The sequence below is a fragment of the Pseudomonas sp. AC070 genome (assembly GCF_979258635.1).
Window position 1 is genome coordinate 2,184,749 of record NZ_OZ409871.1, and the last position, 57,671, is coordinate 2,242,419.

The 57,671-nt window shown below is 59.0% G+C and carries 43 protein-coding genes, 4 tRNA genes and 1 pseudogene (2 of these 48 running past the window's edge); 32 read left to right on the forward strand and 16 right to left on the reverse strand.

Annotation, left to right across the window (positions count from 1 at the left end; genetic code table 11):
- The 4 genes from ACZZ0Q_RS09880 to ACZZ0Q_RS09895 form a co-directional block, all read left to right on the forward strand.
- On the forward strand, nucleotides 1–563 hold the 3' portion of the coding sequence (locus ACZZ0Q_RS09880) for a carbohydrate ABC transporter permease (protein ID WP_122495514.1). The gene continues 301 nt to the left of window position 1, outside the view; the window shows 563 of its 864 coding nt (coding positions 302–864); the start codon falls outside the window, past its left edge; it ends in the stop codon at nucleotides 561–563.
- 9 nt (nucleotides 564–572) lie between these two features.
- The gene (locus tag ACZZ0Q_RS09885) at nucleotides 573–1,373 is read left to right on the forward strand and encodes a carbohydrate ABC transporter permease (protein ID WP_463560517.1); all 801 of its coding nucleotides are present in this window, start codon (nucleotides 573–575) and stop codon (nucleotides 1,371–1,373) included.
- A gap of 10 nt (nucleotides 1,374–1,383) precedes the next feature.
- Nucleotides 1,384–1,656 (forward strand): DUF2160 domain-containing protein, encoded by a 273-nt coding sequence (locus ACZZ0Q_RS09890; RefSeq protein ID WP_463539137.1) that lies wholly within the window; start codon nucleotides 1,384–1,386, stop codon nucleotides 1,654–1,656.
- A 79-nt stretch (nucleotides 1,657–1,735) separates the two neighbouring features.
- Nucleotides 1,736–3,478: an ABC transporter substrate-binding protein gene (locus tag ACZZ0Q_RS09895; RefSeq protein ID WP_122495519.1), complete on the forward strand. Its 1,743-nt coding sequence runs from the start codon at nucleotides 1,736–1,738 to the stop codon at nucleotides 3,476–3,478.
- A gap of 148 nt (nucleotides 3,479–3,626) precedes the next feature.
- Here the strand turns inward: ACZZ0Q_RS09895 and folD are convergent, their stop codons facing one another.
- A complete protein-coding gene (gene folD, locus ACZZ0Q_RS09900) occupies nucleotides 3,627–4,481 on the reverse strand; it encodes a bifunctional methylenetetrahydrofolate dehydrogenase/methenyltetrahydrofolate cyclohydrolase FolD (protein WP_463539136.1) in 855 nt (284 codons plus the stop codon).
- Nucleotides 4,482–4,668: 187 nt separating this feature from the next.
- Between folD and ACZZ0Q_RS09905 the strand changes: the two genes are divergently transcribed.
- From ACZZ0Q_RS09905 to ACZZ0Q_RS09955, 11 genes are all read left to right on the forward strand, one after another.
- Nucleotides 4,669–4,745: transfer RNA gene (locus ACZZ0Q_RS09905), tRNA-Arg, on the forward strand.
- Between the two features lie 50 nt (nucleotides 4,746–4,795).
- Nucleotides 4,796–4,871, forward strand: a tRNA-His gene (locus tag ACZZ0Q_RS09910).
- A 54-nt stretch (nucleotides 4,872–4,925) separates the two neighbouring features.
- A tRNA-Leu gene (locus ACZZ0Q_RS09915) sits at nucleotides 4,926–5,010 on the forward strand.
- Nucleotides 5,011–5,294: 284 nt separating this feature from the next.
- Entirely contained in the window at nucleotides 5,295–6,605 is a 1,311-nt protein-coding gene (gene tig / locus ACZZ0Q_RS09920) for a trigger factor (RefSeq protein WP_463539135.1), read from the forward strand.
- 89 nt (nucleotides 6,606–6,694) lie between these two features.
- Entirely contained in the window at nucleotides 6,695–7,339 is a 645-nt protein-coding gene (clpP, locus tag ACZZ0Q_RS09925; RefSeq protein WP_463382937.1) for an ATP-dependent Clp endopeptidase proteolytic subunit ClpP, read from the forward strand.
- Nucleotides 7,340–7,442: 103 nt separating this feature from the next.
- The gene (gene clpX / locus ACZZ0Q_RS09930; protein ID WP_463539134.1) at nucleotides 7,443–8,723 is read left to right on the forward strand and encodes an ATP-dependent Clp protease ATP-binding subunit ClpX; all 1,281 of its coding nucleotides are present in this window, start codon (nucleotides 7,443–7,445) and stop codon (nucleotides 8,721–8,723) included.
- A 153-nt stretch (nucleotides 8,724–8,876) separates the two neighbouring features.
- Entirely contained in the window at nucleotides 8,877–11,273 is a 2,397-nt protein-coding gene (lon, locus tag ACZZ0Q_RS09935) for an endopeptidase La (protein WP_463539133.1), read from the forward strand.
- A 137-nt stretch (nucleotides 11,274–11,410) separates the two neighbouring features.
- Entirely contained in the window at nucleotides 11,411–11,683 is a 273-nt protein-coding gene (gene hupB, locus ACZZ0Q_RS09940) for a nucleoid-associated protein HU-beta (RefSeq protein WP_003239952.1), read from the forward strand.
- A 226-nt stretch (nucleotides 11,684–11,909) separates the two neighbouring features.
- Nucleotides 11,910–13,784, forward strand: a complete 1,875-nt coding sequence (locus ACZZ0Q_RS09945; protein WP_463560519.1) for a SurA N-terminal domain-containing protein — start codon at nucleotides 11,910–11,912, stop codon at nucleotides 13,782–13,784.
- A gap of 117 nt (nucleotides 13,785–13,901) precedes the next feature.
- Entirely contained in the window at nucleotides 13,902–14,792 is an 891-nt protein-coding gene (locus ACZZ0Q_RS09950) for an NAD(P)-dependent oxidoreductase (protein WP_463539132.1), read from the forward strand.
- Nucleotides 14,792–15,589: a hydroxypyruvate isomerase family protein gene (locus ACZZ0Q_RS09955; RefSeq protein ID WP_463539131.1), complete on the forward strand. Its 798-nt coding sequence runs from the start codon at nucleotides 14,792–14,794 to the stop codon at nucleotides 15,587–15,589. Before ACZZ0Q_RS09950 ends, ACZZ0Q_RS09955 begins: the two co-directional genes overlap by 1 nt.
- Here the strand turns inward: ACZZ0Q_RS09955 and ACZZ0Q_RS09960 are convergent.
- Nucleotides 15,576–16,355, reverse strand: coding sequence for a siderophore-interacting protein (locus ACZZ0Q_RS09960; RefSeq protein ID WP_463539130.1), 780 nt, complete (start codon nucleotides 16,353–16,355; stop codon nucleotides 15,576–15,578). The genes ACZZ0Q_RS09955 and ACZZ0Q_RS09960 overlap by 14 nt on opposite strands.
- Nucleotides 16,352–16,924: a PadR family transcriptional regulator gene (locus ACZZ0Q_RS09965; protein ID WP_463539129.1), complete on the reverse strand. Its 573-nt coding sequence runs from the start codon at nucleotides 16,922–16,924 to the stop codon at nucleotides 16,352–16,354. The genes ACZZ0Q_RS09960 and ACZZ0Q_RS09965 overlap by 4 nt, the downstream gene beginning before the upstream one ends.
- A gap of 264 nt (nucleotides 16,925–17,188) precedes the next feature.
- On the opposite strand from ACZZ0Q_RS09965, the gene ACZZ0Q_RS09970 reads away from it, so the two are divergent.
- The 4 genes and pseudogenes from ACZZ0Q_RS09970 to ACZZ0Q_RS09985 all read left to right on the forward strand — a co-directional run bounded on the left by ACZZ0Q_RS09970 (nucleotide 17,189) and on the right by ACZZ0Q_RS09985 (nucleotide 28,763).
- Nucleotides 17,189–18,514, forward strand: a complete 1,326-nt coding sequence (locus ACZZ0Q_RS09970; protein ID WP_463539128.1) for a spinster family MFS transporter — start codon at nucleotides 17,189–17,191, stop codon at nucleotides 18,512–18,514.
- 278 nt (nucleotides 18,515–18,792) lie between these two features.
- Nucleotides 18,793–19,113 carry a hypothetical protein gene (locus ACZZ0Q_RS09975; protein ID WP_463539127.1) on the forward strand — a complete coding sequence of 107 codons (321 nt, stop codon included), beginning with the start codon at nucleotides 18,793–18,795 and terminating at the stop codon, nucleotides 19,111–19,113.
- Between the two features lie 71 nt (nucleotides 19,114–19,184).
- Nucleotides 19,185–19,313: pseudogene (locus ACZZ0Q_RS09980) on the forward strand (ESPR-type extended signal peptide-containing protein); the annotation flags it as partial.
- A 39-nt stretch (nucleotides 19,314–19,352) separates the two neighbouring features.
- On the forward strand, nucleotides 19,353–28,763 hold the full coding sequence (locus ACZZ0Q_RS09985; protein WP_463561009.1) for a two-partner secretion domain-containing protein: 9,411 nt from the start codon (nucleotides 19,353–19,355) through the stop codon (nucleotides 28,761–28,763).
- A 92-nt stretch (nucleotides 28,764–28,855) separates the two neighbouring features.
- Here the strand turns inward: ACZZ0Q_RS09985 and ACZZ0Q_RS09990 are convergent, their stop codons facing one another.
- Nucleotides 28,856–29,860: an NADP-dependent oxidoreductase gene (locus ACZZ0Q_RS09990; RefSeq protein WP_463539124.1), complete on the reverse strand. Its 1,005-nt coding sequence runs from the start codon at nucleotides 29,858–29,860 to the stop codon at nucleotides 28,856–28,858.
- 234 nt (nucleotides 29,861–30,094) lie between these two features.
- On the opposite strand from ACZZ0Q_RS09990, the gene ACZZ0Q_RS09995 reads away from it, so the two are divergent.
- Entirely contained in the window at nucleotides 30,095–30,856 is a 762-nt protein-coding gene (locus ACZZ0Q_RS09995; RefSeq protein ID WP_463539123.1) for an SDR family oxidoreductase, read from the forward strand.
- 135 nt (nucleotides 30,857–30,991) lie between these two features.
- On the opposite strand, the gene ACZZ0Q_RS10000 is transcribed toward ACZZ0Q_RS09995, so the two are convergent.
- Nucleotides 30,992–31,858 (reverse strand): aldose 1-epimerase, encoded by an 867-nt coding sequence (locus tag ACZZ0Q_RS10000; RefSeq protein ID WP_463539122.1) that lies wholly within the window; start codon nucleotides 31,856–31,858, stop codon nucleotides 30,992–30,994.
- Nucleotides 31,859–32,004: 146 nt separating this feature from the next.
- Between ACZZ0Q_RS10000 and ACZZ0Q_RS10005 the strand changes: the two genes are divergently transcribed.
- Nucleotides 32,005–32,754, forward strand: a complete 750-nt coding sequence (locus ACZZ0Q_RS10005; RefSeq protein ID WP_122450813.1) for a FadR/GntR family transcriptional regulator — start codon at nucleotides 32,005–32,007, stop codon at nucleotides 32,752–32,754.
- A gap of 6 nt (nucleotides 32,755–32,760) precedes the next feature.
- Here ACZZ0Q_RS10005 and ACZZ0Q_RS10010 read toward each other — a convergent pair whose 3' ends face one another.
- From ACZZ0Q_RS10010 to ACZZ0Q_RS10035, 6 genes are all read right to left on the reverse strand, one after another.
- Entirely contained in the window at nucleotides 32,761–33,681 is a 921-nt protein-coding gene (locus tag ACZZ0Q_RS10010; RefSeq protein ID WP_463539121.1) for an EamA family transporter, read from the reverse strand.
- 171 nt (nucleotides 33,682–33,852) lie between these two features.
- A complete protein-coding gene (locus tag ACZZ0Q_RS10015; RefSeq protein WP_463382919.1) occupies nucleotides 33,853–35,133 on the reverse strand; it encodes a TRAP transporter large permease in 1,281 nt (426 codons plus the stop codon).
- Entirely contained in the window at nucleotides 35,133–35,657 is a 525-nt protein-coding gene (locus ACZZ0Q_RS10020) for a TRAP transporter small permease (RefSeq protein WP_463539120.1), read from the reverse strand. Before ACZZ0Q_RS10020 ends, ACZZ0Q_RS10015 begins: the two co-directional genes overlap by 1 nt.
- Nucleotides 35,658–35,830: 173 nt before the next feature.
- Nucleotides 35,831–36,811 (reverse strand): TRAP transporter substrate-binding protein, encoded by a 981-nt coding sequence (locus ACZZ0Q_RS10025; protein ID WP_463382917.1) that lies wholly within the window; start codon nucleotides 36,809–36,811, stop codon nucleotides 35,831–35,833.
- Nucleotides 36,812–36,883: 72 nt separating this feature from the next.
- Nucleotides 36,884–37,771 carry a glucurono-1,5-lactonase gene (locus tag ACZZ0Q_RS10030; RefSeq protein ID WP_463539119.1) on the reverse strand — a complete coding sequence of 296 codons (888 nt, stop codon included), beginning with the start codon at nucleotides 37,769–37,771 and terminating at the stop codon, nucleotides 36,884–36,886.
- A 60-nt stretch (nucleotides 37,772–37,831) separates the two neighbouring features.
- Nucleotides 37,832–38,647, reverse strand: a complete 816-nt coding sequence (locus ACZZ0Q_RS10035; protein ID WP_463560521.1) for an NAD-dependent epimerase/dehydratase family protein — start codon at nucleotides 38,645–38,647, stop codon at nucleotides 37,832–37,834.
- Between the two features lie 476 nt (nucleotides 38,648–39,123).
- On the opposite strand from ACZZ0Q_RS10035, the gene kdgD reads away from it, so the two are divergent.
- From kdgD to ACZZ0Q_RS10065, 6 genes are all read left to right on the forward strand, one after another.
- The gene (kdgD, locus tag ACZZ0Q_RS10040) at nucleotides 39,124–40,035 is read left to right on the forward strand and encodes a 5-dehydro-4-deoxyglucarate dehydratase (protein WP_122495564.1); all 912 of its coding nucleotides are present in this window, start codon (nucleotides 39,124–39,126) and stop codon (nucleotides 40,033–40,035) included.
- Nucleotides 40,036–40,099: 64 nt separating this feature from the next.
- Complete coding sequence (locus tag ACZZ0Q_RS10045) at nucleotides 40,100–41,545, forward strand: aldehyde dehydrogenase family protein (protein ID WP_463539118.1); 1,446 nt, start codon at nucleotides 40,100–40,102, stop codon at nucleotides 41,543–41,545.
- Between the two features lie 94 nt (nucleotides 41,546–41,639).
- Nucleotides 41,640–42,995: a glucarate dehydratase gene (gudD, locus tag ACZZ0Q_RS10050; protein WP_463539117.1), complete on the forward strand. Its 1,356-nt coding sequence runs from the start codon at nucleotides 41,640–41,642 to the stop codon at nucleotides 42,993–42,995.
- Nucleotides 42,996–44,399 (forward strand): MFS transporter, encoded by a 1,404-nt coding sequence (locus tag ACZZ0Q_RS10055; RefSeq protein WP_463560523.1) that lies wholly within the window; start codon nucleotides 42,996–42,998, stop codon nucleotides 44,397–44,399.
- A gap of 12 nt (nucleotides 44,400–44,411) precedes the next feature.
- Nucleotides 44,412–45,965 (forward strand): galactarate dehydratase, encoded by a 1,554-nt coding sequence (garD, locus tag ACZZ0Q_RS10060; RefSeq protein WP_463560525.1) that lies wholly within the window; start codon nucleotides 44,412–44,414, stop codon nucleotides 45,963–45,965.
- Between the two features lie 99 nt (nucleotides 45,966–46,064).
- Nucleotides 46,065–47,003 carry a 2-hydroxyacid dehydrogenase gene (locus tag ACZZ0Q_RS10065; protein ID WP_463539116.1) on the forward strand — a complete coding sequence of 313 codons (939 nt, stop codon included), beginning with the start codon at nucleotides 46,065–46,067 and terminating at the stop codon, nucleotides 47,001–47,003.
- Nucleotides 47,004–47,120: 117 nt separating this feature from the next.
- Here ACZZ0Q_RS10065 and ACZZ0Q_RS10070 read toward each other — a convergent pair whose 3' ends face one another.
- Complete coding sequence (locus ACZZ0Q_RS10070) at nucleotides 47,121–47,891, reverse strand: DODA-type extradiol aromatic ring-opening family dioxygenase (protein ID WP_463539115.1); 771 nt, start codon at nucleotides 47,889–47,891, stop codon at nucleotides 47,121–47,123.
- A gap of 99 nt (nucleotides 47,892–47,990) precedes the next feature.
- Between ACZZ0Q_RS10070 and ACZZ0Q_RS10075 the strand changes: the two genes are divergently transcribed.
- Nucleotides 47,991–48,650, forward strand: a complete 660-nt coding sequence (locus tag ACZZ0Q_RS10075) for a thiopurine S-methyltransferase (protein ID WP_463539114.1) — start codon at nucleotides 47,991–47,993, stop codon at nucleotides 48,648–48,650.
- 65 nt (nucleotides 48,651–48,715) lie between these two features.
- Entirely contained in the window at nucleotides 48,716–48,916 is a 201-nt protein-coding gene (locus ACZZ0Q_RS10080; protein WP_463539113.1) for a hypothetical protein, read from the forward strand.
- A 3-nt stretch (nucleotides 48,917–48,919) separates the two neighbouring features.
- On the opposite strand, the gene ACZZ0Q_RS10085 is transcribed toward ACZZ0Q_RS10080, so the two are convergent.
- Together ACZZ0Q_RS10085 and ACZZ0Q_RS10090 are read right to left on the reverse strand one after the other, a co-directional pair.
- A tRNA-Asn gene (locus ACZZ0Q_RS10085) sits at nucleotides 48,920–48,995 on the reverse strand.
- An 82-nt stretch (nucleotides 48,996–49,077) separates the two neighbouring features.
- On the reverse strand, nucleotides 49,078–50,274 hold the full coding sequence (locus tag ACZZ0Q_RS10090; RefSeq protein ID WP_463539112.1) for an amino acid aminotransferase: 1,197 nt from the start codon (nucleotides 50,272–50,274) through the stop codon (nucleotides 49,078–49,080).
- 175 nt (nucleotides 50,275–50,449) lie between these two features.
- Here ACZZ0Q_RS10090 and uvrB point away from each other — a divergent pair, with 175 nt between their 5' ends.
- Nucleotides 50,450–52,465: an excinuclease ABC subunit UvrB gene (gene uvrB / locus ACZZ0Q_RS10095; RefSeq protein WP_463539111.1), complete on the forward strand. Its 2,016-nt coding sequence runs from the start codon at nucleotides 50,450–50,452 to the stop codon at nucleotides 52,463–52,465.
- Nucleotides 52,466–53,045: 580 nt separating this feature from the next.
- Here uvrB and ACZZ0Q_RS10100 read toward each other — a convergent pair.
- A complete protein-coding gene (locus ACZZ0Q_RS10100; protein WP_463539110.1) occupies nucleotides 53,046–54,470 on the reverse strand; it encodes a sigma-54 interaction domain-containing protein in 1,425 nt (474 codons plus the stop codon).
- A gap of 225 nt (nucleotides 54,471–54,695) precedes the next feature.
- Here ACZZ0Q_RS10100 and ACZZ0Q_RS10105 point away from each other — a divergent pair, with 225 nt between their 5' ends.
- Nucleotides 54,696–56,126, forward strand: a complete 1,431-nt coding sequence (locus ACZZ0Q_RS10105) for a short-chain fatty acid transporter (protein ID WP_463539109.1) — start codon at nucleotides 54,696–54,698, stop codon at nucleotides 56,124–56,126.
- Here the strand turns inward: ACZZ0Q_RS10105 and ACZZ0Q_RS10110 are convergent, their stop codons facing one another.
- Entirely contained in the window at nucleotides 56,127–57,026 is a 900-nt protein-coding gene (locus ACZZ0Q_RS10110; RefSeq protein ID WP_463539108.1) for an AraC family transcriptional regulator, read from the reverse strand.
- Nucleotides 57,027–57,429: 403 nt separating this feature from the next.
- Between ACZZ0Q_RS10110 and ACZZ0Q_RS10115 the strand changes: the two genes are divergently transcribed.
- Nucleotides 57,430–57,671, forward strand: the 5' portion of a protein-coding gene (locus ACZZ0Q_RS10115; protein WP_122495584.1) for an antibiotic biosynthesis monooxygenase family protein. It continues 109 nt past the right edge of the window; 242 of the gene's 351 nt are visible here — the first part of the coding sequence; it begins with the start codon at nucleotides 57,430–57,432; the stop codon falls past the right edge of the window.

The following is a 57,671-nucleotide window of genomic DNA, read 5'->3' on the forward strand; positions in this document are numbered from 1 at the left end:
TGATCGTGCTGGCCATTCCGCTGCTGATTCCCTGGAACGTGGTCGGCACTATTTGGCAGATTTTCGGACGCGCCGACATCGGCTTGATGGGCTACACGCTTAACAAGCTGGGCATCTCGTACAACTACGCGGCCAATACGGGCGATGCCTGGGCCACGGTGTTAATCATGGATGTGTGGCACTGGACGTCGTTGGTGGCGCTGCTCTGTTACTCCGGTTTGCGCGCCATTCCCGATGTGTATTACCAGGCCGCGCGCATTGATCGGGCGTCGGGCTGGGCGGTTTTCCGTCACATTCAACTGCCCAAGCTCAAAAGCGTGCTGCTGATCGCCGTGATGCTGCGCTTTATGGACAGTTTCATGATTTACACCGAGCCCTTTGTGCTCACCGGCGGCGGGCCGGGCAACGCCACCACGTTCCTCAGCCAAACCCTGACGCAAATGGCGATCGGCCAATTCGACCTGGGCCCGGCGGCGGCGTTTTCGCTGGTGTACTTCCTGATCATTCTGTTGGTGTCGTGGGTGTTCTACACCGCCATGACCCACAACGATAAATCCCGCTGAGGCCCGACCATGACAACACGAAAAAAAGTGGTGCTGGTGCTCTATGTGCTGTTTCTGCTGGTGCCGATTTACTGGTTGCTGAACATGTCGTTCAAAACCAATAACGAGATTCTCGGCGGCCTCAGCCTGTGGCCCAGCCATTTCACCCTGGCCAACTACAAGGTGATTTTCACCGACCCGAGTTGGTACACCGGCTACCTCAATTCGCTGTATTACGTGAGCCTGAACACGGTGATTTCGCTGACCGTGGCGTTACCGGCGGCCTACGCGTTTTCTCGCTACCGGTTCCTGGGCGACAAGCACCTGTTCTTCTGGCTGCTGACCAACCGCATGGCACCCCCGGCCGTATTCCTGCTGCCGTTCTTTCAGCTGTATTCCTCGATTGGCCTGTTCGATACCCACATTGCCGTGGCGTTGGCGCATTGCTTGTTCAACGTGCCGTTGGCGGTGTGGATTCTTGAAGGTTTTATGTCGGGCGTGCCAAAAGAAATCGACGAAACCGCGTATATCGACGGCTACAGCTTCCCGAAATTCTTCGCCAAGATTTTCATCCCGCTGATTGGCTCGGGCATCGGCGTAACCGCGTTTTTCTGCTTCATGTTCTCGTGGGTCGAGCTGCTGCTGGCGCGCACGTTGACCTCGGTAAATGCCAAACCGATTGCTGCGGTAATGACCCGCACGGTATCGGCATCGGGCATCGACTGGGGCGTGCTCGCGGCAGCCGGGGTACTGACTATTTTGCCGGGCATGCTGGTGATCTGGTTCGTGCGAAACCATGTAGCCAAGGGCTTTGCCCTGGGCCGGGTGTGAGGAACTGACGATGGAATGGATGGCTTGGACGATCCCCACCGCAGCGTTCTTCGCGGCAATCGCGTTGTTGCTGGTGGGCATGACGGTGTGGGAACTGCGCTCGCCTTGCGTTGAGCGGCGCGGGTTTTTACCGATTGCTACCACTCGTGGTGATCGGCTGTTTATTGGTCTTCTCGGAAGCGCCTACCTGCATTTGCTGGTGATCGGCGCGACTGAATGGAGCATCTGGGTGGCGTCCGCGCTGTCCCTGGTGTGGCTGTTGGTTGTGATGCGTTGGGGTTAACCGGCAGGCGGGCCGCAGCTGTCGTTGTTGTCTGCCCCGCGAGGTTGGAGCTCTACCTAATAATTACCAGGAGGTGTCTATGTTGAACAAAAACAACAAACTGCGACATAGCGTGACGTTGGCGGCGATTTTCGCCCTGAGTGGCTTGAGTGCAACAGCCTGGGCGGACGCTTACGAGGACGCGGCAAAGAAATGGATTGGCAGCGAGTTCAAACCGTCCACGCTCACACCCGAGCAGCAGCTCGAAGAGCTCAAATGGTTTATCAAGGCGGCCGAGCCGTTCCGCGGCATGAAGATCAACGTGGTGTCGGAAACCCTGACCACCCACGAATATGAATCCAAGGTGCTGGCCAAGGCCTTTAGCGAAATCACCGGCATCACCCTGACCCACGACCTGCTGCAAGAAGGCGACGTGGTGGAAAAACTGCAAACGCAAATGCAGTCGGACAAGAACATCTACGACGGCTGGGTAAACGACTCCGACCTGATCGGCACCCATTTTCGCTACGGCAAAACCGAATCCATCACCGACCTGATGGCCAACGAAGGCAAAGACTTCACCTCGCCGACCTTGGACCTGAAAGACTTCATCGGCATCTCGTTCACTACGGCTCCGGACGGCAAGATTTATCAACTGCCCGACCAACAGTTCGCCAACCTGTACTGGTTCCGTGCCGACTGGTTTGAACGCGCCGATTTGAAGGCCAAGTTCAAAGAGAAGTACGGCTATGAGTTGGGCGTGCCGGTGAACTGGTCCGCCTATGAAGACATCGCCAAATTCTTCAGCGAAGACGTGAAGGAAATCGACGGCAAACGCGTTTACGGCCACATGGACTACGGCAAAAAAGACCCGTCCCTGGGCTGGCGCTTTACCGATGCCTGGTTCTCCATGGCCGGCGGCGGCGACAAAGGCTTGCCTAACGGCTTGCCAGTAGACGAGTGGGGCATTCGCGTAGAGGACTGCCACCCGGTGGGCTCCAGCGTCACCCGCGGAGGCGACACCAACGGCCCGGCCGCTGTGTTCGCCACGCAGAAATACGTGGACTGGATGCGCGCCTACGCGCCGCCAGAAGCCCAGGGCATGACGTTCTCCGAGTCTGGCCCGGTGCCTGCGCAGGGCAACATTGCTCAGCAAATTTTCTGGTATACCGCCTTCACCGCCGACATGACCAAACCGGGCCTGCCAGTGGTAAACGCCGATGGCACGCCGAAATGGCGTATGGCACCGTCGCCACGTGGCCCGTATTGGGAAGAGGGCATGAAGCTCGGCTACCAGGACGTGGGCTCGTGGACGTTCCTGAAATCGACCCCGGAAAAGCAACGTTTGGCCGCTTGGCTGTACGCGCAGTTCGTGACCTCGAAAACCGTTTCGCTGAAGAAGACCATTCTCGGTCTGACGCCGATTCGTGAGTCGGACATCAACTCGCAAGCCATGACTGACATGGCGCCGAAACTGGGCGGGTTGGTTGAGTTCTACCGCAGCCCGGCCCGCGTGCAATGGACGCCGACCGGCACCAACGTGCCGGACTATCCGCGCCTTGCGCAGTTGTGGTGGAGCCATATTTCGGAAGCGGCCAGCGGCGAGAAAACTCCGCAGGAAGCGCTCGACGGCTTGGCTAAAGATCAGGACGCGATCATGACGCGCCTTGAACGCTCGAAAGTGCAGCCAATCTGCGGTCCGAAAATGAACCCGGAAAAGGATGCGCAATACTGGTTCGACCAGCCGGGCGCACCGAAGCCGAAACTGGCTAACGAGAAGCCCAAAGGCGAGACCGTTAACTACAACGATCTGCTGAAGCAGTGGGAAGCGGCGCGTAAGTAAGCGGCGTTTTTCATAAGGCAAAAAAAACGGCACCTTGAGGGTGCCGTTTTTTTTATTGCGATCCCAAACCTGTGGGAGCGGCTTTAGCCGCGATGCTTCTTTGCAGGAATCGCGGCTGAAGCCGCTCCCACAGTGGTTCGATTGGATATCAGTCGTGCAAATGCTCTGCCGCGTACAACGTATTTTCCAGCAAGCACGCGCGGGTCATGGGGCCCACGCCGCCAGGCACTGGCGTAATCCAGCCAGCGCGGGGCAGAGCGGTGTCGTACACCACGTCGCCCACCAGCTTGCCGTCTTCCTGACGGTTGATGCCGACATCGATCACCACGGCGCCAGGCTTGATCCACTCACCTTTTACCAACCCCGGCTTGCCCGCCGCTACGACCACCAGATCAGCACGGCCGACGTGGCCGGCGAGGTCCTTGGTGAAGCGGTGCGTGACGGTCACGGTGCAACCAGCCAGCAACAGCTCCATCGCCATCGGACGGCCGACAATATTGGAAGCGCCGACGATCACCGCATCCATGCCATACAGGTCGACGCCAGTGCTGGCCAGCAACGTCATGATGCCTTTAGGCGTGCACGGACGAAGCAGCGGAATACGCTGGGCCAGGCGGCCGATATTGAACGGGTGGAAACCGTCGACATCTTTGTCGGGGCGGATGCGCTCAAGCAGTTGCGAGGCATCGAGGTGCTTGGGGAGCGGCAGTTGCAGGAGAATGCCATCAATGGTGGCGTCATCGTTGAGCCGGTCGATCAGCTCGCGCAATTCGTCCTGGGTGGTGCTGGCCGGAAGGTCATAGGCATGGGAGAGAAAGCCGACTTCTTCGCAGTCTTTACGCTTATGGGAAACGTACACCTGAGAAGCGGGGTCGCTGCCGACCAGGATTACAGCCAGGCCCGGAGTACGAAGCCCTTGCTCGCTGCGTTCGGCGACACGTTGGGCGATCTGCTTGCGCAGGCTAGCGGCGATCGCCTTGCCGTCGATAAGTTGTGCGGTCATGACGCTTGGTTAACCATCGGAAATGATTGAAAAAGGACGCGCATTCTCGCATGACCGGCCGAGCGGGCAAAGGCGGGCGGTCAGCATTTTCCCGTAACTCCTTTATCTCACTGAATTTTTTACGTTTTAGTGTTGACGGCTGATTAGCTCGTCTATAACATTCGCCCCGCTTGTCGAGCACAGCCAAGTGCCCGTAGCTCAGCTGGATAGAGCATCCGCCTTCTAAGCGGATGGTCGCAGGTTCGAGTCCTGCCGGGCACGCCACAAGGCTGTTTGGCAATACAAGCAAAGCAACACAGCAACAACGCAATATGGTGGGCGTAGCTCAGTTGGTAGAGCACAGGATTGTGACTCCTGTTGTCGTGGGTTCGATCCCCATCGTCCACCCCATATTCGAAAAGACGCCAGACCTTAAACAGTCTGGCGTCTTTGCTTCAAAGCTTCGCGGACGTGGTGGAATTGGTAGACACACTGGATTTAGGTTCCAGCGCCGCAAGGCGTGAGAGTTCGAGTCTCTCCGTCCGCACCAACTAGCGCTGATCTCGGCGAACAAAAAAGGCAGCTCCGTTAAGGGCTGCCTTTTTTGTTTTCCGGTTTTCCGGTTTTCCGGTTTTCCGTTTTTCCAGTGGGTAATTTTCCCTCCTTTATATAAGCGCGCGCGACATGCATGGCTTGGCTTATGTAGGAATTCCCTTATGAATGCACGACTGACGCAGTGTGTGGTGACTTCTTGAGTTTTCGCCACTAGAATGCATGCCCTTGATTTCTGGGGCCGGAAACGGCCGGCTAACGTCTGTGCAACGAGGAATATTCATGCAAGTTTCTGTTGAAAATACTTCCGCTCTTGAGCGTCGTATGACCATTGGTGTTCCTGCTGAGCGCATCGAGACCGAAGTAAACAAGCGCCTGCAGCAGACTGCACGCCGTGCCAAAGTGCCGGGTTTCCGCCCAGGCAAAGTGCCGATGAGCGTTATCCGTCAGCGTTACGAAGATGCTGCTCGTCAGGAAGCCCTGAGCGACCTGATCCAAGCCACCTTTTACGAAGCTGTGGTTGAGCAGAAATTGAACCCGGCTGGCGCGCCAGCAGTTCAGCCAAAAACCTTCGAAAAGGGCAAAGACCTCGAATACGTCGCCACCTTCGAAGTGTTCCCTGAGTTCCAGGTCGCGGGCTTCGACGGTATCGCCATCGAACGCCTGCAAGCCGAAGTCGCTGATGCCGACCTCGACAACATGCTGGAAATCCTGCGCAAGCAAAACACCCGTTTCGAAACCGCTGACCGCGCCGCTCAGAAAGACGACCAGGTCAACATCGATTTCGTTGGCAAAGTAGATGGTGAAGCGTTCGCTGGCGGCTCGGCCAAAGGCACTCAACTGGTTATCGGCTCTGGCCGCATGATCCCTGGCTTCGAAGACGGTCTGGTCGGCGCTAAAGCTGGCGAAGAGCGCGTGCTGAAGCTGACTTTCCCTGCTGACTACCAAAACCTGGAACTGGCCGGTAAAGAAGCCGAGTTCACCGTCACCGTGAACAGCGTTGCCGAGCCGAAACTGCCTGAGTTGAACGACGATTTCTTCGCTCTGTTCGGTATCAAAGAAGGCGGCCTCGAAGGCTTCCGCGCCGAAGTTCGCAAGAACATGGAGCGCGAGCTGCGTCAGGCCATCAAATCGAAAGTTAAAAACCAAGTGATGGAAGGGCTGCTGTCGGCCAATCCTATCGAAGTGCCAAAAGCACTGTTGAGCAACGAAGTTGACCGCCTGCGCGTACAAGCTGTGCAACAGTTCGGCGGCAACATCAAGCCTGACCAGCTGCCTGCCGAGCTGTTCGAAGAGCAAGCCAAGCGCCGCGTTGTGCTGGGGCTGATCGTAGCCGAAGTGGTCAAGCAGTTCGAGCTCAAGCCTGACGAAGCCCGCGTTCGCGAGATGATTCAGGAAATGGCCTCGGCCTATCAGGAGCCTGAACAAGTGGTGTCTTGGTACTACAAAAACGACCAGCAACTGAACGAAGTGCGTTCGGTTGTACTGGAAGAACAAGTTGTAGATACTGTTCTGCAGAAGGCCAATGTGACCGATAAGCAGGTCTCTTACGAAGAAGCGGTCAAGCCGGCAGAAGCTCCACAAGCAGCCTGACCCTAACGTCGTACGAGCAACCATAAGCCAGCCTTCGTGCTGGCTTATGTGTATTTGAGACATGACAAAAGCTAGGGAGCGTCGGATACATGTCCAGTAATCCTTTTATGCCGCAAATGCATGACATCCAGGCCGCTGGTGGTCTGGTGCCAATGGTCATCGAGCAGTCCGCCCGCGGCGAACGCGCTTATGACATCTACTCGCGCTTGCTTAAAGAGCGCGTGATTTTCCTCATCGGCCCGGTAGAAGACTACATGGCTAACCTGGTAGCAGCGCAGTTGCTGTTCCTGGAAGCGGAAAATCCGGACAAAGACATTCACCTCTATATCAACTCCCCAGGCGGTTCGGTGACTGCGGGTATGTCGATCTACGACACCATGCAATTCATCAAGCCGGACGTGTCCACCATCTGCATCGGCCAAGCTTGCAGCATGGGCGCGCTCCTGTTGGCTGGCGGCGCCGCCGGCAAGCGTTACTGCCTGCCGCACTCGCGCATGATGATTCACCAGCCGTTGGGGGGCTTTCAGGGTCAGGCTTCGGACATTGAAATTCACACCCGTGAAATTCTCACGATCCGTGATCGCCTGAACCAAATCCTTGCGCACCACACCGGTCAGCCGATCGAGGTGATTGCCCGCGATACCGACCGTGACAACTTCATGAGCGGCGAAGTCGCAGTGAATTACGGTCTGATCGACAAAGTCCTGAGCAAGCGGGAAATGGCTGCCCAGTAAGACGTTTGGCGGCGGTCAGTGATACATGGCCGCCTTGCGGGCTTGAAAATGCCCGCATTTGCCCTCATCTTGTGTTTCAAGCCTATCGGATTGGATTGAACGAATGACTGACACCCGCAACGGCGAGGACAACGGCAAACTGCTCTATTGCTCCTTCTGCGGCAAAAGCCAGCATGAAGTGCGCAAATTGATTGCCGGCCCCTCGGTCTTTATCTGCGACGAGTGCGTTGACCTGTGCAATGACATCATCCGCGAGGAGGTGCAAGAAGCTCAGGCCGAGAGCAGCGCTCATAAACTTCCCGCGCCTAAGGAAATCAGCACCATCCTTGATCAGTACGTGATCGGGCAGGAACGAGCGAAAAAGGTACTGGCGGTGGCGGTTTATAACCACTACAAACGCCTCAATCAGCGCGACAAGAAAGATGATGTCGAGCTGGGTAAAAGCAACATTTTGCTGATTGGTCCGACGGGATCGGGTAAAACCCTGCTGGCTGAGACACTGGCTCGCTTGCTGAACGTTCCGTTCACCATTGCCGATGCCACCACGCTGACCGAAGCCGGCTACGTCGGCGAGGATGTGGAAAACATCATTCAGAAGCTGCTGCAAAAGTGCGATTACGACGTAGAAAAAGCTCAAATGGGCATTGTCTACATCGACGAAATCGACAAGATTTCCCGTAAATCCGATAATCCATCGATTACCCGTGACGTTTCTGGCGAGGGCGTGCAACAAGCCTTGCTGAAATTGATCGAGGGCACGGTTGCCTCCGTACCGCCGCAAGGTGGCCGCAAGCATCCGCAGCAGGAATTCCTGCAAGTCGATACACGCAACATCCTGTTCATCTGCGGTGGTGCGTTCTCTGGCTTGGAAAAAGTTATCCAGGGTCGTTCGGCTAAAGGCGGCATTGGCTTCAACGCCGAAGTGCGCAGCATCGATTTGGGCAAGAAAGTCGGTGAGTCCTTGCGTCAGGTCGAGCCTGATGACTTGGTCAAGTTTGGCCTGATTCCTGAGTTCGTAGGTCGTCTGCCGGTTATCGCGACGTTGGATGAGTTGGATGAGGCTGCTCTGATGCAGATTCTCACTGAGCCGAAAAACGCGCTTACCAAGCAGTACGCGAAGCTGTTCGAGATGGAAGGCGTAGATTTGGAATTCCGTCCGGATGCCCTTAAGTCTGTCGCTCATCGGGCTTTGGAGCGCAAAACCGGCGCCCGTGGCCTGCGCTCGATTCTTGAAGGCGTTTTACTCGACACCATGTATGAAATTCCGTCGCAGTCGGACGTTAGCAAAGTGGTGATCGACGAGAGCGTAATCGCTGGAACCTCCAAGCCGCTGTTGATCTACGAAAACAGCGAGCCGCCAGCGAAAGCTGCGCCAGACGCTTAAAGCAGGGTTGTCACATGGTTAAAGCAAGGGGCCTGCGGGCCCCTTTGCTTTTCCTGAACCAGCGCTTGTTTTTTGTTTGGGCTGCCCCCATCTTAGGTCCAAGGGTATTTCCCACCTGTTTACGGCCGAATGGCCGCCGTAGAGCTGAAAATCATGAAGACAACAGTCGAATTGCCTCTCTTGCCACTGCGTGATGTCGTGGTCTATCCACACATGGTGATCCCGCTGTTTGTGGGTCGCGAAAAATCGATCGAAGCCCTTGAGGCCGCGATGACTGGCGACAAGCAGATCTTGCTGGTTGCTCAAAAGAACCCCGCCGATGATGATCCTGCTGAAGATGCCCTTTACCGCGTTGGTACCGTAGCCACCGTGCTGCAGTTGCTGAAACTGCCCGACGGCACAGTAAAGGTATTGGTCGAAGGCGAGCAGCGCGGCGCTATCGAGCGCTTTATCGAGATCGACGGCCATTGCCGTGCGCAGGTCGCATTGATTGAGGAAGTCGATGCCGCCGAGCGCGAATCGGAAGTCTTCACCCGCAGCCTTTTGAGCCAGTTCGAGCAATATGTTCAGCTCGGCAAAAAGGTGCCTGCCGAGGTGTTGTCGTCTCTAAATAGTATCGACGAACCTAGTCGTCTGGTGGACACCATGGCGGCGCACATGGCGCTGAAAATCGAACAGAAGCAAGAAATCCTCGAGATAACTGAGCTCGCGCAGCGGGTTGAGCACGTTTTGGCTCTGCTGGATGCTGAAATCGATTTGCTGCAGGTTGAGAAGCGCATCCGCGGCCGCGTTAAAAAGCAGATGGAGCGTAGCCAGCGCGAGTACTACCTGAATGAGCAGATGAAGGCTATTCAGAAAGAGTTGGGCGATGGCGACGAAGGCCACAACGAGCTCGACGAACTGAAAAAACGCGTCGAGAACGCTGGTCTTACCAAGGAAGCGTACGCCAAGGCGCAGGCCGAGCTGAATAAGCTGAAGCAGATGTCGCCGATGTCCGCCGAAGCAACTGTGGTTCGCTCCTACATCGATTGGTTGGTGAATGTGCCATGGAAAGCTGAAAGCAAAGTTCGCCTGGATCTCGCCAAAGCCGAGGACATTCTCGACGCCGACCATTACGGCCTCGAAGAAGTTAAAGAGCGCATCCTCGAATATCTCGCCGTGCAAAAGCGCGTGAAAAAAGTAAAAGGTCCGGTGCTCTGTCTCGTTGGTCCACCTGGCGTGGGTAAAACCTCGCTGGCTGAATCCATCGCCCATGCGACTAATCGAAAATTCGTCCGTATGGCGCTCGGCGGCGTGCGCGACGAGGCCGAAATTCGTGGGCACCGTCGTACATACATTGGGTCGATGCCAGGTCGTCTGATTCAGAAGATGACTAAGGTTGGCGTACGAAATCCGCTCTTCTTGCTCGATGAAATCGACAAGATGGGGCAGGACATGCGCGGCGATCCCGCCTCAGCGTTGCTTGAGGTGCTCGACCCAGAGCAAAACCACAATTTCAACGACCATTATCTGGAGGTTGATTACGACCTTTCAGACGTGATGTTCCTCTGTACCGCGAACTCCATGAACATTCCGGCACCGTTGCTGGACCGTATGGAAGTAATCCGTCTACCCGGCTACACCGAGGACGAAAAGGTCAATATCGCGGTCAAATACCTCGCGCCGAAACAGCTTCAGGCCAACGGTTTGAAGAAAGGCGAGCTCGAGTTTGAGGAAGCAGCGATCCGCGACATGATCCGCTACTACACGCGTGAAGCGGGTGTTCGCAGTCTTGAGCGGCAGATCGCAAAGGTTTGCCGCAAGGCAGTGAAAGAGCATTTCCGCGAGAAGCGTATGAAAGTGGTTGTGGCGGCTGATTCGCTCGAGCACTTCCTCGGTGTCAGTAAATATCGCTACGGTCTGGCGGAGCAGCAAGATCAAATCGGCCAGGTCACAGGCCTTGCCTGGACCCAGGTTGGCGGCGAGTTGCTGACCATCGAAGCGGCGGTTGTTCCAGGCAAAGGTCAACTGATCAAGACCGGTTCTTTGGGCGATGTGATGGTCGAATCCATCACGGCTGCACTCACCGTTGTGCGCAGTCGGGCCAAGAGTCTGGGGGTGGCGCTGGACTTCCATGAGAAGCGCGACATTCACATTCACATGCCGGAAGGGGCGACTCCTAAAGATGGCCCCAGCGCTGGCGTGGGCATGTGTACGGCGCTGGTTTCAGCCCTCACTCAGATACCCGTTCGAGCCGATGTGGCAATGACCGGTGAAATTACTTTGCGCGGGCAAGTTCTGGCGATTGGTGGCTTGAAAGAAAAACTTCTGGCGGCTCATCGTGGCGGAATCAAGATTGTGATTATTCCCGAAGAGAACGTTCGTGATCTGAAAGAGATTCCGGAGAATATTAAGGCTGACCTGCAGATTAAACCGGTTAAATGGATTGACGAGGTCCTGCAAATTGCGCTGCAATACGCGCCGGAGCCCTTGCCCGATGCGGCTCCGGAGATGGTTGCAAAGGATGACAAACGCGAGACTGATTCCAAGGAGCGAATTAGCACGCATTAGCCGGGGGGCTTCCTTGACACATTTTTAGAGCCCTTGTTATAAAGCGGCTCTTCTTGTGCCAAATGGCCTTCCAGCACCGTTTTTGCTTTCACCCAAAAATTAAGAAATAAACTCAAACAGGAATAAGGGGACTTAGAGTGAACAAGTCGGAACTGATTGATGCTATCGCTGCATCTGCTGATATCCCGAAAGCTGTAGCTGGCCGTGCGCTGGACGCAGTAATCGAATCCGTAACTGGCGCTCTCAAGGCTGGTGATTCGGTTGTACTGGTAGGTTTCGGTACTTTCGCTGTTAAAGAGCGCGCTGCTCGTACTGGCCGTAACCCACAGACTGGTAAGCCGATCAGCATCGCTGCTGCTAAGATCCCAGGCTTCAAAGCTGGTAAAGCTCTGAAAGACGCCGTTAACTAAGCGTCTTTCTGGTTTTGCCCACCTCGGCCAGCGTAATGCTGGCCGAGTCGCGAGGCGGTAGAGCAGGGCTGGTTAGATTACCGGCTCCGCGCAACAAGGTTCGACACGAGCCTTGATCGCCCCGCCAGCTACGAGAAGGCGCATCCTCGGATGCGCCTTTCTTCTATCCGGATTCTACCCACGCTCCACGACCGCTTATTTCAGTACGGTCGTTTCTGGGGGACGCATGCTGCAGAACATCAGGGACAATTCACAAGGCTGGATTGCCAAGACCATCATCGGTGTCATTGTTGCCTTAATGGCATTCACCGGCATTGAGGCTATTTTCACTTCGCAAAGCACCGCGCAACAGGCTGCCAAGGTCAATGGTGAAGAAGTAAGCCAAAACGAACTGAGCCAGGCGATGGAAGCCCAGCGCCGTCAGTTGATGCAACGCCTCGGTAAAGATTTCGATGCTTCGCTGCTCGACGACAAACTGCTGCGTGAAGCGGCTTTGAAAAGTTTGATCGAGCGCAAGCTGTTGCTGCAGAGCACCAAAGACGCCCATTTCGCATTTTCCCAACCCGCTCTGGATCAGTTGATTCTGAACACGCCAGAGTTCCAGGTAGACGGCAAATTCAACTCCGACCGTTTCGACCAGGTTATCCGGCAGATGGGGCACACCCGTCTCCAATTCCGTCAGATGCTTGAGCAGGAAATGCTCATCGGCCAGCTGCGCGCAGGCGTGTCCGGTAGCGGCTTTGTGACTGATGAAGAAGTGAAAAACTTCGCCCGTCTGGAAAAGCAAACCCGCGACTTCGCCACCCTGACACTCAAGGCTGACCCAAAAGCGGTGAAGCTTTCTGACGATGAAATCAAGGCGTACTACGACGAAAACGCCAGTCAGTTCATGAGCGCGGAGCAGGTTGTTCTTGACTACATCGAGCTGAAAAAAGAAGCGTTTTTCAGCAAGGTCGAGGTCGGCAATGAAGACCTCCAGGCCGCGTACGAGAAAGAAATCGCTAACCTCGCTGAGCAGCGCGAAGCCGCGCACATTCTTATCGAAGTGAACGACAAGCAAACCGACGAGCAGGCCAAAGCCAAGATCGATGAGATCAAGCAGCGTCTGGACAAGGGCGAAGATTTCGCCAAGTTGGCCAAAGAGTTGTCCGAAGATCCAGGCTCCAAAGCCAGCGGCGGCGACCTGGGCTATGCCGGCAAAGGCGTCTACGATCCTGCTTTCGAAGAAGCGCTGTACGCATTGGACAAGGGCGCTGTCTCGGCCCCGGTACGCAGCAGTTTCGGCTGGCACATCATCAAATTGCTGGGCGTGCAGGCGCCAGAAGTGCCGACCCTGGCAAGCTTGAAAGACAAACTCACCCGCGAGCTGAAAACCGCGCAGGTTGAGCAGAAATTCGTTGAAGCCAGCAAGGCTCTCGAAGACTCGGCATTCGAAGCGTCGGACCTCAGCCAACCTGCACAAGAACAGGGCCTGCAGGTGAAAACCACTGCGCCGTTTGGTCGCGAAGGGGGAGAGGGCCTGACGGCCAATCGTCAGGTTCTGCAGGCTGCTTTTAGCCCGGAAGTGCTGGAAGAAGGCTCGAACAGCGGTGCCATCGAGCTAGATCCCGACACCGTGGTGATTGTGCGCGTCAAAGAGCACAAAAAGCCTGAGCAGCAGCCGCTGGAAAAAGTGACCGCTGCGATTCGCGAGCACTTGGTTCAATTGCGCGCTGCTGAAGCGGTGGAAACCAAAGGCAAGGCGATGCTGGCTGATCTGCGCGAGGGCAAAACCCCCGTCGCTCAGGCCAAAGGGCAGCAAGACTGGAAGGTCGTCGAAGCTGCAACTCGTAGCCAGGAAGGTATCGAACCGTCCGTGTTGCAGGCGCTGTTCCGGATGAGCAAACCGGAGTCGGCCGACAAGCCCACTTTCACTGGCGTCACCCTGGCCAATGGCGACTATGTCGTCGTGCAGCTCAAAGGTGTCAGCGAGCCGAAAGAAAGCTTGAGCGAAGAAGATAAGGCGATGTACCGCCGCTTCCTCGCTTCGCGTAGCGGCCAACAAGACTTCGCTGCGTTCCGCGCCGAATTGGAAGCCAAGGCCAAAATCGAGCGTTTCTAAGCATTCGATTTAAGCCAACAAAAAAAGCCCCGCCCTGTGCGGGGCTTTTTTATTGGGGTGCCGGCGATACAGGGCGAGCGTTAAGATGCCGTTTTCTGCCGCCGTTGGAGTCTTGCGATGAACGTGTCCCTTCCTTCTATTGCTTTCGCCGGCATCGGCCTGATGGGGCTGCCGATGTGCCAGCGGTTGTTGTCGGCCGGCTACACGCTGACTGTTTGGAACCGTTCACCGGAGAAATGTGCACCGCTGGTAGGTGCGGGCGCCCGTCAGGTCACTACGCCTGCCGAGCTATGCGAGCACGCCGATGTGGTGATGTTGTGCCTCGCCGATACGCGCGTCGTGCGCAAGGTAGTGTTCGGCGAAAACGGAGTGGTGGACGGTGCGAAAGCGGGGCAGCTACTTGTCGATTTTTCCAGTCTGGAACCTGCCGCCACCCGTGAAATGGCCGCTGAACTGGAAAGCCGCACGGGCATGCATTGGCTCGACACGCCGGTGTCCGGAGGCGTGGCCGGCGCCCAGGTAGGCACCTTAACCATCATGGCCGGTGGGCGAGAGGCGGACATCGAGCGCGTCCGTCCTGTTCTGATGAACCTTGGGCAGCGTCTGACCCGCATGGGCTCAGTGGGTGCGGGCCAGGTCACCAAGGTGTGCAATCAGATGATCGTCGCCTGTAACGCGCTGGTGATTGCTGAGGTCGTCGCGCTGGCGGAAAAATCGGGCGTCGACGCAAGCGTGCTGGCTTCGGCCCTGGCTGGTGGTTTCGCTGATTCCAAGCCGCTGCAAATTCTTGCGCCGCAAATGGCCGAGAGCCAATTCGAGCCTATTAAGTGGCATGTGCGCACGCTGCTGAAAGACCTGGATACCGCCGTGAAGCTCGCGCGTGAGCACGACTCCAGCACGCCGATCAGTGCATTGGCCGCTCAGCTTATGCGCTTGCATGGCAGCAGCGTCGGCAATCTTGAGCGCGACCCCGCAACCCTTATCGAGCTGTACCGGGAGAAGCATTGATGAACGTGGCGGCCAACATCTCCCTGCTATTTACCGAGTTGCCTTTGCTCAAGCGCATCGGGGCCGCGGCGGTGGCGGGATTCTCGGGCGTTGAAGCGCAATATCCCTATGAGGTTCCGGCCATTCAGTTCAAGGAAGCGTTGGAGGCGGCGGGGCTCCCTTTGCTGCTGCTAAATGTCGCTGCGCCTGATCTGGCTTCTGGCGGTCCAGGTTTGGCTGCCGTGCCGGAGCGTCGCGACGCGTTCGCTCGCGCGTTGCAAGAGGCGCTCACCTACGCCGCCATGGTCCGTCCACAATTCGTCAACGTGTTGCCTGGCCGCTTGGCGCAGGGCATAAGCCGGGAGCAAGCGTTAGCGACGCTCATCGATAATGTGCGGATGGCGGCCGAAGCCTTCCGGCCGTTAGGAATAAAGGTGCTCAGCGAGGCGATCAATCCGCTGGATATGCCCGGCTTTTTGATCAACACGCCCGAGCAATTGCGGGACTTGGTTAACGCCGTAAATCACGACAACTTTGCAGCCCAGCTCGACCTTTACCACATGGCTCGCCAGGGCGTGGACTTGCCCCAGGCGATTGCCGATCTGGCGGGAATGATTGGCCATGTGCAATTCGCCGACTGTCCCGGGCGAAACCAGCCAGGCACTGGGAGCATCGATTTCGCGTCTGCTTTCAATGCCTTGCGCCAGGCGGGTTACACGGGCTGGCTGAGCGCGGAATATCGACCCAACGCGGGTACCGAAGCCTCACTGGCCTGGCTCGCCGAATGGCGCCGCGCTGGGGTAGTCAGTCCTCGGTAGTGCTGTCGAGCTTCCAATAGCCGGCGGCCTTTAGAAAGTTCTCGTCAACGCCGAACTCATCGAGCAACACGCGTCTGATACGGCGCGATGTTGCCGACTCCGCCGCTATCCAGGTGTATAGCGAACCACTCGGCAACGTGATGGTTTTTGCCGCGCTGAGTAAATCTTCACCCTCGTCACGGTGCAACCACTGCACCTGCACGTTCGCCGCACTGGTCAACGTTTGTTGCTCCGCCGCGTTTGCTACCTCGATCAACGCCAACACCTGACGCCCGGCCGGCAGTTCCTCCAGACGTCTGGCGATAGCGGGCAGGGCGGTTTCGTCGCCGATCAGCAGGTAGCTGTCGAACATATCGGGCACGATCATCGAACCGCGTGGCCCACCTGCATAAAGGTGCTGGCCCGGTGCCGCCTGTTCTGCCCACGTCGACGCGGGGCCGTCGCCGTGCAGAACGAAGTCGATATCCAGTTCGCCCGCCGCCGCGTCGTAACGGCGCGGCGTGTAGTCGCGCATCGCCGGCTTCGGACCCTCGCTCTCTGCACCCGCGTGCAGCGCTTCGAGCGTTGCTTGCTGTTCCGGCGTCTGGGCAAAAAACAGCTTGATATGGTCGTCGCTTCCCAAGCTGGTAAAACCCGCCAGGTCCGGGCCGCCGAGGGTGATGCGGCGCATGTGTGGTGTCAGCTCGGTAACGCGGATCACGTCCAACCGACGACGTTTGATTTCATGCATCACGCGGTGAATGCCCGCAGCGTTGGGTTGAGTCATTGCGCAGTCTCCGGGTTTGTCTGAGCAGAGTGGGGGCCGGCAGCAATAGCGGTGGCGGCGGCATTCAGCACATCGCGCACGCGGATGATTTCCGCCTCACTCCATTGGCCGTGGTGTAGCTGCAACGCGTGGCGTAGGTTGTGCACCGCTTCGTGAATTTGTGCCGGCCGATCGTGGCCGCGCATTGAGCGTTTACTGACTTCCAGGCGAACCTTGAGCCCGTCTAGCGCCACTTGCTGCTCAGCAAGCGAGGCCTGGCCGGCTGCGGTCACGCTGTACAGTTTTTTGCCGTGCTGTGCATCGCCTGCGATGAGGTCGCTTTCTTCGAGAAAGGTCAGCGTCGGATAAATCACACCGGGGCTTGGAGCGTAGGCGCCTTCAAACATGTCCTCAATCCGGCGAATCAGGTCATAGCCATGGCTGGGTTGTTCCGCAATCAGCGCCAACAACAGTAGTTTCAGGTCGCCAGGTGCAAACACCCGTGGCCCGCGCCCACCGCGCCCGCCGGGGCGACGCTCAAATTCATCGGTCTCACGCATATGGAGCGGGTGGTGATGGTGGTCTCGCATCGATTTGCTCTCGTCCTGGGTTATCTAAGATATAACTTAAGATATATCTTATTTGCTTGGCAACCCCTAACGACTAACGGCAAGCACAGGACATGACCCAAGCGGGGCGGCGAAAGCGAGAAAAAATCGAGTTACATAAGGTTTACGAATGTTCACAGACACCGCCGCGCAGAGGCTCTAGATTGGACCCTCAGGCTTTGTCCTACAGTTTTTTGCGTAGTGGCGAGGTCAGCTTTGATAAGAACAACAAAAGAGAACTCCTTTATGTCCAGTGCTACTCAGGCGGCCAATGCTTGGCGTGTCTTGTTCTTGCTGTTCCTTGCGAACCTGTTCAATTTCTTCGACCGCAGCATTCCCGCGATCATCATCGAACCCCTGCGCCATGAATGGAGCCTGAGTGACTTGCAGCTCGGCCTGATCGGCACCGCTTTTACCATCGTCTACGCGATTGCCGGCGTGCCTCTGGGACGCATGGCGGACAACGGCTCACGCCGCAAAATCATGGGCTGGGGCCTTATGGTGTGGAGCGGTCTTACAGCCGTTAACGGATTCGTTACCGGCTTTTGGAGCTTCCTTCTCGTACGTATGGGCGTTGGTATCGGTGAGGCCAGTTACGCGCCAGCCGCTAACTCACTCATTGGCGACCTCTTTCCTGCCAACAAGCGCGCCCGTGCCATGGGCATTTTCATGCTGGGCCTACCGTTGGGCTTGTTGCTCGCCTTCTTCACCATCGGTGCGATGGTGGAAGCCTTTGGTAGCTGGCGAGCGCCGTTTTTCATCGCCGCCGTTCCGGGCATGATCCTGGCCGTATTTATGTTCTTCATCCGCGAACCACAGCGTGGCGCGGCTGAGGTGGTGCAAGTGGCGGCGGTCAAGGTCGACCGCCCGGTGCGCAAGGTATTGAGCATCCGCACGTTCTGGTGGCTGGTGGTCGCCGGGCTTTGCTTCAACTTCGCCACCTATGCGTGTAACTCGTTCATGGTGCCGATGCTGCAGCGCTACTTCCTCATGCCGCTGGGGCAGGCGGCGGTTGCCACCGGCATTATCGTCGGTGTTACCGGGCTCGTCGGCTTGACGGTCGGCGGCTGGTTTGCCGACAAGGCTCACCAACGCTCCGAACGCGGTCGTCTGTGGATGGCAGCAGCGTCGCTGGCGATTTCTACGGTTGCGACAGGCTGGGCGTTATCGCTTGGTGCCGGAAGCATTGCCCTGTTCGTGGCGATTTTTAGCCTCGGCTGGTTGTTTTCCTACAACTTCTACACCTGTGTTTACACCTCGATTCAAGACGTGATCGAACCGCGATTGCGTGCGACCGCGATGGCACTGTTTTTTGCCGGCCTGTATCTGCTCGGTGGTGGGCTTGGCCCAGTCGTGGTTGGCTGGCTTTCCGACCATTTCGCGCATTCAGCGATGTATGCCGCAGGCGCTGCCGAAATGAGCGAGGCGTTTAAAGCGGTTGGCTTGCACGACGCGATGTACCTGATACCGATCGCGATGCTGCTGACCCTGTTGGCATTGATTCAGGCCGCGCGGCATTTGCCGAAAGATGCGCTGGCCATGCGGGAATCCATGGAAGCTAACGCTGCATAACTGGCGACTACAAATAAAAAAGGCCCGCATGCTGCGGGCCTTTTTTATTTGTAGTCGTGAAAGATAAGGTCATTGCTCGGTGAATATGCGTTGTTAGCTGTAGAAACGTTCCTTAGTTATGTGCGATTTTTCTGCTGTAATAAATAACTGTGGCTAGTCTTATTGGTTTCCCTTGTTTTAAGGGAGGATTCATACATTTGGCACGGTCGCCCCTTGCACACGCGTTGTCTTGTTTGGCGTAGTTTTAGTTTTATTCTTCGCCGCATAGAGCTGCTGCCGTGCATATCAAAAGTTGTAAGTCTTATATTTTTACCATGAGTTGTCAGGAGTGGCTGCGAAAGTACGCCGCAGGCCTTGCTGTGGGCGGCTTTTCCCTTCTTCTATCCCTCTCCGCTAGTGCCGATAAACCGACGTCTTATTATTCCTCAGGCGTAACTCCTATCGAGCAGGAGTCGGACCGGCGCGCAAAGTTATTGCTTGAGGAGAAAATCGCGCGGGAATTAGAAGAAAACCGACGAAAAATAAACCAGCAAAGCAAGAGCGAGGCTTCGTCGGCGAGCGCGGAAGTTTCGCCTAAGCATAAAGAAGACGGCGACTAGCGTTGCGGAGCAAGGCTTATATGACCCGATTTCCGCCATCAAAAAACACAATTATTTAGCTTGAGCTCATCATGAATAAACATTGTTTTCGCCTTATCTTCAGCAAACCCTTAGGTTTTTTAATTCCAGTGGCTGAAATCGCTACTGCCCAACGCAAACCTGGGCAGCGGCAGGGGCCTGCTTCTAGCGCAGTTGCACCTAAAACGCCCGCTTTTTCTCTTAAGCATCTCGCGCTTTCTATGTGGGTCGCCGCTGTTCCTAGTTGGACCGCCGCCGAGATTCTGCTGGATCGCAGCAGCGGCGCCACGGTATCCAGCGCCGCCAATGGGGTGCCGGTGATTGAGATCGCGAACCCTAATAGCAACGGTCTTTCCCACAACCGGTTTGGCCAGTTCGACGTGGCCAACCCTGGCGTTATCTTCAACAACAGCATGGTCAACGGCACGAGCCAGATTGGCGGGGCGGTGCTGCTTAACCCGAATCTGAAGCAGACGGCTAAAGCGATTCTCACGGAAATCACCGGCAACCAGCCCAGTTCAATCAGCGGCACGTTGGAAGTGTTCGGCGATGCGGCGGACTTGCTGATCGCCAACCCAAACGGCCTGACCCTGAACGGCGTGACCACGCTGAATACGTCGCGCCTGACCGTGAGCACCGGGCGTGTGTCCGATGCTGATGGCAGCTTGAAGTTGTTGGTCGATAAACACAGTGGTCAGGTCTTGATCGGCGCCGACGGCGTCAACACTTCGGGCCTGAGTTACTTCGATATCGTCGCCCGTTCGGTGGCCTTAAACGGCGTGATCGGCTCCGAAGCGTTGCAGACGGATCTGAACATCGTGGCCGGCCAAGGCGCCTACGCCACAGGCGCCCGCACCTTTACTGCAACCGCTGGTGCGCAAGGTTCTGGCGTCGCTATTGCCGGCTCAGCAGCAGGCGCCATGCACGGCCGGTATATCAACCTGATCAGCAGCGACAGCGGCGCCGGGGTTCGGCACGACGGGCTGATAGTGGCGGCGCGGAGCATCCAGATTAGCGTCGATGGCGATATCGGGTTAGAGAACACGATTGCTGGCAACTCGATTGATATCGCCTCGTCAGCTGACTTCACCAACCGCGGCTCGCTGAGTGCGGGGGGCGACCTGCGCGTCTCCGCGCGCGACGTGGTCAATGAAAAAGACGGTTATTTAAGTGCCGCCGAGCAAGTGCGCATCGATGCGTCCAACAGCCTGAGCAATAGCGGCGTAGTGCGTGGCAAAAACCTGGCCGTTTTAGCGAAAGACCTGGAAAACACCGCCATCTTTATGGCGGCCGACAAGGCCTCGTTTAACGTTAGTGATGAGTTGCGAAACCTCAGTGGCGCCTCAATTTTTGCCCAAGCGCTCACCCTCAATGTGGGCGCGTTGCTTAATAACGCCGCGACCGTGGCTGCGGTAAAAACCGTAGCCATCCACGCCGACAAGTCGGTCGATAACCGCAACAGCGGCGTTATTTCTGGCGAGGCGGTAGGCGTGAAAGCCACCGATATCCGCAACCGCGAAAAAGCTCAGATTCAAGGTGTCGATGTTGCGCTTACGGCGAACGACAGCTTCAGCAGTGAAAGCCAAGCGTCGATTCAGGCGAGCAAAACTCTTTCCGTTGACGCTACTACCTTCAGCGTCGCAGCCAGCGAATTGTTGGCGGGTAATGAGCTGTCTCTGAATGTGGGCAGCTACAAAAATGCCGGCACCATTACCTCGTTTAATAACGCCAGCCTGGCGCTTAGAAACAATGCCAATCTGCGCATCGACTCAGCCTTCAATGGCCCACAAGCAGCGGGCTTGCTGACGCTGTCCGCTCACCACGTGACCATCACCGACGAACTTAACGGCGCAGGCTCCGTGTACATCAACGCGTCGGGCGATGTGCGTAACCAAGGCGCTGTCATCATCGGCAAAACCTTGGCCATCAGCGCCAAAGGCCTGATCGAAAACGCTCCGGGCAAGCTTATGTGGGCGGGCGAAAACCTCAGCCTGCAAGCCGGCACGCAGTTGCTTAACGGTGTCAAAAGCCAACTCCTGGCCATGGGCGACATGAGCCTGAGTGCGGGCGAAAAAGTACAAAACAACGTCGGCCGTATCGAAGCGCAGGGCAATGTATGGATCGACACGCCGCTGCTGGAAAACCTGAGTAAAAGCACCGGTGGCGTGGTGACCGCGAGCGTGGCCAACGAAGATGTGTGGCTCTCTAAAGCAGACGGCTTGATCGAGCGCGACTACTGGAACATCAAAATCGATCTGCCGGTTTACGCCTCCGATTTGAGCATCGAGCAGGCGGTGATCAAGGCGGGCGGCAGTTTGCTGCTCAATCAGGATACGGCCAACGGCAGCGGCGCGACCGTGCGTAACGTCGGCGGGCTGATGGCCGCCACGGGCGATGTGCTGATTGACGGCAATCTGAAAAACGAGGGCATGTTTACCTCCAAAACCCTGGTCGAGATTTTGAAGGCGGCGCCAACGCAGTATTACTTCAGCAATTCGCTGGCCGGCAGCCCTACGGGCCAATGGGTTTATCAGGACGGTTTGTATGGCTTGTTAAATGGTTTTTTCAACGGCAATGGCGCCAGCAGCAGTTGGGTCGAGACGCTCAAGTTAGTCAACAAACCTGGCATCAATCAGGTGCTCAGCGCCGTGTTAGGTGCCGATTGGAAAGCCCTCAGCGATGAACAATTGCGCGGGCGATGGGCGACGTTCAAGACCAGTGCTTCTGACAAGTCGCAACACTACTACGCCGACACCCAGGCAGAAATTTCTGCCGGCAAAGTCTTCCTGCAAGAAGGCGGCACCTTTGAGAGCGGAGACGGGGGCACGTGGGTTGGGCAGCGGCCGATCACCGTTCAGGTGGGCAGCGAAACCGTGGAAAGTCTGGACGGCGAAATGGACGTCCAGTACAACCGCGAGCGGGCCGAGAACGCACTGCGCGATCAGCTGAAAAACCCGCTGTTCCGCCCCCGCGATCCGGCTGCCGACGGCGATGCGTTTGCGCGGATCAAACCGCTGTACGAAACCCGCGTGAGCTACATCGACCAAAGCCAGTACATGGGCTCGGACTATTTCCTGACCAAGATTGGCTACGACGCCGACAAAAGCGTGACCGTGCTGGGCGATGCTTATTTTGATCACCAACTGATCCTGCAGAGCGTCGAGGAGCGGCTGGGTAATTTCTTTGCGCAAACCCAGCGTTTGGGCGGCAAGGATCTGGTTCAACAGCTTTTAGATAACGGCGCTGAGCTAACGACTGAGGCTGGCTTCAGCTTGGGCGAGCCGCTGACCGCCGAACAAATCGCTGGCCTGAAAACCGATGTGGTTTGGTACGAAAACCAACTGGTGGACGGCCAGATGGTCTTGGCGCCGAAGCTGTACTTAAGCCAGGAAACGATCGCGGCGCGGAATCAAGACGCCAACAGTTCTGCCTTGGTGGGTGGCGATACGGTTCTGATTGATGCGGATTCGGTGGCCAACATCAACGGCACCATTCGCGGCAATACCGACGCTTTTGTGTACTCGAAAACCGACGTTAACAACGTCTCGGTGGGTGGCGCGCAGGCCGGCATTTTTGCCGGGCAGGGCGGTGAGGGTAAACCGGCTGGGCAGCTTGTGGTCACTGCTGAAAACAAGGTGCTGAACCAGGGCGGCGTGTTGAGCGGGTTCCAACAAACCGTGGTCGGTGGCAATGGCGTGAGCAGTTCAGCCACCACCGGTTATGACGAAAACGGCTACATGGTCGTGCGCGATAACGGGGTGATGGGTGTAGCGCTGACCGAGGACAAGTCGGAGAAGAAGGCGGCTGAGCCAGAGCCTCTGGCGGAAGTGGCTGAGGTAGCCGAAGTTGCTGATGCTGACGCGACAAAACCAGAGAAAAAACCCGTTGTCGTCGAACGCCCTGACGTACGCGCCATCTTCGAAGAGCGCCTGGCCGCAGGTCCTGTCGATGTTGAGCAAGGTTCGTCCCTCAGCGTGATCTCTGGTGGCGATATCGACCTGGTCGGCGCCATCACGCAATCGGACAACGTGCTGCTGCAAACCAGCGGCAACCTCAACATGAACGACTTGCACGAAGCCCGTTCCGCGTTTGATGCCGTGGGCGCCAGCGGCTTTTTATCGCAGGTGGACATCACCGAAATGGCCGCGTCCGCCAACTCAGTGGGCAACACCCTAAATACTAAAAATCTGACCGTTCAGGCCCAGGGCGACTGGAACATTACCGGCGGTGAAATCAACGCCGACACCAGCAACGTGGAGGTCGGCGGCGACATGAAAGTGGCCGCCGGTAAAGATCTGACCTTCCACGAAAAAACCGTGAAAACCACGCAGCTGGTGATCAGCGCGGGGGTCGGTGCCGGCGGCTACGAAGCCAATGGGATGTGGGGCTCGGCAGCGGCAATCGACACGCATCTGCCTTCGCCATTTGACGGTTTGGCTGAAGGCGACCCCGTCACGCCCAACGTCCGAGGCCAAGCCAGCGCCGGCCGCTCCGCTGCCTCGCAGGCGCTGGCTAGCGAGGGAACCGGCGCTCGCACCGGCGCCAACGCAGGCCGGGGCGCCACCAGCGGGGCCAACTTCAAAGTCGGCATCGAAACGGTAACCACGACCGACACCAGCGAATCGACCACTTTCCGCAACGCTCAACTCAATTTGGGCAGCGGCAGTGTCGATGTCGGCGGCACCTTTGATATGGGTGGTGCGGACATCAATGCCGGTTACCAACTGAGCCCAGAAGAGCGGGCGAAAATGACACCAGAGCAGCGTGTCGCGGCGACGAAAAACATGCCCACGCTAGACGTGACGGCCGGCGACATTAAAACCACCAAGTACGAAAACACCGAGAAAATCACCCACACCCGCGAGGAGTTGTTCCTTGGCGTCACCGCCGAAGGTCACTCCTCGTTAGTGGACGTCGCCACCCAAGCCGCTCAGCTTGCTCATAAAAACCTCGGCACCGATGCGGTCGTCGATCCAAACGCACCGCCCGCGTCCTCGAAAACCCTGGCCACGCAAGACGGCCGCATGGAAGTTGATCCGGCGCTAACCGCGATGATGGCTGCGGGTTTGGCTACCCAAGTAGCCTTTGGCGAAGGCATCGGCGGCTCGGTCACAGCTGGCATGCAACACACCATCGAAACCCGCGAAAGCGAACACCGCGCGGAAAACATTAATCAGATTGGCGGCAACATCAGCCTGACCAGCACCAAAGGCAACATCGCGCTCAACGGCGTGAACCTGCAAGGCGGCAAAGTCGCCATCAAATCAGCAGGCAACCTGACCCAAACGGCGGCGAAAAGCAGTAGCATCAGCAGCGAGTCGGTGACCACCCACACCGCAGGTCTTACAGCCAGTAACGGTGCGGCGCCAACGGGCGTCGGCATGGGCTTGTCCGCGGGCGCCAGCGGCAGTTACGACGAAACCAACACCAAAACCACCAGCTACACCAACGGCATGATCAGCGGCACCGACATCAGCATCGAAACCGCCGGCGACCACAACCTGATCGGCTCGAACATCAAGGGCAACAGCGTAAGCGCCAAAATCGGTGGCAACCAGACCATCACCAGCGTGCAAGACACCTCGGAAATGGAACACACCCGCGGCAACTGGAGCGCCAGCGTCGGCGTGGCGATAACCACGGACGGCATCATCCAGGGCACCGCCAGCGCCAGTGCCTCGGGCGGCAAGGATTTCGACAACAGCAAATTGACCGCCGAGCAAGCGGGCATCAGCGCCGACAACCTGGACCTGAAAGTCGCCGGCAACCTCAACCTGACCGGCGCGCATATCACCTCAAAACCGGACCAGGGCAGCGTCGCTGTGGGCGGCAAAATCACCGCACAAACCCTGCAAGACAGCCGTGAGAAAGATGGCGGTTACGCAGGCGGTGGCGGCGGTATCAGCAAGAACGGTTTGCCGAGCGTGACGCTGGAATTTGGCCGAGTGGATCAAGTGCATTACACGGCTGAGAATGCGGCGACCATCGACATTGGTGATCCAAGCAAAGTCAGTGCTGCCGGTGGCATCAGTGGTCCGCTGAACACCGATGCCAGCAAACAGCTCACCGTTTCGCAAAACAAACGCGTGGCCGGCACGGATGTAAAAGTCGAAATCTCCATCGGCGATGCGCAGGAAATCAAAGCCGGGGTGAAAAAGCTATTCACACCGAAGGCTGGCCGAAACGTGCACGTTGCCGATGCGCCAAAAACGCAGCCGCGCAAAGCCGACAGCGCTACCACCAAGGTCGCTCAGGCAGACGCACCGAAAGCAACGCTTCGCAGCCATGCGGACATCGATGCGCCGAAGGTTAAACAAGCCTTCGACCAACGCGTTGTGGTGAACACCGACCCCACCAACCCGGTGGTAAACCAAGCGGCACAACGCCTCGCCAATAAGCACGCCGACAACACCGTCGTGATCGCGCCAACCGCCGACGGGGGCCACAAAGTGCTCAGCGGCGCGCTAACTGACAGCGGCAGTAAAAAAGTGGAAGTGGTAGGCCACAGCGACGGCCTGAAACTCGGCGGCTTGGACGGCAAACAAATCACCGATGTGGTGCAAAAGCTAACCAACGATGGCAAGAGCACTGTCGACAAAGTGGCCTTGGTGGGCTGCGGGACGGCGTGCGCCAAAGATGGCCCGAGCTTGGTAAGCGAAGTGAGTGGTTTGCTGCAACAACAGGGCGCAGCCACATCGGTTAAAGGGTATGAAACAGCCGTTACGGTGAACGAGGCCGGGCATAAACAAGCGGTTACTGTTGGCGCGGCAGACGCCTTGGGCGGCGCTCAGTTGGGGAATGGGGCAACAACCCCGGTACGCCAAGCTTCAATAGAAGGTGACACGGCTGTGGACAGCGCCCTGGCCAGTCTGAAGGACTCCTATCAGGCACTAAAAGACAAAACTTCAACCGAACGAATGGCGATGGCGCCAGACGATATCTTGCGTTTCAAAGATATGAAATTTACCGACGCATACGTTGCCGCACCCACAACGAATGGGATCATCAACGGGCACATGGTCGACGCAGACTCGGTACTTGCCATGCAATTCCCCGGCGTGGGCGCAACCCGGCCGGGCAGAGCAGAAAAGGACCAGGCGTACTTGGTCAATTTTGCTGACGTGCTTAGCAAGGTTCATACAGTGGTTGATCTGACCAACATGGTCGACATTCAACAAAAAGGTCTGATTGATTATCGGCCTACTGAAACAGGCACCAAGCCGTTTGAGTCCGGCGGCTACAAAGCCGATTTTCTCCTCACCAATGTGAAGGAGCACGCGAATATCGAAGCCAGCGTTAAGGGCAAACTAGAGGTGGGCTTTACCACGCCAGATGGCACGACTACCCACACCACGGTTGACTATCTGAACGCGCCGGTAATTGACCACGGTGCAATGGATACCAACTGGCTTAACAGTATCGCCACGGAGATCAATACCGCGAAATCCGCCGCTTCGGCAGAAGGCAAATGTGTGGGTGTGCATTGCACCGCCGGTGTCGGACGTACAGGGCTAGCCATCGTCGCCGCTCAGCTCCAGGCGGCTCATAACGAAGGCGCCTTAAACAGTTCCAATACCAAGTCCACGGTCGACCAGCTGATACTGCAACTGCGCAGCGAACGCAGCAATTTGATGGTTCAGACCGATGTGCAGTACGGGCAGCTTCTGGCGTTTTCCAAGGAACTGGCCGCTGGCAGATTCGATGCCCACGAGTATGCCAACCTGAAGGACATGCAAGCAGCAGTCGCGGATCGGGGAGAGGGCGTGTACCAGAACCTGCGGGATGTGGCCAAACCGTCGGTGCCGCAAGCCGACGCCAAGCCGGTGCTTGGGGCAGCTCCAGAGAAAGCCATCGCCAGCGGCAAAGGCGACCAAGCCAACGTCAGCGGGGAAAACAACGGAAGCAAAAAGCCGGAGCATGCGTTGCCACCGATTCCTGGCCAAGAAGTCGTTGCCACAGGCACGAGCGATTCCGCCAACGAAACCAAGGGGATCCAAAAACCAGCGCAAACGCTTCCATCCCTTGCTGGCAAGCAAATCGTCGTCACAGGCAAGGGCGACTACGTCAACGTCAAAGTAAAGAACGCAACGGTTGACCTAAAGCCGGCTGTGCCGCCAAACCCCATCAAAGTGCCGCCAGCAGTCCCTCCCAAACCGGGCGCGGGCGATGGCAGCTTCGCGTCAGCGGACAGCGAGCAACCTGTGTTACGGCGCGGCCGTGGCAACAGCGCGGAGAAAACCGAGAAAGACAGGCATCGGCAGGTTGTCGTCGTCGATGAAGGGCTGAGCTACCGCCAAGTAGTTGTGCAGGTGGGTAGCGACAATACAACCCGTAACGCTGCCGAGAACCTGGCTGGCAAACATCCCGGTAATGCCACCCAATACGTGCGGCAGGCCGATGGCACGTTGAAGTTGGTCTTTGGTGAGCCAGTGCTTGCACAGTCGCAAGGCCTGAAAGTTCAGCTGGTGGGCCATGGCGATGCGAGTGGCGAGAAAATCGGCGGCGCCGGCCTGGACGACGTCAGCCAGATCATTGAGCAGGTTTTTGGCGAATTCGGTCAGTTGCCGAATAAGGTGACGTTGAACGGATGCAACACCAAGGCGTGTCTGGCGCTCCAGCTTCAGGAAAAATACCCGCATATAGAGGTCAGTGGTTTTTCCAAGCCGATCGCGATCGGTGAAGATGGCCGCAAAATCCATAACGTCGATCCGCTTGACCCTCGTGCGTTAACCGGTAGCAAGGGCGCGGAGGCGGCCGGTAGCAAGCCTACTGTCGATAGCGCGCTTGCCGATGCTGCAAGTACGAGCGCCGATGCCAGCGCTTCAGACGAGCACGCTCGGGTTCGCGCCGCCGAAAAAATAGCGGATTGGTACCGCGCCATTACGGCTAAAACTACATTGGATGAGATGGGCAAAAACGCAGGGCAGATTCGCCAAGATGACTTCCACGATGCGGTCGCTAAGCGGACCGGTGAACTGAAACAGTCGGTAGGCGAGCTAAGCAACGATGAAAAAACGTTTTTGGCAAACTTTTTACAACAGGACTTCTATGTGACGCACGCTACCCGCGTCAAACCGGAAAACAAAAAGGGTGACCTGATCCTTTACTCAAGCGCCAAGCTGGACCAGAAAAATATCGGCTACAACCCGGGCACTACGCCCGTCGATAAGGGTGAATACGGCAACGACAACTATGTGTTTTTTGGACTGGAAGCTGGTGCCAGCCAGAAGAAAACATTTAGCTTTTTCGGGCAGAAGTTTTACCGCGCAAGCTATGACCATCCGGCGCTGGCACATTCGATGCTGATGCTTGTAGACCCTCTTTTTGGACGGGCGCAAAACCCGGCCAGGGTGCAAGGATTAAGTGGCGAGGCCGCAGGTAAGTTGCTGGATAAAAACTACGCGTATCCGGATACCTTGTTACAGGGACGGGCCGACTCCTTGACAGGCCTAGGTTACAAACTGATAGAGGTTGCAAGAGAACTGCCGCCTGAGGACCGCAAGCTCGTGTTGTCGGCCAAAACTGACGTCGAGGTGAACAACGTGGTGAATGGTTTGTTCAGGCCGCAAATTCTTGTGCCGTCGATGGTTGGGTTGAAGAAAGGAGAGTTCACCATTCATCAGCCTAAATAACGTTGCAACTACCAAAGCTAAACGCCGGACGTAGTTGATAAGAAAGGCCGTTCCCCACAAGGGAACGGCCTTTTTTTTTAACGCAGGTTTTATTAAACCTTCAACACCAACTTGCCGAAATTCTCACCGCTGAACAACTTCAGCAGCGTCTCAGGGAAAGTTTCCAGACCGTCGACGATATCCTCTTTGCTTTTCAACTTCCCGGCGGCCATCCAGCCGCCCATTTCTTTAGCGGCATCGGCGAACTGGTTGGCGTAGTCCATGACCACGAAGCCTTCCATGCGGGCACGGTTGACCAGCAGCGAAAGGTAGTTGGCCGGGCCTTTGACGTTTTCTTTGTTGTTGTACTGACTTATCGCGCCGCAAATCACGATGCGCGCTTTCGGCGCGATGCGGGTCAGCACGGCGTCCAGAATGTCGCCGCCGACGTTGTCGAAGTACACGTCCACGCCCTTGGGGCATTCGCGTTTCAGGCCGGCGTGCAGGTCTTCGTTTTTGTAGTCGATAACGCCGTCAAAGCCGAGTTCGTCTTTCAGCAATTTGCACTTCTCGGCGCCGCCAGCGATGCCGACCACACGGCAGCCTTTGATTTTGGCGATTTGGCCGACCACGCTACCCACGGCACCGGCGGCACCGGAAATCACTACGGTGTCGCCTTCTTTTGGCTGGCCAACGTCGAGGAACGCGAAGTAGGCGGTCATGCCCGTCATGCCCAATGCCGAAAGGTACAGCGGCAGGGGCGCGCGGTTAGGGTCTACCGGGTAGAAACCCTTGGGCTCGCCGAGGAAATAGTCCTGCACGCCCAGTGCGCCGTTCACGTAGGTGCCGACCGGGAATTTGTCGTTTTGCGAGGCGATCACTTTGCCCACGCCCAGCGCGCGCATCACTTCGCCAATGCCCACCGGCGGAATGTACGACTTGGCGTCGTTCATCCAGCCGCGCATGGCCGGGTCCAGAGACAGGTATTCGTTTTTCACCAGAATCTGACCAGGGCCGGGCTCGCCGACTGCGTTTTCCACATAGCTGAACGTGTCGCGGCTAGGCAGGCCCACGGGACGTTGGGCGAGCAGGAATTGGCGATTGAGTTGGGTGGTCATGGCATTCACTCGTGGCAGGGAAACAGTGGTGATAGACCTCCGTCGGCCCAAGGGCAAGGTTTGATCGTTAGCGGAATGCAGGCTTATCCATCTGCTAAATGTTCGGCCGCCGTGCTTTATCACTGCGCTGGATTACGGCTACTCGCGGCCTTAAATAGTGCTGACGCGCGGTGCGTGGGGCTGGCTAGACTTGCCAGCCATAACAATTCGATACCACTAAAGAGGGATAAGGGAATGGGCATGACTTTCTCCGGCCAGGTTGCTCTGGTCACCGGCGGTGCCAACGGCATTGGCCGAGCCACAGCGCAGGCTTACGCGGCCGAAGGCCTGAAAGTAGTGGTGTCGGATGTGGACGTGGCGGGCGGCGAAGGCACGGTGCAGTTGATTCGCGAGGGAGGCGGTGACGCCACGTTTATCCGCTGCGACGTAACCAAAGACGCGGAAGTACAAGCGCTGATGGCCGGTGTGGTCGAGGCATATGGCCGTTTGGATTACGCCTTCAATAACGCCGGCATCGAGATCGAAAAAGGCCGTGTGGCCGAAGGCAACGAAGCCGAGTTCGACGCGATCATGGGCGTCAACGTCAAAGGCGTGTGGCTGTGCATGAAGTACGAGCTGCCGTTGATCATGGCGCAAGGTGGCGGCGCAATCGTCAACACCGCCTCGGTGGCAGGCCTTGGCGCTGCGCCGAAGATGAGCATTTACGCGGCCTCGAAACACGCCGTGATCGGCCTGACCAAATCGGCAGCGATTGAATATGCGAAGAAGAAAATTCGCGTGAACGCCGTGTGTCCGGCCGTGATCGACACCGACATGTACCGCCGCGCCCACGAGGCCGATCCGACCAAAGCCAACTTTGTGGCCGCCATGCACCCGGTCGGCCGTATCGGCAAGGTTGAGGAAATTGCCGCCGCGGTGATGTACCTGTGCAGCGACAACGCCGCGTTCACCACGGGTCATTCGTTAGCGGTGGATGGTGGGTCGACTGCTATTTGATTGGGGTTTGATTAATCGCGGTTAATCACACTCGCGAATGACCGCAAATCCGTAGGAGCGAGCTTGCTCGCGAAGCTTGTGAGGGTTAAGAGCTTCGCGAGCAAGCTCGCTCCTACAACGGCTCAGGTGGCCGGCCTAAACCAACGCCCGATACTGCAATTCAAACCCCAGCTCACACGACTCCCCCTGCGCCAACAACCGCAACCCCGGCCGCCCTGGCAGGTGGTGCGCGTTCACCGGATGGCTCACCGGCTCAACGCAAAAGAACGGTTTATCGAGCGGGCAAAACAGCAGAAAGAATTCGCTGCCCGTCGCCTGCATTTCCAATTCATAGCCGGCATCCGCCTGGCTGATCAACGCGCGACCATCCCAGCCGGTAAAGCCGTTATCCACCAGCTCGTTCGGTAGCGAGGCGCCGTCGCGGAAATTCCACGCTGGCGGCAGCTCAGTCAGTTCGGTCGGCAACCGTCCTTCATCACACAGCCATACCTGGTCTGCATGAATCTGTAAGCGCGTGCTCGCCGTGCGCGGCAGATATGGATGCAAACCCAGGCCATGCCAACACGGCTGTTCGGCCAGGTGCGTGACGTGCAGCTGAATGCTCAGGCGTCCGCCACCCAGACGAATACGTTGTTCGGCGCGGTAGGCGAACGGCACGCTGCTGTCCAGCCGCAGCACCAGATTCGATGGACCGTGTTCCACCACCTGCCACGCTTGCTGCCAGGCGCTGCCGTGAATCGGTAAGGGATCGTTGGCCGCATTCGGCTCCAACGCCAGCCAGCCTTGCGGGCAATCGAAGCCACCGTTGCTGATGCGGTTGGACCAGGGCGCCAATGGGTAGCAGCCGAGTTGCCGGGGACCTTCGATATCCGCCGGGCATGGGCGCAGCAGGTCGAGCTGATCGCTCAGGCGCTTCCAGGCCACCAGGCTGCCGCCAATGGAAGGGGCTATGGTGAGGCGGGTGAGGGTGTCTTCGATACTGACCAGATCGCTAGCATTCATGGGGTCATCAGCCTGTAGGGAAGGGCGCACGTCGCTGTACGCATTGGTGTCGTTATGCCGCAGATTTGCCGCGTTTGCAGGGGTGTCATCGTACAACCGCTGGGATATGATGGCCGCCTGCCCGTTAGCCGAGAAAGACCTTCGACATGGAAATCCCAAGCCCCCAGCCACGTGTGCGCCGCAAGCATCGCAGCCTCGCTCAAGAGTTGGTGACCGAGTTGTCGCAGCAAATTCGCGATGGCTTGATCAAGCGGGGTGAGAAGCTGCCCACCGAGTCGGCAATCATGGAAGCGCAGGGCGTCAGCCGTACCGTGGTGCGCGAAGCACTGTCGCGTTTGCAGGCTTCGGGTCTGGTGGAAACCCGTCACGGCATCGGCACCTTTGTACTCGACACCCCAAGCCCCAGTGGCTTTCGCATTGACCCGGCGACCATCGTCACCCTGCGCGACGTGTTGGCCATTCTTGAATTTCGTATCAGCCTGGAAGTGGAGTCGGCTGGCCTGGCGGCGCAGCGTCGCACCGATGCGCAGCTGCAAGCCATGCGTGAAGTGCTCGATGCCTTGCGTGAAAGCGCGGCTCATTCGGGCGATGCGGTGGCCTCGGATTTCCAGTTCCACCTGCTGATCGCCGAAGCCACCGGCAACCGTTATTTCACCGACATCATGAGCCACCTGGGTACCAGCATTATTCCGCGTACGCGGATTAATTCGGCGCGCCTGGCCCATGATGATCAGCGCCATTACATGGCCCGTCTTGAACGTGAGCACGAGCAGATTTTCGAAGCCATTGCCCGCCAGGATTCCGATGCCGCCCGCGCTGCTGTGCGCCTGCACCTGACCAATAGCCGCGAGCGGCTGCGTCAGGCTCACGAAGCTGCCCAGGCCGGCCAGGAATAAGCGGCCTCAGCCACGCCGCGGACCGCTGCGCCGGTAGGTCAGCAGCACAATGCCACTCACCACAATCAGCCCACCGATAATCTGTCCGGGGCTGAGCAACTGCCCCAGAATCAGCCAGCCAAACACCAGGCTGGCCACCGGTTCGACGTTCATCACGGGCGCATTGCGCGCCATGTCCAGGCGCGTCATGCAGATGAACAGCGTGGAAAACGCGACGCCATAGAGCACTACCAAACACGCCAGCGCGACCCAGCCGACCGGCGCCGATGGCAAGCCGAGACCGCCCGGCATCACGCCGCTGACGCCGGCAATGGCCACGCTGGAAAACACGATGAGCATGGTCAACATGCTGCGCACGGTGCCAACCATGCCGGCGAGTTTGTGGTCGGTAATCCACAGCGCGACGGCGAACACCATGGCCGCGCCAATGCCGAACAGCACGCCTTCAACCCACTCGATACCGTCGTCCACGCCTTTGAGCCGCGAAGGCACATCCAGCGCGAACACCAGGCCAAACAGAATCACGCCCATCAGCAACATGGCGCGCGGGGTCGGGCGTGCGCCGCCCAGCGCCCAGGTGAGCAGCACCAACAGAATGGGCGCGATGTTGACGATCAACAGCGCCAGTGCCACCGGAATACGCGCCACGGTCGAATACACGCAAAAGCTTTGCGTGGCGATCAACAGCCCCAACACCAACTGCCACGGCCAGGTGCCGGCCGGCAGCTTCAACGAATCACGCCGCCACCACACCAACCCCGCCAGCACCAACGTGGTCACGCCTGAGCGACAGAGAATTGCCAACAACAAGCCGGTGTCGTGATCGAAGGCGATGCGCGCGGCGATGTGGTTACCGGCGAAGCTGCTGGCCAGCAGGGCCAGAATCAGCACGGCGATATGACGGGGGAAGAGGGCGGAACTAGGCATGACCATCCTTATAAAAAAGGCCGCACCTAAGAAAACGGATGCGGCCAATGCTGCTTAAAACAAAAGGATCCATTCGGAACCGAGGGTCACTGTAGGAGCGGCTTTAGCCGCGAGCTTTTGAGGGTCAAGAGCATCGCGGCTAAAGCCGCTCCTACAGGACGTACGTTCGGGTTAGAGCACCACGCTCGGGAGCCACAGAGAGATGGCCGGAATGTAAGTAACGGCGATCAACACAGCGAACAGCGCAGCGTAGAAAGGCAGCAGCGCCTTCACGGTGGATTCGATACTGACCTTGCCCACCGCAGCCCCGACAAACAGCACCGCACCCACCGGTGGCGTAATCAAACCGATCCCCAGGTTCACCAGCATGATCATGCCGAAGTGCACCGGGTCGACGCCGATACCGGTTACCACGGGCAGCAGAATCGGGGTGAGGATCAGGATCAGCGGCGCCATGTCCATGACGGTGCCGAGCATCAGCAGCATCACGTTGATGCACATAAGGATCACGTAACGGTTGTCTGACAGGGTCAGGAACGCGGTGGTGATCTTGGTCGGAATTTCCATCAGTGTGAGGATGTAACCGAAGCTGGCGGCGAAGCCGATCAGGATCATCACAATGGAAATGGTCCGGCCAGCGCGGTGCATCAGTTTCGGCAGATCGCGCCATTTGTAGTCGCGGTAGATGAACATGGTCACGAAGAACGACCACAGCACCGCAATGGCAGCGGACTCGGTTGCGGTGAACACGCCCGACAGAATGCCGCCGAGGATGATGACCATGGCCATCAGGCCCCACAGCGCTTCAACGGCAATTTTAATGGCCTGGCGCAGCGGGATCACTTCGCCTTTGGGGTAGTTGCGCTTACGGGCGAACACCATGCACAGCACCATCATCACGGCACTGAGCAGCAGGCCCGGACCGATACCGGCAATGAACAGCGAGGCAATGGATACCGAACCACCGGCGGCCAGCGAGTAGAGCACCGAGTTGTGGCTTGGCGGCGTCAACAGCGCTTGTACCGAACCGCTGACGGTTACGGCGGTGGAGTATTCGCGCGGGTAGCCGGCTTTTTCCATTTCCGGAATCAGCACCGAACCCACCGACGCGGTGTCCGCTACCGACGAGCCGGAGATGGCGCCAAAGAAGGTCGAGGCCATGATGTTGACCAACGACAGACCGCCGCGCACAAAGCCGACGCATACGCCTGCCAGTGCCACCAGGCGCCGGGACATGCCGCCCTCGGCCATGATCGCGCCCGCCAACACAAAGAACGGAATGGCCAGCAGGGAGAATTTGTTCACGCCGCCTGCGACCTGAATCATCAGGGCATCGAACGGAATATCGATCCAGAAAGCGCCAATCAGTGCCGACAGGCCCAAGGCGTACGCCACCGGCATGCCGATCATGATCAGCACAACAAAACTGCCGAGCAGTATGAGCGCGTCCATTATTTGGCCTCCATCGGTTCTTCAACGTCATAGCTCATGACGCGACGCTTGCTCTGGTCACCCAGGAAGAGTTTTTCCAAGACAAAAATCAGTGTGATCACGCCGCCAATTGGAATCGGCAGGTAGGAGATGCCAACGCGCAACGCGGGCATTTCACCCAGAAACTGGTTCCAGGTACCGGCGCACAGCTTGGCGCCCTTGGTGATCATGAAGACGCAGATGAGCGCCATCAGCAGCTGCACCACAACCGACAACACCTGACGCGCAGCCGGTGGCATGCGGTCGGTGGCCATGTTTACAGCCATGTGGGCGCCGGCGCGGTAGCTGGCGGCGGCGCCGAAAAAGGTAAACACCACCATCAACAAGATGGCCGTGGGCTCAGGCCAGCTGGAACCGCTGCCAAGCACGTAGCGGGCAAAGATGCCCCAGGGAATAATCAGAGTCATGACCAGAATCGACAGCCCGGCAATGCCGATGCAGAGTCGATACAGCTGGTCATTAATGCTCAACAGCGTGTTTCTCATGGGACTTCACCAGCAGCGTTGTCAGGGTGAGGGAGTGTTTCTGTTTTGTTGAATTGCGATTGCGTAAAAACGTAGCGAGCGAAGGTTAGGCAAGGCGCAAAAGACAGGTGGCTGTAGCCAATGAGCATTTTTGAATCTGTCTTTAACGCCGCCTAACCGAGCGCAGTAGTTTTTTACTTGACGGCTTCGATGCGTTTGATCAGCTCGGCGTATGGCGCACCGTATTGCGCACGTACTGGCGCGGTGGCATCCACGAACTCTTTCTTCTCAGCGTCTGTCAGGGTGATGAATTCCACGCCGGCGGCTTTCAGTTTGGCTTCGCTGCTGGCGGATTTTTCATCCCACAGTTTGCGTTCTTCGAACTGCGCTTCGCGGGCCAGTTTTTTCACCAGGGCTTGCTGCTCGGGGGAGAGCTTTTCCCAGGTGGTTTTCGAGATCACTACCGGCTCCGGCAGAATCAAGTGGCCGGTCAGGGTGTAGAACTTGGCGTTCTGGTAGTGGTTGTGTTCAAGCATGGTTGGCGGGTTGTTTTCTGCACCATCGATTACGCCGGTTTGCAGCGCGGTGAAGATTTCGCCGGTGGCCATGGCAATGCCGTTACCGCCCATGGCGTTGATGGTGTCGATAAACAGCGGGTTGCCTTGTACGCGAATTTTCATGCCTTTGAGGTCGGCCATTTTGCGTACCGGCTTCTTGGTGTAGAGGTTACGGGTGCCGCCATCCATCCAGGCCAAGGCCACCAGGTTGAAGTCAGAGTTGGTGATTTTGTCGAGGATTTCCTGGCCAACTGGGCCGTCGATCACGGCGCGCATGTGGGCCTGGTCGCGGAAGATAAACGGCATGTTAAAAACGTTCACATCCGGCACTACCGGGCCAACGATGCCCAGGCTTACGCGGGTCATCTGAATGGCACCGAGCTGTACCTGTTCAACCACTTCCTTTTCCGAACCCAACACACCGCCTGCGAACATTTTGAAGGTGATTTCGCCACCCGATTGTTCTTCGAGCTTTTTGCCCATGGCTTGCTCGGCCACGACCGGTGGGTAACCGGTAGGGTGCACTTCGGCGAATTTGATGTTCAGGGCGTGGGCGCTGCTGGACAGGCAAAACACCAGGGGCAGGGCGGCGGTCAGCAAGGTACGTTTGAAGTTCATCGTAAAGCTCCGGTTTTGTTTTTGTTTGCGGGTGGCTTGGGTGACGCTTTTTTATCGGCACGCAGGTGTTGTTCAACGGGCGAACAACGGTTCCTCCAGACCTTTTACCCCGGGCTGCAGGGCGAACACGCCACCGGCCAATGGCTGGTCGCTGAGGTCGCCGCCGGGGCGGATGGAGGTGACGAACAAGGTGTCCAGCCCGGCGCCGCCAAAGGCGCACATGGCCGGTTTTTTCACCGGTACAGCGAGGGAACGGTCGAGCTTGCCCTCGGGGGTGAAACGGTGCACCAGGCCGGCATCGTTGCCGCAAATCCAGTAGCAGCCGTCGGCGTCTACAGCGGCGCCATCGGGGCGGCCCAGGTGCTGATTCATGTCGACGAACAGGCGACGGTTATGCGGTGTGCCGCTGTCGATGTCGTAATCGAAGGCCCAGATTTTCTGCACGCTGGGGTGTGAATCGGAGAGGTACATGGTGCGCCCGTCCGGGCTGAAGCCCAGGCCGTTGGGCACGATGAAATCGGTGAGCTGGGCGGTCAGTGGTGCGGTTTGTTCAGCGCTGTAGCGATATAAGGCGCCAACCGGTGCACCGGCCGCCATGTCGAGCAACATGGTGCCGGCCCAGAAGCGACCTTGGCGGTCGCAGCGGCCGTCGTTGAAACGCATGTCGGCGTGGGCGTGTTTGACCGCCGCGAGCGGGCTGCTGGCGAGGCTGCCGTTGTCTTTGGCGCTCAGGCGAAACAGGCCGCTTTGCATGCCGGCAATCCAGCTGCCGTCTACATGGCGGGCTATGCAGGCGAGCATCTCCGGCGCTTGCCAACTGGTGCTCTGGCCATCGCTGGCAGCCCAGCGATGCAGGCGTTGGGCGGGAATATCCACCCAGTACAGGGCTTGTTCGGCCACGCTCCACACCGGGCTTTCGCCGGTGGCATGGCGGGCGTCGACAATCAGTTCAGCTTCCATGACAGCGCATTCTCTTGTGTTGTTTTTATGAGAACAGCTACAGCGGTAGAGCGGGGCGGGTCAGTCGTCGCCGAATGGGCCAGCCGCTACGAACGCACCGCCTTGGTAAACCATCGCCGGGTCATCAGCGGCCGGCATTGGCTGCGCCTCGACTTTGGCGCGGAATACTTCCGAGCTGTCTTTGGGCTCGAAGCCCAAGTGGCTGGCCAGGCGGTTGTCCCACCATTGCGTGGCGTTGGCCGAGGCGCCGTAAACCACGGTGTGGCCGACGTTAGGCGTGTACAGCGCGCGTTCAAGCAATTGGGTGAGGTCGTTGAAGCTCAGCCAGGTGTGCATCATTCGGCGGTTCTGCGGCTCCGGGAATGAGGAGCCGATGCGGATGCTCACGGTTTCGATGCCGTAGCGATCGAAGTAAAAGCTGGCCATGTCTTCGCCGTAGGATTTGGACAAACCGTAGTAGCTGTCCGGGCGGCGAGGGGAGGCGGCGTCGAGCTTCTCGTCTTGCTTATAGAAGCCGATCACGTGGTTCGAGCTGGCGAAGATCACGCGCTTCACGCCATGGCGGCGAGCCGCTTCATAAATGTGGAACACGCCGCAAATGTTCGGGCCGACGATTTCTTCGAACGGGCGCTCAACCGACACACCGCCGAAATGCAGAATGGCATCGACGCCTTCAACCAGATCGTGCACGGCTTGTTTGTCGGCGAGGTCGCAGCGCCGCACTTCTTCATGCTCGCCAGCGGCCGGGGCCATGTCGGCGATGTCGGAAAGGCGCAGCACCTTGGTGTAAGGACGCAGGGTTTCGCGCAGCACTTTGCCCAGGCCGCCAGCGGCACCGGTGAGTAGAAGGCGATTGAAGGGAGTTGGAGTGGTCATGACTGGTCCCTGAAATTCTTGTGTTTGTTTTTATGGGTTTGTTCGTTCGGATAACAGACCCAGGGGAGGTGCGCTGTTATCGGTTGTCGTATGACTTGGGCTCGATTATCAACAGCCCCCGTAAAGTTTGTCAACGCGACTTAGGTAGAAAATTCCTCACCTCGGTTGCTCGTTAGACTACACAAACGCTCAGCGGGAAAAGCGACCGACGAGTCACGTGCCTTTGGTAGTAACCCTTCTAGGTCAATGGCTACAGCCGAGTAGAGGGCGCCTTTCTAGGCTAAGGCAGCGAACGTTTCCTATACCAGTACGCCTATAGTCGTAGATGAGCGGCTAAGAAAAGAGGATGACAGTCTCAACAGTTGTACGATAACGTAACTCTGCGTTTGCGATTGATCCCGTTGTTTTCGTTTTGCATCAGGGCAATCGGTCTGCCACGCCTTAATCCACTACGCGCTTTACAGGGTGTTCGAATAATGAATCCACAAGAACTGAAGTCCATCCTCTCTTCCGGCCTGCTGTCTTTCCCAGTGACTGACTTCGACGCGGCTGGCGATTTCAACCCCGAATCCTATATCCGTCGCCTGGAATGGCTGGGGCCATACGGTGCGTCGGCCTTGTTCGCAGCAGGTGGTACCGGCGAGTTCTTTTCGCTGACCAACCGCGAATATTCCTCCGTTATCAAAACCGCAGTAGACACCTGCGCCGGCAGCGTGCCGATTCTGGCTGGCGTCGGTGGTCCGACTCGCCAAGCCATCGAGATGGCGCAAGAAGCTGAGCGCCTGGGCGCCAAAGGCCTGCTGTTGCTGCCGCACTACCTGACCGAAGCCAGCCAAGACGGCGTGGCCCTGCACGTTGAGCAAGTGTGCAAGTCGGTAAAAATTGGCGTGGTGGTTTACAACCGTAACGTCTGCCGCCTGACGCCAGCGCTGCTGGAACAACTGGCCGAGCGTTGCCCGAACCTGATCGGCTACAAAGACGGCTTGGGCGACATCGAACTGATGGTCTCGATCCGTCGTCGCCTCGGTGACCGCTTCAGCTACCTCGGTGGCCTGCCGACCGCAGAAGTGTATGCCGCTGCTTATAAAGCACTGGGCGTACCGGTTTATTCCTCGGCGGTGTTCAACTTCATCCCGAAAACGGCCATGGATTTCTACCACGCCATCGCCCGTGACGATCACGAAACCGTCGGCAAAATCATCGACGATTTCTTCCTGCCGTACCTCGACATCCGCAACAAGCGCGCCGGTTATGCCGTGAGCATCGTTAAAGCCGGTGCGAAGATTTCCGGTTACGACGCCGGCCCGGTTCGCGCACCGCTGACCGACCTGAGCAAAGACGAGTACGAACAACTCGCCGCTCTGATCCACGCCCAAGGCCCGCAATAAGTCGGGTTCAAAAACAGCCAGCCGCTCTCCAGCGGCTGCCGTTTCTTTAAAGGAGGCTTTCCTCGTGGCCAATCAACAACAGCGTTTCGACAACTACATCGGCGGCCAATGGGTGGCCGGTGCCAGCTACTCGAAAAACGTCAACCCGTCTGACCTTGCCGATGTCATCGGCGAATACGCCCAGGCCGACGCCGCCCAGGTAAACGAAGCCATTGAAGCGGCCCGCGCCGCGTTCCCGGCCTGGTCGATCTCCGGCATTCAAGCGCGCAGCGATTCGCTGGATAAAGTCGGCAGCGAAATTCTTGCTCGTCGTGAAGAGCTCGGCACGTTGTTGGCCCGTGAAGAGGGCAAGACCCTGCCCGAAGCCATCGGCGAAGTGACCCGCGCTGGCAACATCTTCAAATTCTTCGCCGGCGAATGCCTGCGTCAGGCCGGCGAAGTGCTGGCCTCGGTACGCCCTGGCGTATCGGTAGAAGTCACTCGCGAGCCTTTGGGCGTGGTCGGCCTGATTACCCCGTGGAACTTTCCCATCGCCATTCCGGCCTGGAAAGTGGCGCCGGCATTGGCCTATGGCAACTGCGTGGTGTTGAAACCGGCTGATCTGGTTCCGGGCTGCGCCTGGGCGATTGCCGAAATCATTTCCCGCGCCGGCTTCCCGGCTGGCGTGTTCAACCTGGTGATGGGCGCTGGCCGTGTGGTCGGTGAAACCATCGTGCAGAACAGCAAAGTGGACGGCATCAGCTTCACAGGTTCCGTGGGCGTGGGCCGTAACATTGCGGCTCAGTGCGTGGCCCGTGGCGCCAAAGTGCAGCTGGAGATGGGCGGCAAAAACCCGCAAATCATCCTCGACGACGCCGACCTCAAAGTGGCCGTGGAGCTGGCGGTTCAAAGCGCCTTCTATTCCACCGGCCAGCGTTGCACGGCGTCGAGCCGCTTGATCGTTACCGCCGGAATTCACGACAAGTTCGTCGAAGCCATGGCCGAGCGCATGAAGTCGATCAAAGTCGGTCACGCCCTGAAAGCCGGCACCGACATCGGCCCGGTGGTTTCCCAGGCGCAGCTCGACCAAGACATGAAGTACATCGGTATCGGTCAGGAAGAGGGCGCCCGTCTGGTGACTGGCGGCGGCTTGGTGACCTGCGACACCGAAGGCTACTTCCTGGCGCCAACGCTGTTTGCCGACAGCTCGGCCGAGATGCGTATCAGCCGCGAAGAAATCTTTGGCCCGGTGGCCAACGTGGTGAAAGTGGCGGATTACGAAGCAGCGCTGTCCATGGCCAACGACACCGAATTCGGTTTGTCGGCCGGTATCGCCACCACCTCGCTGAAGTACGCCAACCACTTCAAACGTCACGCCCAGGCCGGCATGGTGATGATCAACCTGCCTACCGCTGGCGTGGATTACCACGTGCCGTTCGGCGGCCGTAAAGGCTCGTCCTACGGTTCGCGCGAGCAAGGTCGCTACGCGGCCGAGTTCTACACCACCGTTAAAACTACCTACATCGGTTAATCGATTTGGGTACAGAGCAGGGCGGCGCAGGCTGCCCTTGCTCGAATTAAAAAATTCAGCCAGTCCCCGCATAAAAATAAATAGGGAAACGGTTATGAGCACAGCAAGCCCAGCGCAGGCGATCGCCAGCGCGCCCGTAATTACCGAGCTGCAAGTGGTTCCGGTCGCCGGCCACGACAGCATGCTGCTCAACCTGAGCGGCGCCCACGGTCCGTTCTTTACCCGCAACATCCTCATTCTCAAAGACAGCGCTGGCCATGTTGGCGTTGGCGAAGTGCCGGGCGGCGAGCGCATTCGCCAAACCCTGGAAGATGCCCGCAGCCTGCTGCTGGGGCAGTCCATCGGCAACTTCAACGGTTTACTCAACCAGGTTCGCAAGACCTTCGCTGACCGCGACAGCGGCGGCCGCGGCCTGCAAACCTTCGACCTGCGCATCACCATTCACGCCGTCACCGCGCTGGAGTCGGCACTGCTCGACTTGCTCGGCCAGTTCCTCGGCGTGCCGGTGGCGGCATTGCTCGGCGAAGGCCAGCAGCGCGACGCAGTGGAAATGCTCGGTTACCTGTTCTACATCGCCGACCGCAATAAAACCGACCTCGGCTACCGCAGCGAAGCCGACGCCGACGACGCCTGGTTTCGCGTGCGCAACCAAACCGCGCTCGACCCCGAAAGCATCGTGCGCCAAGCCGAAGCCGCCCATGCGCGCTATGGCTTCAATGACTTCAAACTCAAAGGCGGCGTGCAAACCGGCGCGGCCGAAGTGGAAGCGATTCGCGCCCTGGCCGAGCGCTTTCCCGATGCTCGCATCACCCTGGACCCCAACGGCGGCTGGTCGCTGAAAGAAGCGGTCAGCCTGTGCCGTGATCTGCACGGCGTGCTGGCCTATGCCGAAGACCCGTGCGGCGCCGAAAACGGTTTCTCCGGTCGTGAAGTAATGGCCGAGTTCCGCCGCGAAACCGGCCTGCTCACCGCCACCAATATGATCGCCACCGACTGGCGCCAGATGGGCCACTGCATTCAGTTGCAGTCGGTCGACATTCCGCTGGCCGACCCGCATTTCTGGACCATGCAAGGTTCCGTGCGCGTGGCGCAGATGTGCAACGACTGGGGCCTGACCTGGGGTTCGCATTCCAACAACCACTTCGATATTTCCCTGGCGATGTTTACCCACGTCGCCGCCGCCGCGCCGGGCAAAGTCACGGCCATCGACACCCACTGGATCTGGCAGGACGGCCAGCACCTGACCCGCAACCCGCTGAAAATCGAAGGCGGTCTGGTGCAGGTGCCGAAGACGCCGGGCCTGGGTGTCGAGCTGGATTGGGACGCGCTGGCCAAAGCCAACGAGCTGTATCAGGGCATGGGCCTCAACGCCCGCGATGATGCCGTGGCCATGCAGTTCCTGATTCCCAACTGGACCTTCGATAACAAGCGACCTTGCCTGGTGCGCTGATTGCGCGCCTCGCTCGAAAACAAAAAAACGTGGGAGCAACTTGCCATGCATGACACCAAACCGACTCGCGTGCGTTACCTGATTCTGCTGATGCTGTTTCTGGTCACCACCATCAACTATGCCGACCGCGCGACTATTTCCATCGCCGGCTCCAGCTTGCAGAAAGACCTCGGCATTGACGCCGTCACCCTCGGTTTTATCTTCTCCGCCTTTGGCTGGGCCTATGTGCTCGGGCAGATTCCCGGTGGCTGGTTGCTCGACCGTTTCGGCTCGAAAAAAGTGTATGCGGCCGGCATCTTCATCTGGTCGTTGTTCACCTTGCTGCAAGGCTTCGTCGGCGGTTTGCCGGTGGCCTGGGCAATCACTACCTTGTTCGTGCTGCGCTTTATGGTCGGCTTTGCCGAAGCGCCGTCGTTCCCTGGTAACGCGCGCATTGTGGCGGCCTGGTTTCCCACCGCCGAACGCGGCACGGCCTCGGCGATCTTCAACTCGGCGCAATACTTCGCCACCGCCTTGTTCGCCCCGATCATGGGCTGGATCGTGCACGCCATGGGCTGGGAGCACGTGTTCGTGGTCATGGGCGTGCTCGGCATCATCTTCTCCGGCATCTGGATGAAGACCATCTACAACCCTAAGGAACACCCGCGCATCAACCAGGCGGAAATCGACCACATCGAAAGCAACGGCGGCCTGGTCGACATGGACCAGACCCGCAAAAACGATGGCCCGCGCTGGGACTACATTCGCCAGCTGCTGACCAACCGCATGCTGCTCGGCGTATACCTGAGCCAGTACTGCATCAACGCCATTACCTACTTCTTCCTCACCTGGTTCCCCGTGTACCTGGTGCAGGAACGCGGCATGACCATTCTCAAAGCCGGCTTTATCGCCAGCCTGCCGGCCATCTGCGGCTTTATCGGTGGCGTGCTCGGCGGTTTGATCTCCGACTACCTGTTGCGCAAAGGCCATTCGCTGACCTTCGCCCGTAAACTGCCGATCGTCTGCGGCCTGACCTTGTCGACCACCATGGTGTTCTGCAACTACGTCGATGCGGACTGGATGGTGGTAGGGTTTATGACCCTGGCGTTCTTCGGCAAGGGGATCGGCGCATTGGGTTGGGCCGTAGTGGCCGACACCTCGCCAAAACAGATTGCCGGGTTGTCTGGCGGCCTGTTCAACACCTTCGGCAACATCGCCTCGATCACCACGCCCATCGTTATCGGCTACATCATCGCGGCCACTGGCTCGTTCAAATGGGCCCTGGTATTCGTCGGTGCCAACGCCGTGCTGGCGGTGTTCAGCTACCTGGTGATCGTCGGCAAGATTCAGCGCGTTGAACTCAAAGAGCCGCCTACCAGCGGTGGCGCTCAACGCAGCGCAGAACTCACACCAGCCCACTCCTGAGGAGCGAGTGTCATGCAGTTAATTGAACATTCCGACTCGCCGCGCTACATCCGTTTGCACGAGCTGGATAACGTGGTGATCGTCGTCAACGACCAAGGGGTGCCAGCCGGCACCACCTTCGCCGATGGCCTGACCACCCTTGAGCGCGTGCCGCAAAGCCACAAAATCACCCTCGAAGATATTCCCGAAGGCGGGCGCATCATTCGCTACGGGCAAACCATCGGTTACGCCTTGAAGCCGATCCCCCGTGGCAGTTGGGTACAGGAAGACCAACTGCGCATGCCCACCGCGCCGCCGCTGGACAGCTTGCCGCTGTCCACCGAAGTGCCAGCGCAGGCAGCGCCACTTGAGGGCTACACCTTCGAGGGCTACCGCAACGCCGACGGCACCGTGGGCACGCGCAATATTCTGGGCATCACCACCACCGTGCAGTGCGTGACCGGCGTGCTCGACCACGCGGTGAAACGCATCAAGGACGAGCTGCTGCCCAAGTACCCGAACGTCGACGACGTGGTGGCGCTGACCCACAGCTACGGCTGCGGCGTGGCCATTACCGCCACCGACGCGTACATCCCGATTCGCACCGTGCGCAACCTGGCGCGCAACCCCAACCTGGGCGGCGAAGCGCTGGTCATCAGCCTGGGCTGTGAAAAGCTGCAAGCCGGGCAGGTCATGCAGGAAAACGACCCATCGGTAGACCTCAGCGAACCCTGGCTCTACCGCCTGCAGGACTCCAGCCACGGCTTCACCGAAATGATCGAACAGATCATGAACCTGGCCGAAGTGCGCCTGAAAAAGCTCGACCAGCGCCGCCGCGAAACCGTGCCGGCCTCCGAGCTGATTCTGGGCATGCAATGCGGCGGCAGCGACGCCTTCTCCGGCATCACCGCCAACCCCGCATTGGGCTACGCCAGCGACCTGCTGCTGCGTGCCGGCGCCACCGTGATGTTTTCGGAGGTCACCGAAGTGCGCGACGCCATCTACCTGCTCACCTCCCGCGCGCAAACCAAAGAAGTGGCGCAGGAACTGGTGCGCGAAATGGACTGGTACGACCGTTACCTGGCCAAAGGCGAGGCCGACCGCAGTGCCAATACCACGCCGGGTAATAAGAAAGGCGGGCTGTCGAACATCGTTGAGAAGTCGTTGGGCTCCATCGTCAAATCGGGCAACAGCGCCATCAACGGCGTGCTTGGCCCAGGCGAGCGCTTCGAGAAAAAAGGCCTGATCTTTTGCGCGACGCCGGCCAGTGACTTCGTTTGCGGCACGCTGCAATTGGCCGCCGGCATGAACCTGCACGTGTTCACCACCGGGCGCGGCACGCCGTACGGCTTGGCCATGGCGCCGGTAGTCAAAGTGTCGACCCGCACCGAGCTGGCCCAACGCTGGCCCGACCTCATCGACATCGACGCCGGCCGCATCGCCACCGGCCGGGCCAGCATCGAAGAACTGGGTTGGGAGCTGTTCCACTACTACCTGGATGTCGCCAGCGGCAAGAAAAAAACCTGGGCCGAGCAGCACAAACTGCACAACGACATTACCCTGTTCAACCCGGCGCCGATTACCTGAGGCCGGTTCGCTTTAGAAGCTTCGCGAGCAAGCTCGCTCCTACATTAGTTTCTGTAGGAGCGGCTTTAGCCGCGATTCCTGCAAACACCGGAGCCAAGCATGACCACCCAAAAGGTTCTCCAGGTCGGCCCGCTGACCGAGCGTTTCCAGCACAACCTCGCCGAGCGCTTCAACGTTACCGCGCTATGGCAACAACCCGACCCCAAGGCGTTTCTGCAAAGCCACGGCGCCGATTTCAAACTGCTCGCCACTTCAGCCCGCTTCGGCTGCTCCGCTGAGCAACTCGCGGCCTTGCCCAACCTGAAAGCCATCTGCAGCTTTGGCGTCGGTTACGACTCGATTGCCGTCGACGCTGCCCGCGACCGTGGCATCGCCATCAGCACCACGCCGGATGTACTCAACGATTGCGTGGCCGATTTGGCCATGGGCCTGATGATCGACACCTCGCGCAAACTCGCCGCGTCCGAGCGTTTCCTGCGCGCTGGCGGTTGGCTAAAGGGCAACTTCCCCTTGGCCCGTCGGGTGAGCGGCAAGCGCTTGGGCATTGTCGGCTTGGGGCGCATCGGCCAAGTAGTGGTCAAGCGCGCCAGCGGCTTCGACATGGACGTGCGTTACCACAACCGCTCGCCACTCAAAGACAGCCCGTACACCTATGAGGCCAGTTTGGTGGAGTTGGCGCGCTGGGCCGATTTTCTGGTGCTCACGTGTGTGGGCGGTGCGGCGACGCACCATATCGTCAATGCGCAGGTGCTGGAGGCGTTGGGGCCCAAAGGCATCGTCATCAACGTCGCCCGCGGTTCGGTGATCGACGAGCAGGCGCTGGTGACGGCGTTGCAAAACGGCACGCTGGGCGGAGCAGGGTTGGACGTATTCGAAGCCGAACCCAAGGTGCCGAAAGCGTTGCTGGAGATGGATAACGTCATGTTGCTGCCCCATGTTGGCAGCGCCACGGAAGAAACCCGTTTGCAGATGGAAGAATTGGTGCTGGCCAACTTGCAGGCCTTTGCTGAGCGCGGCGAGTTGCTGACGCCGCTGTGATGTTCGCGGGTTCGCCCGCCAACCGCGCCCCCGTCACAAGCGAGGGTGCGTTTCCCATAGAGCTGTTCGCTTCACCCCCAGGTGCGCCACGAGCGCACCTTTTTTATGACCGGGCGATTAGTCGAAGCGGTAGATGTCCATGCCCAGCGCGCCGAGGGTAAAGCCCTGATGCGCGATGCTGAACGCACCGCCGGCGCCACGGGCGAAATACAGCGGTAACAGATGCTCATCGCGTGGGTGACTGCGCACCGCAAACGGCGCCTGGCTGCGGTAATCCAGCAGGGCCGCTTCGTCATCCGCGGCGAGCCGCTCTACCATCCAGTCGCGGAACGCTTTAGCCCACGGCTCGATCACCTCCGGGCCGGCACGCCAATTCAGTTCGCCCAGGTTGTGGGTGATGCTGCCGGAGCCAATCAGCAACACGCCTTGCTCGCGCAAGCTCGCCAGCGCGCGGCCAACCTTGTGCTGGAACGCTGGGCCGAGGCGGGTAGGGATGGATACCTGCGCCACCGGAATATCGGCATCGGGGTACATCAACAGCAGCGGCACCCACACGCCGTGGTCGAACACGCGGGTGGCATCCAATTGGGCCGGGAGGTCGGCGGCCAGCAATAAATCGCACGCGGCTTTGGCCACATCGGGCGCGCCGGGCGCCGGGTATTGCACGGCGTAGAGCTCAGGCGGGAAGCCGCCGAAGTCGTGCCAGGTGTCCGGTTGTGGATTGCTATTAACCAGCAACTGATTGGTTTCCCAGTGCGCCGAAACCACCAGAATCGCCTTCGGACGCGGCAACTCAGCCGCCAGCCGTGCCAACGCCGGCCCGCTGGCGCCGGGCTCCAGCGCGAGCATGGGCGAGCCGTGGGAGATAAACAGACTGGGCAACGACATGGTTGAGTCCTCGATAAACATGGGCGCATCTTCGAGCTTGGATCTATCGAAAACCAGTATAAAATTTCGAGCACTTTGATCGAAAAAGCGAGGCAATCCATGCAGCCCGACTTCTGGCTACGACGCTGGCAAAACAACCAGATCGGCTTCCACGCCGCCACCGCCAACCCGTACTTGCAGCAGTACTGGCCGCAACTGAACGTAGCGGCCGGCGCGCAGGTGTTGGTGCCGTTGTGTGGCAAAAGTCTGGACCTGATGTGGCTGGCGGGGCAGGGCTTGCGGGTACTCGGCGTGGAATTGGTCGAGCAGGCGGTGCAAGACTTCTTCAGCGAACAGCAGCTACGGCCGCAGGTGCGTGAGCATGGCGCGTTTCGCATCTACCAGGCAGGGAATGTAGAGCTGTGGTGCGGCGACATCTTCGCCCTGACCGCCGACGACGTGCGCGACTGCACCGCTCTGTACGACCGCGCCGCCTTGATCGCCTTCCCACCGGCCATGCGCGCAGCCTATGCGCAGCACCTAACCCGCATCGTGCCGAGTGGCTGCCAGGGTTTGCTGGTCAGCCTCGACTACGAACAAAGCCAAATGGACGGACCGCCATTTTCGGTGCCTGATGCCGACGTGCAGATGTTGCTCAGTGACTGGCAGCCGCAGCTGCTGCACATCGAAAACGGCTTGCAGGCCGCAGAGAACTGGAAGTTTTTGCAGCGCGGGTTAAGCCGGCTGGATGAGCGGGTGTATCGCTTGCGGCATCGCTAAGAGCATCGCGGCTAAAGCCGCTCCCACAGAAGCGTGCTTTTACTGTGGGAGCGGCTTTAGCCGCGATGCTGTTGGCTTTGATTTTGACGCCGCAGCGCAAATCAAGATTGAGCGAGCTAGAGCAGGGCAAGGCAAAAACGGCTTTTCAAGCGCAGTGGGCTGAAGCCCATGAGCATTGGAAAGTCGTTTTTAACGCAGCCATGCCGACGCGCAGCCAATCGTTTAGTACCGCCCATAAAAAAGCCCCGGTTAAACCGAGGCTTTGAATTTGGCTCCACGACCTGGACTCGAACCAGGGACCCAATGATTAACAGTCATTTGCTCTACCAACTGAGCTATCGCGGAACAGCTGCCTTGCGGCAACGGTGCGTATCCTACTGATTCAAAAAGGGAAGTCAAGCCTGCGCAAGCTTCCCTAGGTGGTTTTTCAGAGGACGGCGGCGATGGCCTGGGTCACGGCGTTGAGGTTGCTTTTGTTCAACGCCGCCACGCAAATGCGGCCGGTGCTCACGGCGTAAATGCCGAATTCGCTTTTCAAACGTTCAACCTGTTCGGCGGTAAGGCCGGAGTAGCTGAACATGCCGCGTTGCTGTGCCACGAAGCTGAAGTCGCGCTTGGCGCCCAGGGCAGCCAGTTGCTCAACCATGGCCACGCGCATGTCACGAATACGGCTGCGCATTTCGCCCAGTTCTTCTTCCCACAATGCGCGCAGTTCCGGGCTGTTGAGCACGGAGGCAACCACGGTGGCGCCGTGGGTTGGCGGGTTGGAGTAGTTGGTGCGGATGACGCGTTTGACCTGCGACAGCACCTTGGCGGCTTGTTCTTTCGACTCGGTGACGATCGACAACGCGCCTACACGCTCGCCGTACAGCGAGAACGATTTGGAGAACGAGCTTGAAACGAAGAAGGTCAGCCCCGATTTAGCGAACAGGCGAACGGCGGCGGCGTCTTCTTCAATGCCATCGCCGAAACCCTGGTAAGCGATGTCGAGGAACGGCACGTGCTCGCGCTCTTTCAAGACGTCGAGAATGCTCAGCCAATCGTCAGTGCCCAGGTCCACACCGGTCGGGTTGTGGCAGCAGGCGTGCAGCACCACCACGGAACGGGCGGGCAGGGCTTTGAGGTCTTCGAGCAGACCGGCACGGTTCACGCCATGGGTGCTGGCGTCGTAGTAGCGGTAGTTCTGCACCGGGAAGCCAGCGGATTCGAACAGCGCGCGGTGGTTTTCCCAGCTCGGGTCGCTGATGGCGACCACGGCGTTTGGCAGCAGACGCTTGATGAAGTCAGCGCCGATTTTCAGCGCACCGGTGCCGCCCAATGCTTGAGTAGTGACCACACGGCCTTCGGCAAGCAGCGCCGAGTCGGCGCCAAAAATCAGGGTTTGCACGGCCTGGTCGTAGGCAGCGATGCCTTCGATCGGCAGGTAGCCGCGCGGTGCGTGTGCCGCAATACGCGCCTGTTCAGCCTGGGCCACGGCACGCAACAACGGAATGCGGCCCTCTTCGTTGCAGTACACACCCACGCCAAGGTTTACCTTGGTGGTGCGGGTGTCGGCGTTGAATGCTTCATTGAGACCAAGGATAGGGTCACGCGGAGCCATTTCGACGGCAGAGAACAAACTCATGATGCGGGAGCTCGAAGAAGAGGGTGGTAAACCAAAACAACCCCGGTGCTAGGGGTTGCGCAAGTGGGCCGCTAGTATAGCGACCAAGGTTGCGTGGGGCGATAACGTCACACGCATTTCGCCAGGTATGACGTAGGGTTTTTCGCTGCGTCACAGCCTTTTGTCGAGGTAGGTAATGTCGCAGTTTCAATTAGTGACCCGTTTTCAACCGGCTGGCGATCAGCCAGAAGCGATTCGACAAATGGTGGAAGGCCTGGAAGCCGGGCTTTCCCATCAAACGCTGCTGGGCGTAACGGGCTCCGGCAAGACCTTCAGCATCGCCAACGTCATTTCCCAGGTGCAGCGCCCAACACTGGTGCTGGCGCCGAACAAAACCCTGGCCGCGCAGTTGTACGGCGAATTCAAAAGCTTCTTCCCGAACAACTCGGTCGAGTACTTCGTCTCCTACTACGACTACTACCAGCCCGAGGCGTACGTACCGTCTTCGGACACCTTTATCGAGAAAGACGCCTCGATCAACGACCACATCGAGCAGATGCGCCTGTCCGCCACCAAAGCGCTGCTGGAACGCTCGGACGCCATCATCGTTACCACCGTGTCGTGCATTTATGGTCTGGGTGATCCGCAGTCGTACCTGAAAATGGTCCTGCACCTGGACCGTGGCGACCGCATGGACCAGCGCGAACTGCTGCGCCGTCTGGCCGACCTGCAATACACCCGCAACGACATTGACTTTGCCCGCGCCACCTTTCGCGTGCGTGGCGATGTGATCGACATCTTCCCGGCGGAATCGGACCTGGAAGCCATTCGCATCGAGCTGTTCGACGAAGAAATCGAAAACATCGCCTCGTTCGACCCGCTCACCGGTGAGGTGCTGCGCAAGCTGCCGCGCTACACCCTGTACCCGAAAAGCCACTACGTCACGCCACGGGAAAACCTGCTGAGCGCCGTGGAAAACATCAAGGTCGAGCTTAAGGAACGGCTCGACTACCTGCGCGCCAACAACAAACTGGTGGAAGCGCAGCGCCTGGAACAGCGCACCCGCTTCGACATCGAAATGATCATCGAGCTGGGCTACTGCAACGGCATCGAAAACTACTCCCGCTACCTCTCCGGTCGCGGCTCAGGCGAGGCGCCGCCGACCTTGTTCGACTACTTGCCGGCCAACGCCTTGCTGGTGATCGACGAGTCCCACGTCAGCGTGCCGCAGGTGGGCGCCATGTACAAAGGCGACCGCTCGCGCAAGGAAACCCTGGTGGAATACGGTTTCCGCTTGCCCTCGGCGTTGGACAACCGCCCGATGCGCTTTGACGAGTGGGAAGCCATCAGCCCGCAAACCATCTTCGTTTCCGCTACGCCCGGCCCTTACGAAGCCGAGCACGCCGGCCGCGTGATCGAACAGGTGGTGCGCCCAACCGGCCTGGTCGATCCGCAAATCGAAGTGCGCCCGGCCACCACGCAAGTGGACGATCTGCTCTCGGAAATCAAAAAACGCAGCGCCATCGACGAGCGCGTGCTGGTCACCACCCTGACCAAACGCATGGCCGAAGACCTCACCGACTACCTCTCCGACCACGGCGTGCGGGTGCGTTATCTGCACTCGGACATCGACACCGTGGAGCGCGTGGAAATCATCCGCGACTTGCGCATTGGTGCGTTCGACGTGCTGGTGGGCATCAACCTGCTGCGTGAAGGGTTGGACATGCCCGAGGTGTCGCTGGTGGCGATTCTGGATGCCGACAAAGAAGGCTTCCTGCGCTCCGAGCGCTCCCTGATCCAGACCATCGGCCGCGCCGCCCGTAACCTCAACGGCCGCGCCATTCTGTACGCCGACCGCATGACCGGCTCTATGGAGCGCGCCATCGGCGAAACCGAACGACGCCGGGACAAGCAGATCGCCTTCAACCTGGCCAACGGCATCACCCCCAAAGGCGTGAAGAAGGACGTGCAAGACATCCTTGAAGGCGCTGTGGTGCCAGGCTCGCGCAGCAACAAACGCAAAGGCATGGCCAAGGCCGCCGAAGAAAGCGCGCGTTATGAAGCCGAGTTGCGTTCGCCGAGTGAGATCAACAAACGCATTCGTCAGCTGGAAGAGAAGATGTACCAACTGGCACGGGATCTGGAATTCGAAGCGGCTGCGCAGATGCGCGACGAGATACAGAAATTGCGCGATCGGTTGTTGAAGGTTTGACGTTTTAAAGGCATACGCAATCCGCTCCCTCGCCCCTCCGGGGAGAGGGGCCGGCCAAACGCAGATGCAAAAAAGAAGTTGGATCAGCGTTGCTCCCGGCCCTCACCCCCAGCCCCTCTCCCGCAGGCGGGAGAGGGGAGCCGATCTGCGTACTTGTAGCATCCACGCTCAGCTCCCTCGCCCCTCCGGGGAGAGGGCTGGGGTGAGGGGCCGGCCCAACGCAGATGCAGAAAAAAGAAGTTGGATCAGCGTTGCTCCCGGCCCTCACCCCCAGCCCCTCTCCCGCAGGCGGGAGAGGGGAGCCGATCTGCATACTTGTAGCATCCACGCTCAGCTCCCTCGCCCCTCCGGGGAGAGGGCTGGGGTGAGGGGCAGGCCCAACGCCGATGCTGGAAAAAAGATGTTGGATCAGCGTTGCTCCCGGCCCTCACCCCCAGCCCCGCAGGCGGGAGAGGGGAGCCGAGCCGCGACTTGGCTCAGGCCTAACGATCAAAAACTCGAGGCTGAAGCCTCTCCTACAGGTATTTCGTTCCACTGTGGGAGCGGCTGGGCGGCATTCCGATTAGCCGCGATGCTTTTGCTAAACCGCGCCAATCCCCAACGCCACCATCTTCTTGTACAACGTCGACCGCCCCAGCCCCAATCGCTTGGCCGCTTCGATCACGTTGCCGTTATGCGCCGCCAGGCTCTGTTCTATCAGCTCGCGCTCAAACGCCGCACGGGCGCTGTAGAAATCCTGCTCGCCCATTGCCCGCGGCGCCGACTGAGCAGCCGGCACGGGGCTAAACCGCCCAATCGCCGTACGCAAGGCCGCAGCCGTCAACAGCGGCTCATCACTCAACAACGCCGCCCGCTCCAGCACGTTGCGCAGTTCGCGAATATTGCCGGGCCACGCATGGCTGGCCAGCATCCCCAGCGCGTCAGCGCTCAGTTCGTAATGACCACGCCCGTCGCGCAACAGCAGCTCATCGAGAATCGCATCGCATAGCGCCGGCAAATCATCCAGCCGATCGCGCAGGGCGGGCACCTGAATCGGCAGCACGTTCAGGCGGTAGTACAAGTCAGCCCGAAAGCGGCCGTCGGCCACGGCGGTTTCCAAGTCCAACGAGGTGGCGGCGATCAGGCGGATGTCGCTGCGCAACATCTGGTTCGAGCCCACTGGCTCGTACTCTTTCTCTTGCAGCACCCGCAGCAACTTGCTTTGCAGCGCCAACGGCATGTCGCCGATTTCGTCGAGAAACAGCGTGCCGCCTTCAGCCAGTTGCAACTTGCCGGAGCGGCCCTTGCGGTCGGCGCCGGTGAAGGCACCGGGGGCTGTGCCGAAGAATTCCGCTTCCAGTAACGTCTCAGGAATGGCCGCGCAGTTAACGCTCACAAAGGGTTTGTAAGCCCGCGTGCTGGCGCTGTGAATGGCATGGGCGAGCAGTTCCTTGCCGGTGCCGGTTTCGCCCAGTAGCAGCACGGGGCTTTCACTGCCGGCCGCCCGCCGCGCATGGCGCTTCACTTCCAGACTGCGGGCGCTGGTGCCGATGAAGTTCGAGAAGCTGTACTTCGCCTGCCGCGCTTGCAGCAGTGAGCGGGTCGAGGCGAGTTCTTTTTGAATCTGGGTGAAACGCGTGACCAGCGGCGCCAGGCGCGTGAGTTGGTCGAACAGGGCGAAACCGATGGCGCCAATCACTTTGCCTGCGGCGTCGTGAATGGGCAGGCGCATCACCACCAGCGGGCCGTTGGGGGTGTCGAGCATGTCCAGCAAAATGGGCTCGCCGGTTTGCGCCACTTGCCGCATCAGGCTGCCAGGAATCACTTTCTCGACTTCCTGGCCGACCGCCGCTTTGGCATTCGGCTGGCCGTAGCGGCGGGCGTAGCGCTCGTTCATCCAGACGATGCGCGCGTCTTTATCGACAATCACCGTGCCCTCGCTCGACTGCTCAACAATCTCGAACAACGAACGGATCGCCAACTGGCGTACCTGCTTGTAGTCCTTGAGGTTGTCGGCGTCTTTCATGGGCGTGGGCCTTGCTGCAGAGGAGGGCGCCAGCGTGCCAGAAAACCCGCGCGCACGCATACAGGTGGAACTAAACGCAGCGGCGTGGAACTACCACACTGTGCGGTCTAGAGCATCTGGCTGGAAAAGCTTCGCGGCTAAAGCCGCTCCTACAGGTGGTGCGAACTGTGGGAGCGGCTTTAGCCGCGATGCGGTCGCGCAGACCGAGCCAACAACACAACAAACATGAGGTTCGCCGTGAATACTCAAGTCGAAGAAAGCCGCTACGCCCGTTTCGCCATGCGCTGCTCCAATTGGGCGGAGCGCTGGTTTCCGGATTCCTGGGTGTTCGCCACCCTGGCGGTGCTGTTGGTTACCGTGGCCGTGTTGGCGCTGGGCGCGCCGCCGGCACAGGCGGCGAAGGCGTTTGGCGATGGGTTCTGGAGCCTGATTCCCTTCACCATGCAGATGGCCTTTGTGGTCATCGGCGGCTACGTGGTGGCCAGTTCCGGGCCGGCATCGCGGTTGATCGATGTGCTGGCCCGCGTGCCGAAAAACGGGCGCTCGGCGGTGGCCTGGGTGGCGCTGATTTCGATGGCCGCCTCGTTGCTCAATTGGGGCTTGAGCTTGGTGTTCGGCGGCCTGCTGGTGCGTGCGCTGGCGCGTCGCGAAGAGCTGCACATGGATTATCGCGCAGCCGGCGCGGCGGCCTATTTGGGTTTGGGCGCGGTGTGGGCGTTGGGGCTGTCGTCGTCAGCGGCGCAATTGCAAGCCAACCCCACCAGCTTGCCGCCTTCCATTCTGGCGATCACCGGCGTCATTCCGTTTACCGAAACCATTTTTCTCTGGCAGTCCGGCGTGTTGCTGCTGGCGTTGGTGGTGGTGTCACTGGTGATCGCTTACGTCACAGCGCCCAGCGCCACCAGTGCGCGTGATGCCAAAGCGTGCGGCATCGATCCCAGCTTTACGGTCGCCAAGTTGGAAAAACCGACCCGCCCCGGCGAGTGGCTGGAGCACAGCCCGTTGCTGATTATTCTGCTGGTGCTGTTGGCCGCCGGTTGGCTGGCGCAAGAGTTCGCCAGCAAGCCGGCCATCGTCGCGATCTCTGGCTTGAATACGTACAACCTGCTGTTCCTGATGGTCGGTGCGTTGCTGCATTGGCGGCCGCGCAGTTTTCTTGATGCCGTGGCGCGCGCGGTGCCGACCACCACGGGCGTGCTCATTCAGTTCCCGCTGTACGGCTCTATCGCCGCGCTGATGACCACCGTTAACGGCAGCGACGGCCAAACGGTGGCGCACCACATTTCCACCTTCTTTGTGCAGATTGCCTCGCACGACACCTATGCGCTGCTGATGGGCACGTACTCGGCAGTGCTCGGTTTCTTTATTCCCTCGGGCGGCGGCAAGTGGATTATCGAGGCGCCGTATGTGATGCAAGTGGCCAACGAGCTGCAATACCACCGCGGCTGGGCGGTGCAGATTTACAACTCCGCCGAGGCGCTGCCGAACCTGATCAACCCGTTCTACATGCTGCCGCTGCTGGGCGTGTTGGGCTTGCGCGCGCGTGACCTAATCGGCTTCTCGTTTGTGCAACTGCTGGTGCACACGCCGCTGGTGCTGTTTCTGCTCTGGGCTCTGGGCACTACGTTGCAGTACACGCTGCCAGTGGCGCCGTAGCTACGCGATGTTCTTCAGGCGCGCCAGGTCTTTCAACGGCGGCGCGCCGAACAGGCGGCGGTATTCGCGGCTGAACTGCGACGGGCTTTCATAGCCGACGCGGTAACCGGCCGCCGCCACTTCCAAGCCTTCGCTCATCATCAGGCGCTGCGCTTCCTGCAAACGCAGTTGCTTCTGGTATTGCAGCGGGCTCATGGCCGTGACGGCTTTGAAGCGATGGTGCAGGGCCGAGACGCTGAGGTTGGCCACGCGCGCCAAGTCTTCAATGCGCAGCGGCTGGTCGAAGTTGCAGTTAAGCCATTCGACGGCGCGGGTAATACGGTGGGATTGGCTGTCGGCCATGGCGATTTCGATCAATTGTTGGCCCTGCGGGCTGCGCAGCAAGCGGTAGTAAATTTCCCGAAGTGCCAGGGGCGCCAACATGGCGATGTCCCGTGGCGTGTCGAGCAAGCGGGTCAGGCGCAGCACGGTGTCGAGCAACGAGGCGTCGATGCGGTCGACGTACATGCCCCGGCTGGCAGGGCGTGCTGGCAAGCCCACGGGGCCGGCGTCGGTGATCATGCGGGTAATTTCGGCCGGGTCGAGGTCCAGCCGCAGGCACAGGTAAGGCTTGTCGGGGCAGGCTTCGGTGACACGCCCAGTGATCGGCAAGGTGACCGACACCACCAGAAAATTCAGCGCGTCATACACAAAACTCTCGCCGGCCAGCGTCACCTCTTTGCGGCCCTGGGCAATGATGCACAACGCCGGTTTGTGCACGCCGCGCGCCATGGGCGTGGGCTCGTCGAAACGAATCAAGCTCAGCGGCCCGATGGCAGTTTGAAAGGGGCCTTGCGCAGGCGTGAAGCGTTGAATCAACGTCGCCAGTTCGTGTTGGCGTTGCTGGACTTCGGTTTCCATACGGGCCTCCTTCTTGATTGACGACGAGCGCGCTGTTGTTGGTGTAGGCGCGAGGCATTTAGATCAACAGCTTCGCGAGCAAGCTCGCTCCTACGAATCGCTTCATTGCATGCTGCCACGCAGCTTGTGCACGCGAGCGCCGTTTGCCTAGCGCCCGCGGCGTGTTTGAGCAGGATTAGGCAAGCATAAGACAGGATTGGATAAACGCCGTAATCGCCATGGCCTTAGCCTGCGCAAGCGCAGCCCCGCGCTCGACAGACATGTGCAGGATTAGGCAAAACGAAAGCAGGAAACGGATAACTCCCCGGCGCGCCACTGCGTAATCTGGCAAGCGTGGAAATCACGCAAGGCCGCCCGGCCAGCGTCCCGCGCTTCTGTTTCTGACTTTCAAGGAGAACGACTCATGTCTGAGCAAGTCAGCACGTTGGTATTTATCAAAGCCAGTGAAACCCCACGCGCCCGCACAGAGCTGGAAGGCCGGCTGCAACAGTTGGTCAGCCAGTCGCGTGGCCAGCCGGGTTGCCTGGCGTATTCGCTGCAACGTTCCCTCACCGATCAACAGCTGTGGCTGCTGCAAGGCACCTGGCAGTCCACCGATGCCCTGAACGCCTACCTGTGCCAACCGCCGCTGCAAGTGCTGGGCGG

Excerpts from the sequence above, each read along its gene's own strand:
- ACZZ0Q_RS09970 (WP_463539128.1), top strand. The coding sequence starts at position 17,189 with ATGTCCAGTGCTACTCAGGCGGCCAATGCTTGGCGTGTCTTGTTCTTG.
- garD (WP_463560525.1), top strand. The coding sequence starts at position 44,412 with ATGCAGTTAATTGAACATTCCGACTCGCCGCGCTACATCCGTTTGCAC.
- ACZZ0Q_RS09985 (WP_463561009.1), top strand. The coding sequence starts at position 19,353 with ATGTGGGTCGCCGCTGTTCCTAGTTGGACCGCCGCCGAGATTCTGCTG.
- ACZZ0Q_RS09885 (WP_463560517.1), top strand. The coding sequence starts at position 573 with ATGACAACACGAAAAAAAGTGGTGCTGGTGCTCTATGTGCTGTTTCTG.
- clpX (WP_463539134.1), top strand. The coding sequence starts at position 7,443 with ATGACTGACACCCGCAACGGCGAGGACAACGGCAAACTGCTCTATTGC.
- ACZZ0Q_RS10000 (WP_463539122.1), bottom strand. The coding sequence starts at position 31,858 with ATGAATGCTAGCGATCTGGTCAGTATCGAAGACACCCTCACCCGCCTC.
- ACZZ0Q_RS10065 (WP_463539116.1), top strand. The coding sequence starts at position 46,065 with ATGACCACCCAAAAGGTTCTCCAGGTCGGCCCGCTGACCGAGCGTTTC.
- ACZZ0Q_RS10105 (WP_463539109.1), top strand. The coding sequence starts at position 54,696 with ATGAGGTTCGCCGTGAATACTCAAGTCGAAGAAAGCCGCTACGCCCGT.
- ACZZ0Q_RS10080 (WP_463539113.1), top strand. The coding sequence starts at position 48,716 with ATGCTGTTGGCTTTGATTTTGACGCCGCAGCGCAAATCAAGATTGAGC.
- ACZZ0Q_RS10110 (WP_463539108.1), bottom strand. The coding sequence starts at position 57,026 with ATGGAAACCGAAGTCCAGCAACGCCAACACGAACTGGCGACGTTGATT.
- ACZZ0Q_RS10030 (WP_463539119.1), bottom strand. The coding sequence starts at position 37,771 with ATGGAAGCTGAACTGATTGTCGACGCCCGCCATGCCACCGGCGAAAGC.
- ACZZ0Q_RS10090 (WP_463539112.1), bottom strand. The coding sequence starts at position 50,274 with ATGAGTTTGTTCTCTGCCGTCGAAATGGCTCCGCGTGACCCTATCCTT.
- ACZZ0Q_RS09995 (WP_463539123.1), top strand. The coding sequence starts at position 30,095 with ATGGGCATGACTTTCTCCGGCCAGGTTGCTCTGGTCACCGGCGGTGCC.
- ACZZ0Q_RS09950 (WP_463539132.1), top strand. The coding sequence starts at position 13,902 with ATGAACGTGTCCCTTCCTTCTATTGCTTTCGCCGGCATCGGCCTGATG.
- ACZZ0Q_RS10070 (WP_463539115.1), bottom strand. The coding sequence starts at position 47,891 with ATGTCGTTGCCCAGTCTGTTTATCTCCCACGGCTCGCCCATGCTCGCG.
- ACZZ0Q_RS10005 (WP_122450813.1), top strand. The coding sequence starts at position 32,005 with ATGGAAATCCCAAGCCCCCAGCCACGTGTGCGCCGCAAGCATCGCAGC.
- ACZZ0Q_RS10015 (WP_463382919.1), bottom strand. The coding sequence starts at position 35,133 with ATGGACGCGCTCATACTGCTCGGCAGTTTTGTTGTGCTGATCATGATC.
- tig (WP_463539135.1), top strand. The coding sequence starts at position 5,295 with ATGCAAGTTTCTGTTGAAAATACTTCCGCTCTTGAGCGTCGTATGACC.
- folD (WP_463539136.1), bottom strand. The coding sequence starts at position 4,481 with ATGACCGCACAACTTATCGACGGCAAGGCGATCGCCGCTAGCCTGCGC.
- ACZZ0Q_RS09965 (WP_463539129.1), bottom strand. The coding sequence starts at position 16,924 with ATGCGAGACCACCATCACCACCCGCTCCATATGCGTGAGACCGATGAA.
- ACZZ0Q_RS09945 (WP_463560519.1), top strand. The coding sequence starts at position 11,910 with ATGCTGCAGAACATCAGGGACAATTCACAAGGCTGGATTGCCAAGACC.
- clpP (WP_463382937.1), top strand. The coding sequence starts at position 6,695 with ATGTCCAGTAATCCTTTTATGCCGCAAATGCATGACATCCAGGCCGCT.
- lon (WP_463539133.1), top strand. The coding sequence starts at position 8,877 with ATGAAGACAACAGTCGAATTGCCTCTCTTGCCACTGCGTGATGTCGTG.
- ACZZ0Q_RS10035 (WP_463560521.1), bottom strand. The coding sequence starts at position 38,647 with ATGACCACTCCAACTCCCTTCAATCGCCTTCTACTCACCGGTGCCGCT.
- uvrB (WP_463539111.1), top strand. The coding sequence starts at position 50,450 with ATGTCGCAGTTTCAATTAGTGACCCGTTTTCAACCGGCTGGCGATCAG.
- ACZZ0Q_RS09895 (WP_122495519.1), top strand. The coding sequence starts at position 1,736 with ATGTTGAACAAAAACAACAAACTGCGACATAGCGTGACGTTGGCGGCG.
- ACZZ0Q_RS10075 (WP_463539114.1), top strand. The coding sequence starts at position 47,991 with ATGCAGCCCGACTTCTGGCTACGACGCTGGCAAAACAACCAGATCGGC.
- ACZZ0Q_RS10025 (WP_463382917.1), bottom strand. The coding sequence starts at position 36,811 with ATGAACTTCAAACGTACCTTGCTGACCGCCGCCCTGCCCCTGGTGTTT.
- ACZZ0Q_RS10100 (WP_463539110.1), bottom strand. The coding sequence starts at position 54,470 with ATGAAAGACGCCGACAACCTCAAGGACTACAAGCAGGTACGCCAGTTG.
- ACZZ0Q_RS09960 (WP_463539130.1), bottom strand. The coding sequence starts at position 16,355 with ATGACTCAACCCAACGCTGCGGGCATTCACCGCGTGATGCATGAAATC.
- gudD (WP_463539117.1), top strand. The coding sequence starts at position 41,640 with ATGAGCACAGCAAGCCCAGCGCAGGCGATCGCCAGCGCGCCCGTAATT.
- ACZZ0Q_RS09955 (WP_463539131.1), top strand. The coding sequence starts at position 14,792 with ATGAACGTGGCGGCCAACATCTCCCTGCTATTTACCGAGTTGCCTTTG.
- kdgD (WP_122495564.1), top strand. The coding sequence starts at position 39,124 with ATGAATCCACAAGAACTGAAGTCCATCCTCTCTTCCGGCCTGCTGTCT.
- ACZZ0Q_RS09890 (WP_463539137.1), top strand. The coding sequence starts at position 1,384 with ATGGAATGGATGGCTTGGACGATCCCCACCGCAGCGTTCTTCGCGGCA.
- ACZZ0Q_RS10010 (WP_463539121.1), bottom strand. The coding sequence starts at position 33,681 with ATGCCTAGTTCCGCCCTCTTCCCCCGTCATATCGCCGTGCTGATTCTG.
- ACZZ0Q_RS10020 (WP_463539120.1), bottom strand. The coding sequence starts at position 35,657 with ATGAGAAACACGCTGTTGAGCATTAATGACCAGCTGTATCGACTCTGC.
- ACZZ0Q_RS09990 (WP_463539124.1), bottom strand. The coding sequence starts at position 29,860 with ATGACCACCCAACTCAATCGCCAATTCCTGCTCGCCCAACGTCCCGTG.